The 57288-nt window shown below is 63.7% G+C and carries 50 protein-coding genes and 1 tRNA gene (2 of these 51 only partly in view); 31 read left to right on the forward strand and 20 right to left on the reverse strand.

Going from position 1 to position 57288, the window contains the following annotated elements:
• The 17 genes from ACWNZ3_RS04145 to ACWNZ3_RS04225 all read left to right on the forward strand — a co-directional run.
• A protein-coding gene (locus ACWNZ3_RS04145) for a phage protease (RefSeq protein WP_496901297.1) crosses the window boundary here: on the forward strand, positions 1–662 show its 3' portion. 415 nt of this gene lie to the left of the window's left edge; the window shows 662 of its 1077 coding nt (coding positions 416–1077); its start codon lies off the left edge, out of view; it ends in the stop codon at positions 660–662.
• Positions 662–1099: a hypothetical protein gene (locus ACWNZ3_RS04150; protein WP_496901298.1), complete on the forward strand. Its 438-nt coding sequence runs from the start codon at positions 662–664 to the stop codon at positions 1097–1099. Before ACWNZ3_RS04145 ends, ACWNZ3_RS04150 begins: the two co-directional genes overlap by 1 nt.
• 11 nt (positions 1100–1110) lie before the next feature.
• Complete coding sequence (locus ACWNZ3_RS04155; protein WP_496901299.1) at positions 1111–2004, forward strand: Mu-like prophage major head subunit gpT family protein; 894 nt, start codon at positions 1111–1113, stop codon at positions 2002–2004.
• Positions 2005–2017: 13 nt separating this feature from the next.
• Positions 2018–2509 carry an HI1506-related protein gene (locus ACWNZ3_RS04160; protein ID WP_496901300.1) on the forward strand — a complete coding sequence of 164 codons (492 nt, stop codon included), beginning with the start codon at positions 2018–2020 and terminating at the stop codon, positions 2507–2509.
• A 68-nt stretch (positions 2510–2577) separates the two neighbouring features.
• Positions 2578–3006, forward strand: coding sequence for a gp436 family protein (locus tag ACWNZ3_RS04165; protein ID WP_269367813.1), 429 nt, complete (start codon positions 2578–2580; stop codon positions 3004–3006).
• Positions 3006–3437 (forward strand): phage tail terminator protein, encoded by a 432-nt coding sequence (locus tag ACWNZ3_RS04170; RefSeq protein ID WP_496901301.1) that lies wholly within the window; start codon positions 3006–3008, stop codon positions 3435–3437. Before ACWNZ3_RS04165 ends, ACWNZ3_RS04170 begins: the two co-directional genes overlap by 1 nt.
• Before the next feature lie 140 nt (positions 3438–3577).
• On the forward strand, positions 3578–4510 hold the full coding sequence (locus ACWNZ3_RS04175) for a phage tail tube protein (RefSeq protein ID WP_496901302.1): 933 nt from the start codon (positions 3578–3580) through the stop codon (positions 4508–4510).
• 18 nt (positions 4511–4528) lie between these two features.
• A complete protein-coding gene (locus ACWNZ3_RS04180; protein ID WP_496901303.1) occupies positions 4529–4858 on the forward strand; it encodes a hypothetical protein in 330 nt (109 codons plus the stop codon).
• Between the two features lie 20 nt (positions 4859–4878).
• Positions 4879–5211, forward strand: coding sequence for a DUF1799 domain-containing protein (locus ACWNZ3_RS04185; protein ID WP_496901304.1), 333 nt, complete (start codon positions 4879–4881; stop codon positions 5209–5211).
• Positions 5208–7727, forward strand: coding sequence for a phage tail length tape measure family protein (locus ACWNZ3_RS04190; protein WP_496901305.1), 2520 nt, complete (start codon positions 5208–5210; stop codon positions 7725–7727). Before ACWNZ3_RS04185 ends, ACWNZ3_RS04190 begins: the two co-directional genes overlap by 4 nt.
• Positions 7724–8146, forward strand: a complete 423-nt coding sequence (locus ACWNZ3_RS04195; RefSeq protein WP_496901306.1) for a hypothetical protein — start codon at positions 7724–7726, stop codon at positions 8144–8146. Before ACWNZ3_RS04190 ends, ACWNZ3_RS04195 begins: the two co-directional genes overlap by 4 nt.
• Positions 8143–8667 carry a hypothetical protein gene (locus ACWNZ3_RS04200; RefSeq protein WP_496901307.1) on the forward strand — a complete coding sequence of 175 codons (525 nt, stop codon included), beginning with the start codon at positions 8143–8145 and terminating at the stop codon, positions 8665–8667. The genes ACWNZ3_RS04195 and ACWNZ3_RS04200 overlap by 4 nt, the downstream gene beginning before the upstream one ends.
• Positions 8664–9080 (forward strand): C40 family peptidase, encoded by a 417-nt coding sequence (locus tag ACWNZ3_RS04205; RefSeq protein ID WP_496901308.1) that lies wholly within the window; start codon positions 8664–8666, stop codon positions 9078–9080. Before ACWNZ3_RS04200 ends, ACWNZ3_RS04205 begins: the two co-directional genes overlap by 4 nt.
• Positions 9077–12379, forward strand: a complete 3303-nt coding sequence (gene gpJ, locus ACWNZ3_RS04210) for a TipJ family phage tail tip protein (RefSeq protein WP_496901309.1) — start codon at positions 9077–9079, stop codon at positions 12377–12379. Before ACWNZ3_RS04205 ends, gpJ begins: the two co-directional genes overlap by 4 nt.
• A gap of 9 nt (positions 12380–12388) precedes the next feature.
• Positions 12389–15103, forward strand: coding sequence for an exo-alpha-sialidase (locus ACWNZ3_RS04215; protein ID WP_496901310.1), 2715 nt, complete (start codon positions 12389–12391; stop codon positions 15101–15103).
• Positions 15104–15115: 12 nt separating this feature from the next.
• Complete coding sequence (locus ACWNZ3_RS04220; RefSeq protein WP_496901311.1) at positions 15116–16006, forward strand: hypothetical protein; 891 nt, start codon at positions 15116–15118, stop codon at positions 16004–16006.
• A gap of 180 nt (positions 16007–16186) precedes the next feature.
• Positions 16187–16996, forward strand: coding sequence for a DNA adenine methylase (locus ACWNZ3_RS04225; RefSeq protein ID WP_496901312.1), 810 nt, complete (start codon positions 16187–16189; stop codon positions 16994–16996).
• A gap of 408 nt (positions 16997–17404) precedes the next feature.
• Here the strand turns inward: ACWNZ3_RS04225 and ACWNZ3_RS04230 are convergent.
• The 4 genes from ACWNZ3_RS04230 to ACWNZ3_RS04245 all read right to left on the reverse strand — a co-directional run bounded on the left by ACWNZ3_RS04230 (position 17405) and on the right by ACWNZ3_RS04245 (position 20593).
• A tRNA-Gln gene (locus ACWNZ3_RS04230) sits at positions 17405–17479 on the reverse strand.
• A 60-nt stretch (positions 17480–17539) separates the two neighbouring features.
• On the reverse strand, positions 17540–18859 hold the full coding sequence (locus ACWNZ3_RS04235; RefSeq protein ID WP_496901313.1) for a mechanosensitive ion channel domain-containing protein: 1320 nt from the start codon (positions 18857–18859) through the stop codon (positions 17540–17542).
• A gap of 134 nt (positions 18860–18993) precedes the next feature.
• The gene (locus ACWNZ3_RS04240; protein WP_496901314.1) at positions 18994–19986 is read right to left on the reverse strand and encodes an NADPH:quinone reductase; all 993 of its coding nucleotides are present in this window, start codon (positions 19984–19986) and stop codon (positions 18994–18996) included.
• Between the two features lie 88 nt (positions 19987–20074).
• Entirely contained in the window at positions 20075–20593 is a 519-nt protein-coding gene (locus ACWNZ3_RS04245) for an SH3 domain-containing protein (protein WP_274574279.1), read from the reverse strand.
• Between the two features lie 128 nt (positions 20594–20721).
• Here ACWNZ3_RS04245 and ACWNZ3_RS04250 point away from each other — a divergent pair, with 128 nt between their 5' ends.
• The 4 genes from ACWNZ3_RS04250 (at position 20722) to ACWNZ3_RS04265 (ending at position 27831) form a co-directional block, all read left to right on the forward strand.
• On the forward strand, positions 20722–21708 hold the full coding sequence (locus tag ACWNZ3_RS04250; RefSeq protein WP_269367247.1) for a 2-hydroxyacid dehydrogenase: 987 nt from the start codon (positions 20722–20724) through the stop codon (positions 21706–21708).
• A 120-nt stretch (positions 21709–21828) separates the two neighbouring features.
• On the forward strand, positions 21829–23604 hold the full coding sequence (ggt, locus tag ACWNZ3_RS04255; RefSeq protein WP_496901315.1) for a gamma-glutamyltransferase: 1776 nt from the start codon (positions 21829–21831) through the stop codon (positions 23602–23604).
• Positions 23605–23634: 30 nt separating this feature from the next.
• Complete coding sequence (locus tag ACWNZ3_RS04260; protein WP_274574282.1) at positions 23635–25041, forward strand: FAD-binding oxidoreductase; 1407 nt, start codon at positions 23635–23637, stop codon at positions 25039–25041.
• Positions 25042–25335: 294 nt separating this feature from the next.
• Positions 25336–27831: a GcvT family protein gene (locus tag ACWNZ3_RS04265; RefSeq protein WP_496901316.1), complete on the forward strand. Its 2496-nt coding sequence runs from the start codon at positions 25336–25338 to the stop codon at positions 27829–27831.
• An 85-nt stretch (positions 27832–27916) separates the two neighbouring features.
• Here the strand turns inward: ACWNZ3_RS04265 and ACWNZ3_RS04270 are convergent, their stop codons facing one another.
• From ACWNZ3_RS04270 to ACWNZ3_RS04330, 13 genes are all read right to left on the reverse strand, one after another.
• Positions 27917–28714, reverse strand: a complete 798-nt coding sequence (locus tag ACWNZ3_RS04270) for a glycoside hydrolase family 25 protein (RefSeq protein ID WP_496901317.1) — start codon at positions 28712–28714, stop codon at positions 27917–27919.
• Complete coding sequence (locus tag ACWNZ3_RS04275) at positions 28714–29367, reverse strand: DUF938 domain-containing protein (RefSeq protein ID WP_496901318.1); 654 nt, start codon at positions 29365–29367, stop codon at positions 28714–28716. Before ACWNZ3_RS04275 ends, ACWNZ3_RS04270 begins: the two co-directional genes overlap by 1 nt.
• Positions 29364–30443, reverse strand: a complete 1080-nt coding sequence (locus ACWNZ3_RS04280) for an NAD(P)/FAD-dependent oxidoreductase (RefSeq protein ID WP_496901319.1) — start codon at positions 30441–30443, stop codon at positions 29364–29366. The genes ACWNZ3_RS04275 and ACWNZ3_RS04280 overlap by 4 nt, the downstream gene beginning before the upstream one ends.
• On the reverse strand, positions 30440–31378 hold the full coding sequence (locus tag ACWNZ3_RS04285; RefSeq protein WP_496901320.1) for an aldo/keto reductase: 939 nt from the start codon (positions 31376–31378) through the stop codon (positions 30440–30442). The genes ACWNZ3_RS04280 and ACWNZ3_RS04285 overlap by 4 nt, the downstream gene beginning before the upstream one ends.
• 66 nt (positions 31379–31444) lie before the next feature.
• Positions 31445–32053 carry a glutathione S-transferase family protein gene (locus ACWNZ3_RS04290; protein WP_496901321.1) on the reverse strand — a complete coding sequence of 203 codons (609 nt, stop codon included), beginning with the start codon at positions 32051–32053 and terminating at the stop codon, positions 31445–31447.
• Between the two features lie 251 nt (positions 32054–32304).
• Positions 32305–33384 (reverse strand): BMP family ABC transporter substrate-binding protein, encoded by a 1080-nt coding sequence (locus tag ACWNZ3_RS04295; protein WP_114274928.1) that lies wholly within the window; start codon positions 33382–33384, stop codon positions 32305–32307.
• A gap of 42 nt (positions 33385–33426) precedes the next feature.
• A complete protein-coding gene (locus tag ACWNZ3_RS04300; protein ID WP_269367255.1) occupies positions 33427–34347 on the reverse strand; it encodes an ABC transporter permease in 921 nt (306 codons plus the stop codon).
• Positions 34347–35429 carry an ABC transporter permease gene (locus tag ACWNZ3_RS04305; RefSeq protein WP_496901322.1) on the reverse strand — a complete coding sequence of 361 codons (1083 nt, stop codon included), beginning with the start codon at positions 35427–35429 and terminating at the stop codon, positions 34347–34349. The genes ACWNZ3_RS04300 and ACWNZ3_RS04305 overlap by 1 nt, the downstream gene beginning before the upstream one ends.
• Before the next feature lie 48 nt (positions 35430–35477).
• Entirely contained in the window at positions 35478–36998 is a 1521-nt protein-coding gene (locus tag ACWNZ3_RS04310; RefSeq protein WP_274574292.1) for an ABC transporter ATP-binding protein, read from the reverse strand.
• The gene (gene xdhC, locus ACWNZ3_RS04315; RefSeq protein WP_496901323.1) at positions 36995–37762 is read right to left on the reverse strand and encodes a xanthine dehydrogenase accessory protein XdhC; all 768 of its coding nucleotides are present in this window, start codon (positions 37760–37762) and stop codon (positions 36995–36997) included. Before xdhC ends, ACWNZ3_RS04310 begins: the two co-directional genes overlap by 4 nt.
• Positions 37759–40149 carry a xanthine dehydrogenase molybdopterin binding subunit gene (gene xdhB / locus ACWNZ3_RS04320; protein ID WP_496901324.1) on the reverse strand — a complete coding sequence of 797 codons (2391 nt, stop codon included), beginning with the start codon at positions 40147–40149 and terminating at the stop codon, positions 37759–37761. The genes xdhC and xdhB overlap by 4 nt, the downstream gene beginning before the upstream one ends.
• Positions 40146–41537 (reverse strand): xanthine dehydrogenase small subunit, encoded by a 1392-nt coding sequence (gene xdhA / locus ACWNZ3_RS04325; protein WP_496901325.1) that lies wholly within the window; start codon positions 41535–41537, stop codon positions 40146–40148. The genes xdhB and xdhA overlap by 4 nt, the downstream gene beginning before the upstream one ends.
• Before the next feature lie 274 nt (positions 41538–41811).
• Positions 41812–42174, reverse strand: coding sequence for an ArsR/SmtB family transcription factor (locus ACWNZ3_RS04330; RefSeq protein ID WP_496901326.1), 363 nt, complete (start codon positions 42172–42174; stop codon positions 41812–41814).
• Positions 42175–42299: 125 nt separating this feature from the next.
• Between ACWNZ3_RS04330 and dnaE the strand changes: the two genes are divergently transcribed.
• Both dnaE and ACWNZ3_RS04340 read left to right on the forward strand, forming a co-directional pair.
• On the forward strand, positions 42300–45836 hold the full coding sequence (gene dnaE / locus ACWNZ3_RS04335) for a DNA polymerase III subunit alpha (RefSeq protein ID WP_269367262.1): 3537 nt from the start codon (positions 42300–42302) through the stop codon (positions 45834–45836).
• Between the two features lie 92 nt (positions 45837–45928).
• On the forward strand, positions 45929–46861 hold the full coding sequence (locus tag ACWNZ3_RS04340; RefSeq protein ID WP_496901327.1) for a hypothetical protein: 933 nt from the start codon (positions 45929–45931) through the stop codon (positions 46859–46861).
• Between the two features lie 70 nt (positions 46862–46931).
• Here ACWNZ3_RS04340 and ACWNZ3_RS04345 read toward each other — a convergent pair whose 3' ends face one another.
• On the reverse strand, positions 46932–47126 hold the full coding sequence (locus ACWNZ3_RS04345) for a SlyX family protein (RefSeq protein WP_269367264.1): 195 nt from the start codon (positions 47124–47126) through the stop codon (positions 46932–46934).
• A gap of 163 nt (positions 47127–47289) precedes the next feature.
• On the opposite strand from ACWNZ3_RS04345, the gene hisS reads away from it, so the two are divergent.
• The 4 genes from hisS (at position 47290) to murA (ending at position 52023) form a co-directional block, all read left to right on the forward strand.
• Positions 47290–48783, forward strand: a complete 1494-nt coding sequence (gene hisS, locus ACWNZ3_RS04350) for a histidine--tRNA ligase (RefSeq protein ID WP_496901328.1) — start codon at positions 47290–47292, stop codon at positions 48781–48783.
• Positions 48783–49862 (forward strand): ATP phosphoribosyltransferase regulatory subunit, encoded by a 1080-nt coding sequence (locus tag ACWNZ3_RS04355; protein ID WP_496901329.1) that lies wholly within the window; start codon positions 48783–48785, stop codon positions 49860–49862. The genes hisS and ACWNZ3_RS04355 overlap by 1 nt, the downstream gene beginning before the upstream one ends.
• Entirely contained in the window at positions 49859–50548 is a 690-nt protein-coding gene (gene hisG, locus ACWNZ3_RS04360; protein ID WP_269367267.1) for an ATP phosphoribosyltransferase, read from the forward strand. The genes ACWNZ3_RS04355 and hisG overlap by 4 nt, the downstream gene beginning before the upstream one ends.
• A gap of 164 nt (positions 50549–50712) precedes the next feature.
• Positions 50713–52023, forward strand: a complete 1311-nt coding sequence (gene murA, locus ACWNZ3_RS04365; protein WP_269367268.1) for a UDP-N-acetylglucosamine 1-carboxyvinyltransferase — start codon at positions 50713–50715, stop codon at positions 52021–52023.
• Positions 52024–52105: 82 nt separating this feature from the next.
• Here the strand turns inward: murA and ACWNZ3_RS04370 are convergent, their stop codons facing one another.
• Positions 52106–52537: a DUF1489 family protein gene (locus tag ACWNZ3_RS04370; protein WP_269367269.1), complete on the reverse strand. Its 432-nt coding sequence runs from the start codon at positions 52535–52537 to the stop codon at positions 52106–52108.
• Between the two features lie 130 nt (positions 52538–52667).
• Between ACWNZ3_RS04370 and ACWNZ3_RS04375 the strand changes: the two genes are divergently transcribed.
• Positions 52668–54935: an adenosylcobalamin-dependent ribonucleoside-diphosphate reductase gene (locus tag ACWNZ3_RS04375; RefSeq protein WP_496901330.1), complete on the forward strand. Its 2268-nt coding sequence runs from the start codon at positions 52668–52670 to the stop codon at positions 54933–54935.
• Positions 54936–55134: 199 nt separating this feature from the next.
• Here ACWNZ3_RS04375 and ACWNZ3_RS04380 read toward each other — a convergent pair whose 3' ends face one another.
• Positions 55135–55317: a helix-turn-helix domain-containing protein gene (locus ACWNZ3_RS04380; RefSeq protein ID WP_496901882.1), complete on the reverse strand. Its 183-nt coding sequence runs from the start codon at positions 55315–55317 to the stop codon at positions 55135–55137.
• Positions 55318–55460: 143 nt separating this feature from the next.
• Here ACWNZ3_RS04380 and ACWNZ3_RS04385 point away from each other — a divergent pair, with 143 nt between their 5' ends.
• From ACWNZ3_RS04385 to ACWNZ3_RS04395, 3 genes are all read left to right on the forward strand, one after another.
• Entirely contained in the window at positions 55461–55850 is a 390-nt protein-coding gene (locus tag ACWNZ3_RS04385) for a hypothetical protein (protein ID WP_496901331.1), read from the forward strand.
• 96 nt (positions 55851–55946) lie between these two features.
• Positions 55947–56513 (forward strand): metallophosphoesterase, encoded by a 567-nt coding sequence (locus tag ACWNZ3_RS04390; RefSeq protein ID WP_496901332.1) that lies wholly within the window; start codon positions 55947–55949, stop codon positions 56511–56513.
• A 498-nt stretch (positions 56514–57011) separates the two neighbouring features.
• Positions 57012–57288, forward strand: partial view of an SMEK domain-containing protein gene (locus ACWNZ3_RS04395; RefSeq protein ID WP_496901334.1) — the beginning only. Its footprint extends 1166 nt past the window's final position; the window shows 277 of its 1443 coding nt (coding positions 1–277); it begins with the start codon at positions 57012–57014; its stop codon lies beyond the right edge, outside the window.

The raw sequence follows: 57288 nt of genomic DNA on the forward strand, positions 1-57288 counted from the left end.
CGAGCCTCGTGAACAAACCCAACCTGCGCGGGCTGACCGCGCTCCATCAGCAACAGGACACTCCCCCCATGGATTGGACGAAATTTCTGGCCGACATGCTTGGCCTGCCGGAAACGGCAACCGATGACGATATCAAGGCGGCTCTGAAGGCCAAGATGAAGGGCGGCAAGGAGACCGCGATGCAATCTCAGCTGTCGGAGATCGGCATCGCTCTCGGCCTTGAAGCGGACAGCGACGCTGCTGAAATCCTGGTGGCGGCACAATCGGCTCAGGCCGATACCGGCGCGGATGAAACAATCGTGGCACTGCAGGCTGAGCTCAGCGAAGTCACAACCTCCCTGAATACCCTCAAGGAGGGCCGCGCGAAGGATGCGGCTGTCGCGTTTGTCGATGGCGCGATCGCGCTGGGTCGCGTCGGCGTGAAGCCGATGAAGGACCGCTACGTCTCGATGCACATGAAGGATGCCGCCGGGACCGAGGAGCTGATCAACGCGATGCCGGTTCTGGGTCGCTCCGGCACCACGATCCTGCCACCCGCCCCGAAAGATGGCGAGGTCGCGCTCAACTCCGAGCAGCTGAGCATCGCGAAGATGCTGGGCCAGGACCCCAAGGATTATGCCGCAACGCTTGCTGAAGAGCAGGCAGAACTGGAGAACAACTGATGGTCGCTCTTACTGCCGGGCGCAACACGCCCCAGATCGCCGGTGATGCCCGCGAAGGCCTGCTGGCCGCGTCCACCGCCGTGTTTGCAGGCTCCCTGCTGATGCGCAACGCCGCTGGCTACATCGTCAAGGGAGCCACCGCGACCGGCCTGGTCGGTGTCGGGCGCGCCGAGGGTGCCGCAGACAATGCTGCAGGCAGCGCTGGTGATGTTTCGGTGCTTTACCGCCCTGGCTGTTTCCGCTTCGCCAACTCGGCGGCTGCAGACGAGATCACCGTCGCCGAGATCGGCGACGTCGTCTACGCGGTCGACGACCAGACCGTGGCCAAAACAGATGGCAGCGCAAGCCGTTCCCCCGCCGGGTTTGTCGACAGCGTCGATGCCCTGGGCGTCTGGGTGCGCTTTGACGAAGCCCTCACCAAAGTCGCTACGGCGTAAGGAGCCCTTTCATGCTGATCAATACCCCGAACCTCGAAGCCATCCGCGTCGGCTTCAATACGGCTTACAAGCGCGGCCTCGGCCAGGCGGAAAGCCAGTACAAGCGCATCGCGACCGTGGTGCCGTCGTCTACCGGCGAAAGCCGTTATGGCTGGCTGGGCAAGATGCCCAACATGCGCGAATGGTTGGGCCCGCGCCTGATCCAGGGCCTTGCCGAGCACGACTACGCGATCAAGAACAAGGATTTCGAACTGACCATCGGTGTCGACCGGAACGACATCAAGGATGACAATCTCGGGATCTACGAGCCATTTTTCGTCGAAATGGGCGAAAGCACGGCCGCGCACCCCGATCTGCTGACCTTCGGCGCGCTGAAGGACGGCTTTACGACCGAATGCTATGATGGCCAGTACTTCTTCGACACCGACCACCCGGTCATTGCCGAGGACGGCTCGATGACAACCGTCGCCAATACCGATGGCGGTTCGGGCGCGCCCTGGTTCCTGCTGTCGACCAACCGCTCCCTGAAGCCGATGATCTTCCAGGACCGCGAAAAGCCGATGTTCGTGGCCAAGGACAATCCGAAGGACCACAACGTCTTCATGAACAAGGAGTTCGTCTACGGGACGGACGCCCGCTACAATGTCGGGTACGGCTTCTGGCAGATGGCGTGGGGGTCCAAACAGACCCTCAACGCTGCCAACTATTCCGCCGCCCGTTCGGCGCTGCAGGGCATGAAGGGCGATCACGGTCGCCCCCTTGGCATCAATCCGAACCTGCTGGTCGCACCGCCTTCGATGGAGGGCGCAGCCCTCGAGCTGCTGAACGCCGAGCGCGACGCCGCCGGTGCCACCAACGTCTGGAAAGGCACTGCGGAGCTGCTCATCGTTCCGTGGCTGGCATAAGGGGGCTGATCTGATGGCAACCAAACCCACCAAAACCGCCAAGGCAAAAGCTGATCCAGGCACGGCCACAGAAGCCGCCGACAAAGGCAATTCGAAAACCGAGACACCTGCAGCCTCCCCGGCGCAGTGTCAGGATGCGGCGGCTCGTCAGTCGGCAGCGGAGCCCGCCGCATCCAAGAATGCCCCCGAAGACAGCGATGCCGGAAAGGGGGCGTCGGACACCGCCGACGCCCCCGACATGGCCAAGCTGACTGCGGCGCTGACATCGGAAGGCGACAAGGCGGCAGCGTCAAAGGCGGCACCGACCGTACCGGATGAAAAGCCGGAGAACCTGGTCATCGTGGTGATCGGCCCCAAACAGGGCCTCTGGCGCGCCGGTCGGCATTTCACCGCTGAGCCGGTCCGTATTCCGGTCGATGAGCTCACCGATGAACATGCGGCCATGTTGCGCGATGAACCGAAGCTGGCAATCAGCCTGGTGCGCGCAGAGGTCGAACCGGAATAACGCTCAACACCCCTTCGGTGGCGACATCGTCGCCACCGTCCCCCTTGTCCCCTTCAGGATGACCTGCCGTGTCCTACACCTCCCTCACAGATCTGACCGCCCGCTTTGGCGAGACCATGCTGGTCCACCTGACCGACCGTGGCGACGTGGCGACGGATGTGATCGACACGGATGTGATCGATCAGGCCCTGAAGGATGCGGATGCGATGATCGATGGCTATGTCGGCGTGCGCTACGCGCTGCCGATGGTTGAAACACCGCCACTTATCGGCAGCCTTGCCCTGGCAATCGCGATCTACAACCTGCACACCGCCAGCCCGGACCCCAAGATCGAGGAAGACTACAAGGCCGCTATCCGCACCTTGCGCGAGATCTCTTCCGGTGCGGTCCGGTTGCCGATCGCCGGTGCCGATGCCCCCGGTACCGGCAGTTCAGGCGCGCGGCTTACCGATCGGGCGCGCCCGCTCACAGAAGAAACCCTCAAGGGCTTTATCTGATGATCGATGATGTGATCTCCCGTCTGGATGACCGGGTCGTGGTTCTGGAACATCGCGTTGAGGGCGCGGGCAGCCTTGCCGATCTGATGCAACGCAACGCACTGCCTCAGCATACACCAGCGGCCCATGTCCTGCCCCTGGGGCTGATCGGCCGCGCACAGGACGCCGGTGCCGGCGCTTATACGCAGATGTTCGAAGAGGCTGTGGCGGTAATCCTGACAGTCCGGAACCATACCCCTGCGGGCAAACGCGCGCTGGAGGATCTCCGCGGCCTGATCATGGCGGTAGTCGAAGCCCTGGCCGGTTGGGCACCTGGTGATCAAACCGGCGTCTTCCGCCTGACACGGGGTTCCTTGCTTAACGCGTCCAAGGGCACCGTCGTTTACCAGATCGACTTCGCCATTTCCGACCAGCTGAGGGTTTTCTCATGACCGCACCTAAACTTCCGTCCAGCGGCGGCAGCTACATCCGCAATTCCAAAGGCGCATTGAAGCGCGTGTCTGAGCCACCCGCCCCGGAGCCGCAGAAGACTGGCGAGGGTTCCTCCGAAACCACGAAGAAGGAGGGTTAAATGCCCCTTAAATGGAAATCCAAAATCCTGCTGGCTAAGCTGGAAACGACCTACAACACCGATGCGGAGCCGACTGGTGCTGCAAACGGCGTTCTGGCCACTGAGGTCGCCCTGACACCGATGGAAGGCAGCGATCTCAGCCGCAACCTTGAAATCCCCTACCTGGGTGCGCAGGGATCGGTCCCGATCGATGTACATGCCAAGCTGACCTTCAATGTCGAGCTGGCGGGTTCCGGTGCCGCCGGAACCGCTCCTGCCTGGGGGCCGCTGATCCGTGGCTGCGGTGTGGCCGAGACAATCGTCCCGGGTACATCCGTGACCTACAATCCCGTCAGCGATGCGCACGAGAGCCTGTCGATCCACTTCATGATCGAAGGCACCCGGTTTGTTCTGACCGGCGCGCGGGGCAACGCGACCATCGACTATACCAGCTCGAACATCCCCTACCTCAAGTTCGAGTTCTGGGGCCTGTTCAACCAACCGAGCGAAGAGACCCGGCCGACTGTGGCACTGAGCGCTTTCATCAAACCGCTGGCTGTCAGCAAGTCCAACACGCCGACCTTCACGATCAATGCCGTGGCGCTGGTCATGCGCTCCTTCATGCTGAACCTCGGCAATGCGGTCGAGCCGCGCTTCCTGGTCGGCTCGGAAGGTATCCTGATTACCGATCGCGAGGAGAGCATCGAGACCAAAGTCGAGGCGGTTGCACTTGGCACGCTCAATCCCTTTGCCCTGGCCGCTGCCCAGACGGATGTGCCGATCAACCTGGTACATGGGCTGACGGCAGGCAACATCTCGACCATGGCCGTCACCAAGGCCCAGATGCAGCGGCCGCAGGGTATGGAGAACGCCCAGAACATCGTGGAATGGCCGCTCCGGCTCGTTCCGATCCCGACGGCTGGCAACGACCAGTGGTCGCTGACCCTCACCTGATCCAGAAAGGCGCACCCCATGTTCAAGATCAACCAAACGCCCGAATTCGTTCGCGATGCGAAAATCCATACACCGCACGAAGACGGCTTTCGCGAAGATCTGTTGAAGACCCGTTTCCGTGCCATCCCTGTCTCTGAAGCGGACGGCTATGACCTGTCGACCGGCGCCGGGACCATTGAGTTTCTGAAGCGTGTCGTCGTCGGTTTTGAGAACCTGATCGGCGAGGATGACAAGCCGATGGCCTGCACCGAAGCACTGATCGATGCCTTGCTCGATGAAGCATACATCCGCGTCGGCCTGGTCGGAACCTACTTCAAGGGGATGCACAAGAGCGCCTCGGGAAACTGAAGGCCGCGGGGGCTGCCTGGGTGAGAGGATCGTCCGGAAGCACCTCGCGGCAAGACGATGCACGTTCCGACGCCGCGATCCTCGGGATCGACCTGGACGCTGTGTTCGGGGGGGAAGCACAAGGACAGGAAGACATCTGGGCCTGGCATCTGCCAGCTCTGGAAGCGTTTTACGCGATCAGTTCGCAATGGCGCACGGAAGTCGTTCACAACCGCGTGGTCCCGCTGGGGCTGGATTACACGGCAGCTCAGGCCGGATTGCAATTGTCAGGTCTGAGCATCGATGCGGCAACCTGGAATGAAGTGAAGACCATCGCACAGGGCGCGCTGGACGAGTTTCGGAGAACGATGTGAGCGGGTTCAAGGCCAGTCTTTATATCGGGGGAGACGCCTCGGGTGCCAAGCGGGCACTGGGCGAGACGGCCTCTGCCAGCGCTGGCGCGCGAAAGGCCGTAGATGCTCTCGAAAAGAGCACCTCGGGACTGGAACAAAGCACAAAGGGTGCGGCGAACGCCAACGCGGCCTTCTCAAAGCAGGAAAAGGTCGTCGCCCAGGCCGTCGCCCAAGCCAATACGGCGATCCAGCAGCGCATCGAGCGGTTGACCGGTTTCGGAGCTGCGACCCATAGCGCGCGTGAGAGCGCTGCCGCCTTCGGTGGCACAATTGATCAGAACCGGGCCAGCTTTGACAGCATGCGGATGTCGATTGATCCGGTCTACCGTGCGTCAAGGCAGTATGAGGCGGTCACGGACGAAACCCGGCGCGCCGTCGCTGCTGGCGCTGTCACCCAGGCTGAGGCCAATCGTGTTCTGGCACTTGCCGAGGCACAATATCTCGCGACCGGCCAGAGTGCCTCCATGATGGCGCGCGGAACAGGTGTAGCCTCTGCTCAACTGGGGAACATCACTGCGCAGTTCAACGACATCGGCGTGATGATGGCTGCCGGACAAAACCCGATCCAGCTTGCCCTGCAGCAGGGCACCCAGCTTAATCAGGTCTTTGCAACCATGGGCGGTGGCAAGGCCGTGCTGCGCGGCCTCGCAAGTTCCGCGCTTGCACTGATCAATCCCTTGTCGCTGGCCACGCTTGGCATCATTGCGGGCGGCGCGGCGCTGATCCAGTGGGGTTCGCGGGCACTGTCAGCCGAGGAGAAGACCGATGAATTCAGCGAGGCGATGGAGGCGCTCGCCAAGGAAACAGCGGAAGCGCGCAATGAAGTCGAGCTTTTCAATCGCGGGCTGGAGACCACCGCTCAGCTCGTCGTATCAGATGAAATTGTGAAGAAAGAAGCCGCACTTGCGACACTTCGAACACGGCTAGCCGACCAAGAGGGGCTGCGAGCATCTGAGAAGAGTGTTTTTCCGCATCAGGTGACAGCACTCGAAGAGGAGTTGCGGTTGCTGCGTGAAGCGATGGCTGAACGGGATAAAGCCGTCGCTGCCGAAAAACGCCTCGCCGAGGTCAAGGAGACCGTAAACGATCGCCTTCAGGATTTCCTGACCGGTGTTGTCCAGGCTGCGGAAAAGCATGTCGCCCTTCAACAGAGCGTGGATGCCACCGTTGCAGGGTTGGAAGCAGAAGCAAACATCCAGAGCCTGATCGCGCAGCATGGCGAGGACAGCCGTGAGGTGACAGCGGCACGGGTGGCCGAAGAGCGCCGGGTCTACGAGGCCACCACTCTGACCGCAGACATGTCCCAGATCATGAAGGATGAGATCATGGCGGCCTGGGATGCCGCCAATGGTGTCGCATCTGTAGACATGGCCGGGAACATCGCCCTGGCAACAGGTGAAGCCACGCGTTTGTCTCAGCAACTGGCTGGAGCGCTCGATCTGGCCCGCCGGATTGCAGGCTATAACGGAGGCGTCAACAACAACGGCCTCGATGAACTCGATCCGCGCAATCCCAACAATACGCGTCCCGGCACATGGACAGGGGGCTATGGCACACTCGCCCTCGATGATCCGCGGCGAAACCCGAAGAAACGCAAAGGACGATCCGGCGGCGGTGCAGCTGGCAAGATCAAGAAGCAGCGCGAAGCCGTCGCTGATCTGATTGAAGGTCTCGAAGAAGAGATCGACGTCCTGCGCGAGACCGATCCGGTCCAGAAAGAAATGCTGCGGCACCGCGAAACAATGGCAGCGGCGACCGAGGCAGAACGTGAGAAAATCCGCGAGCTGATTGCGATCCGCAACCAGGAGAAGGAGACGATCGACGCCCAGAAAGAAGCCTGGGAAAGCTACCGCGACATCGCCTACGACACGTTCGAAGACCTGCGGCGCAGCGGGGGTGACTTCGGCAGCGTGCTGGATACGCTTTCGGGCAAGATCCAGGACATGGCCTACGAAGCCCTCCTTCTGGGAGAAGGGCCACTCGCCCAGTTGTTCGGTACTGCCAACGGGGGCGGGCTGATCGATGTTGTTCTGGGTGCTGTGTTCCCGAACGCCAAACCGGCGCAGGCCCTTGCGGAAGGCGGGATGATCTACGGCCGGGGCAGCGGCACGTCGGACAACGTGCCAGTCTGGGCTTCCTCTGGTGAATTCATGGTCAACGCTGTGGCCACCGCCAAGAACCGGGCGCTGCTTGAGATGATCAATTCAGGTGCTGAATTTCCCGCTTTCGCAAAGGGTGGAATGATCGGCGGCGGTACGTTTTCTGGTGGCGGCAACGGTTCGCAGATCATCATCGAAAACCATTCTGGCAGCCCGATTACCCAGACGCGCAGCGACGAAGTGGACGGCACCGGTCGCCGCCGCACACGGTTCGTCCTGGCAGATGCGGTCGGCAATGCCCTGGTACAGCCTGGTGGCGGCGCTCGGCGCACATTGCGCAACGGGTTCGGCGTCAAGAAACGGGGGACGCTGCGATGAGTGTCCCGCTTTGGCCAACTGACCTGCCCAAGCCGCAGCGCGAGGGGTTTCAGACCCAGATCGTTGACCCACGGTTGCGCCGGGTTGGCGAAACCGGCCCTCCAGCCTATCGGCGGCGCTGGTCCAGCGTTGCGGAAACCGTGGGCCTGTCGATCGACGTAACCCGCAACCAGAAGGCTTTGTTCGATGATTTCTTCAAAAATGTGACCGCATTTGGCAGCTTGCCGTTCTACATGCCCGATCCGTTGACGGACGGCTGGCCGATGCTGGACCATGCCGGCACACCACTCCTCACGGCCGGGGGCCAGCCGTTGCTGCTGTCTGCCCGGTGGCTTTGTCTTTTTGGTGACGAAACACCCGCCCAGACCATTCGCGGCGTCCGGTTCATCATCGCCTTTACAGTGGCGGTGATGCCATGAGGAGGGTCTCTCTCAACGCGCGCCAATCCCATGATGCGCCCTATTCGGACGATCTCGAGATCGCGCTGATCATGATCGAGCACCCGGAGCTGGACGCGCCGGTGCGGCTGTCCACCGATCCGACCGAGCGCCTGTCGGTCGACCCGCTGGCCTATGGCACACGCAGCGCCTGGTTGGACAGTGATCCGGCCAATGAGCCCTTCCTGTTCATCCTGGCGGCGTCCGACATTCCCGGAGATCTCGAGGACGCACCGGCAGCGGCCAACATCATCGTCGAGAATGTGGACAGCGACATCGCCAAGTTGCTGCGTTCCTTCATCGACCGGCCCACCGTGCATCTGGCCGTGGTGATGGCCAGCACGCCGGACCTGGTGGAGGTGGAATTCCGCGACATGGCGATGATCTCGGCCGATGGCGATGCCGGTCAGATCACGCTGGAGATCAGCCGCGCGCCGATCGAGGACGAGAGCGTGCCGATGGACCGCTTCACCAAGGAACGCTTTCCGGGGCTGTTCCGATGAGTTGGTCGAACGCATATCTCGGCATTCCCTATGCCGACATGGGCCGCGACCGGTCGGGCTGCGACTGCTGGGGCCTCGCGCGCCTGGTCTATGCCGAGGAGCTGGCGATCAGCCTGCCAGCCTATACCGAAGGCTATGTCAGCGCGGAGGAACAGGCCGAGGTCGCTTCCCTGATCGGATCGGAAACACTGGGAGCTGTCTGGTGCAAAACGCTGACACCGCAGCCCTTTGACCTTCTCCTCTTCCGCCACGGCCGCCACGACAGCCACGTCGGGATCTACGTCTCGCCTGGCGTGATGCTGCACATGTCCGCGGACGATCAGTCCAAGCACGAGCGGTTCGACCAGGGCCGCTGGGGGCATCGCTTCGTCATGGCCTTTGCTCATGAAGCGCTGCGGGGTGTCCGGCGATGAGCAGCAAGACCAACAACGTGCTCTGCGCCCCGCTCCTGGACCCAGGCATGGGCCGCAAGGAGATCGAGGCACCCCACGGGCTGACAATTGCCGAGATCGTCGCCCTGGCGCTTCCGGGGTTCCGCGACCCGCGCAAGGGGTTGCGGGTGCTGCTGGTGGCCGATCAGGGGGCCTCCGTGGTCGATCCGGCCTATTGGTCCAGCCTCCGGCCGATGCCGCACGCCCGCGTCGTGATCCGCACGATCCCCGGCAAGGATGCTCTGCGCTCAGTTCTGCTGGCCGTCGTGTCGATCGCGGCCGCCGCCCTCGCACCCTATCTGTTTCCGACGCTGGGCAAGGTAGGATTGGCGCTGGCAACCTCGGGCCTGACCGTTCTGGGCCAGTTGCTGGTCAACGCGCTGATCCCGCCGACGCAGCCAGAGGGCGAAGAGCGCCGCAACGTCTACAACATCGACGGCTGGCGCAACGAAGGACGGCCCGGCTCCCCGGTGCCCTACCTCTTCGGCAAGCATCGCTACGCCCCGCCATTCGCAGCCACCTCCTGGACAGAGATCGTCGGCGACCAGCAATATGTCCGGGCGCTGTTCTGCCTTGGCTATGGCCCTTTGCGGATCTCCGATCTGCGGATCGGGGATACACCGATCAGCGATTACGAAGACGCAGATGTCGAGATCCGCGAAGGCCGTGAAGATGACCTCCCGATCGGCCTCTACCCCGAACAGGTGCTCGAGGAAAACGCCGGTGTCCAGCTGGTCCGGCCCAAACCGCGCGACCTGACCGGCGAGATCATTCCCGGCTCGGTTGGCGTGGAAACACCCGTCACGCGCTTCACGGCGTCCAACTCGGCGCAAGCTTCCGTGATCCTGGCATATCCGGCGGGTCTTTATGCCATTGACGACAAGGGCCGGGTCGCTCCGCGCAGCGTCAGCGTGCGTATCCGGGCGCGCCTCAATGGCGTGGGTGTCTGGCAGGACGTGGTGACCCTGGCGATCACGGCCAAGAAGCAAGAGGGCTTCCTGCGCCAGCACCGCTGGACCCTGCCCACCCGCGGCCGCTGGCAGATCGAAGTCACCCGGATGACCGATGACAGCACCAGCACTCAAGCTTCCGACAAGGTTGTGCTGTCGGGCATCCAGTCGATCCGGCCGGAGTATCCGATCAACTTCGACAAACCGCTTGCCCTGGTGGCGATCCGGGTGCGCGCAACCTACCAGTTAAATGGCCCATTAAACGCCTTTAACGCGCTGATCGAACGCGAGGCGCTGATCCACGAAGAAGGCGAATGGGTCACCGGCTACGACCGCACTCCAGCGACCGCCTATATCGCTGCCCTCACCGGGCCGATGAACCCCTTTCCGGCGTCCTCCTCTGCCATCGACTGGGACCAGATCGCCGACTGGCATGATTGGTGCGTCGAGAAGGGCCTCAAGTACGACCGGGTCCATGACGGCCAGGAGACGCTGGGGGAAATGCTGCTGGCGATCTGCGCGGCCGGTCGCGCCAGCCCGCGACACGACGGGGTCAAATGGGGCGTGGTAATCGACCGGCCTGAAACGCTGGTGGTTGATCACATCAACCCGCGCAACTCCGACCAGTTCGAATGGTCCCGCACCTACTTCAACCCGCCGGACGGTGTGCGCGTTCGGTTCCTGGACGAGACCAACAACTACGAGGAAGCCGAGCGGGTCATTCCCTGGCCGGGACACGTTGGCGATGTCTCCCTCACCGAAACCATGGAGATGCCTGGCAAAACCGATCCAGCTGAAATCTGGATCGAAGCCCGCCGCCGGATGTACGAGCTGATTTACCGGCCCGACAGCTTCTCGGCCATGCAATCAGGCCGCGCCCGGGTGGTAACCCGCGGTGACCTGGTCATGGGCAGTTTCGACGTGCTGGACCGGACCCAGCTCTCGGCGAGGGTAAAATCGGTGACAGGTGCGCTGGTTGAACTCGACGAAGAGATCACGGTCGGCGAAGACTTTGGCGTCCGGTTCCGGGTCTTCGCTGATGAGGAAGACGTGATCGGCAGCTCGGTGATCAGCAAGATCGCCCCGATGGAGGAGCCCACCCGCGCGGTGCGTCTGCTGGACCGGGCGGCGGTGCCGACCGTCGGCGAGGCCGTGCATCTCGGCCCGATTACGACCGAGAGCCTGCCCCTCAGGGTGCGGGGCATCGAAGGGGCCGATGACTTTGGCGCGCGGGTGATGATGGTTGCGGCTGCACCCGAGATCGACACGCTGACCGACGCCGAGGTCCCTCCCGAATGGGACGGCCGGATCGGCGAAATCATCGATCAGACCGCCGTCATCCCGGCGGTGCCGCTCTTTGTCTCGGTCGCATCGGGCCTGATCGGCACGGGTGATCCGGATGGCTTCGAGGTCGTGTTGCAGACCGGAACCGGCTCAACCGCCCTCGTTGATGCCTTCGAGTTCGATCATCGCCTGACCAGCTCCGGCGTCTGGACCACCGAGACCATTCCGGTTGCTGCCGGTGGCATCAGCCTGGACGACTACGAGGCGGGCAACGAGATCGAGTTCCGCGCTCGCGCCATGGCGAACACCACGCCAGGCGACTACACCGCCGTCGCGACCCTGACCATCGGCGAGGATGACCCCGCCATCCCGGCAGCGCTTGACGACGAAGCGATCTCCGCCACCGGAAGTCTGGGCCATGCCACCCTGGTGGTTGCGGTGCCGGAGACCGGCGCGCCGACCCAATTGCAGATCTACCGCGTGCCCGCGGGCAACCCGCTCGACCGCGAGACCCATGCCATCGGTAGCCGCCTTGAGGTCTCTGCCGGTTCGACACTGAACTATGTCGACGGCGACGGCACCCGTGTGAACCTGCTGAGTTCTGCGGATTTCAACAGCGCGGACAATTGGAGCCTCGACAGCGGTTGGGCCATTGCCGGTGGGAAGGCAACCTTCACGCCGGGTGCCGCAGGCAACCTCGCGCAGACCCTGCCTTTGACCGCAGGCACCACCTACCGGGTCGCCTTCGAGGTCTCTGGTTATGTCGCGGGCGACGTCAAGCCGCGGCTGATCGGCGGCACCAACGTCAGCGGCGAAACAGTAACGGCCAACGGTCTGTTCCTGGACAGCCTCACAGCCCTGACCGGCAATACCGATTTCAAGTTCCTCGCACAGACCACCTTCGATGGCAGCATCGAGTTTGTCCGGCTCTTCGCAGAGACCCCGAGCTGCGTCGAGGCGGGCGGCTGGGATTACTACGTCGAGCCGATCAACGACGAGAACATCGCCGGGCCGGTCTCCGGCCCCTTCGCAACAACGATTTACTAGGAGCCCGACATGGCAGAAAACGGCGTTCAAACAGTCTCTCTTGATCCCGCATCCACCGTCGATGAGATCGTCGGCAACAAGGATGGGTCCTCGGTCCGCGTCCCTGTGAACAGCCTGGGCCAGCAGTTGCTCGGCGCTGGTCCCGTGGCCGATGCGATCAATCTGCTGGAAAACCAGGTGCTCTCCGGGCTCAGCCCGGCCAGTTCCTGGGCGGACCTGCTGGCCCTTGTGCCGGTTGCCGATGACGTGGGCTCCTCGGTGCCCGATACGGACGCGGGCACCCACCTTCAGGCGACCGCGACCGGCTATGACGGGGCGAGTGTGCCCAACGCCGGTGTCTACCGCTGGGTTGCCGCCTGGACACGCTGGTTGCGGGTCAGCGACACGGGCCTCTCGGGCAAAGCTGATGCCGCCGCAACCGCCGCCGCGCTGGCCACCAAGGCTGACGACGCAGCCACCACGGCGGCGCTGGCGACCAAGGCGGATGACGCAGCCACCACAGCGGCATTGGCCACCAAGGCACCGCAGAGTGAGGTCGACGAACTGACGTCCAAGGTCAACGCGCTGGATGCCGCCATCGTGCTGCAGGACGTTTGGGATGCCACGGTCGGCAGCTTCCCCGGCGCCGGTTCGGCCCAGAGAGGCAACCTCTGGATCGTCTCGGTCGCCGGAACCGTCGATGGGGTCGAGTTCGGGATCGGAGACCGCATCGTGGCTATCGCTGATGACGCCAGCACAACCACCTTCGCAGGGAACTGGTTCAAGGAGGACTACACGCCCCAGGTGCTGAGGGTGAACGAAAAGACCGGGGATGTGGTCTTGACCAAAGACGACGTCGAACTTGGCCTGGCCGACAACACGCCGGATGACCTCAAACCGGTAAGCGAACCGCAACAAACGGCGCTGGATGCGGTCAAGGATGGTGCCGTGGCCGTCCCTCGCCAGGCGCTCTATTTCGGCGATGAGGCCGATGTGGAAGATGGCGAGGAGGTGGAGGTAACCGAAGACGGCCAACTGATCCGCCTTGGCCCAACCTCGCAGATCGCGCGGGTCGGCGCTGATCTTGAGGACGCAAAAGGCGGCACCGGTCGCTGGACGCTTACCTTTGATCCCAGCGTGGCGGTATACGATGAGGTCCGCACCGATGCGCAGGGCAACATCCTTTCCGGCAGCGCGCCCTTGTTTGATCCCGCCACCCGCTGGACCCTGACCTTTGATGCGGCCCTGATTGACAAAGACGTGGTTGAGGTCGACCCCACGGGCAAGGTGCTCAGCGCGACGGCGACGCTCGGCCTCGACGCGCAGCCCCAGGACGAAGCTGTCCCCGCGCTTTCGGGCACGATGCAGGCCTATGGGAGCATCGGGCTGGCGGATGAGGCCGCAGCCTGGCGGGCGGACCTCGACACCAACGGTGCGCCATTGGAAGACCCGGCGAACAGCCCGGAGCTGACCGTGATCACCGACGCGGCGACAATGGCCACCTACCTGCCCATGGTGAACCGGATGGTGCCGGTGATTACGCAGTGTCACCGCAGCGGGCGCGTCTGGCGCGCCTATTACGGCAACAACGGACCTCTGGGAACGGACCCGGAGGAAGCTGGCCATGATATGTTCATGCTGCTGGAATACACCGAGGATTTCGCGGACGGCGGCGTTGCTCCACCTGCGACCGATGGCGAGACCGATGATGTCACCTGGTTGCCAGCGGCCATCATTCACTATGCCACCAACGATGACGCTTTGGTGCAGGACGGGCAGTTTTTCTACACGCATCAAGGCTATTTGGTGTTCGCCATGGCGATCAAGACCACCGGCGATCTGCAAGTGAACCGCGCCTGGGTGATCCAGAACCCAGACACAGGCGAAGCTGCCGACCTCGGTCTGGTGGTGGACAGCACGTTCGTGTTTGGGGCCCAAACTTTCTTCGGCTATGGCTTCGCATTCCAGCCTCACCTGACCGGCACCGAACATCGTTTTTTCATGTCGGGATTTCCGGAAGACTCGCTCCCGCGCGACGTAGACAAGATACCGCGTTACTGCCGCCTGCGCATCCACGAGACGCGGGTGCAGGGCGTGGTCACTGACGTGCGGGCGTATTCGCAGGTGATCAGTGAAGTTCAGGCGATGATCGACAGCGCGGAAGAAGATTTCCCCGAGCCGACTGCGGTGCCGGTTGGCGGCGACGAATTGATGATGGTGTTTCGGACCGACACCGGTGCGATGGAGCGCCGGTCGTATGACGGCGGGCTGACGTGGACCGACGAGGTGTATGCCTACATCGAGAGGGTGCTGGAAAGCACCCGGTCGAAAACCGTCCTGTGCCGCAGCCCGTCCGGGCGGCTGGTCTGGGCATTCAACAACAATGGCGCACGCCTGCGGATGTCCGTCATGGTCAGCTACAAGGGCAGCGCCGGCCAAGACAGCCATTGGCTGCCTCCGGTGCTGTTGGAAGAACGCGACCGGCCTCTCAGCTCCTATCCGTCCGTGGTGTTCCTGCGCGACCGGCTGGGCCGCTACACCGGCAAGTTCCTGGTCGCCTACGACCGGGGCCGGTCACGAACCTACATCGGTATGAGTGGCGACGAAGTCCCGGTCGGCACCCCCGGCAGCACCACCTCGAACGAACTGATCACCTGCCTTGTGGACGAGGAAGACGCCGCCGCCGCGGTGACCGCCGCCGTCCTGAGATACACCACCAACCCCGGCGTAGCCGTACCAGCCTAAAGGACCAATTCAATGACCGTTAAGCGCATCATTCAACAGACCGTAAAGAACCCTCTTGTGACCGCCCCGGCGGGCGCACCGGCCCTGAACACCCCGGCAGAGCGTGGCTTGCTCGATCTGCTCTACCAGCCTGCCTGGCGCACAAAGAACAAGAGCTGGTTCTCGGCCCGCGCGGCGCGCCTGGGCGGTGACGGCTTCGTCCAGGACGTGGTGGGCTGGCTGCCTGGCCTTGACGGAGAGCCGCAGTACCTGCTCCGCCATCCCGACGACACGACGAATGCGCATCGTATGCAGCGCGGAGTCGGTGCTGACGGCATGGTCACATTGGGGCGGGACGACACTGGGGGAAGCCCCATGTCGGCTGTTGCGATGGGCACGCTGCTGTCATCGGCAAATGCGCTGCTGCCCACCGTCGCCGTCGATCAGTCGGAGCAGATGACGCTCGCCTTCCTGATGCGGCAACCCCCCGCGTCAGGTGGTTTCATCATATCAGCCGACGACATGGCCTCGGGTGCAAACCAGATGGCCATCAGCTTCACTGGCGGAACCGAAGCAATCTCAGCCTACACCCGCCGCACACCCGCCGCACTGTCAACGACTGTGGATAATGTGATCCCCGATGCCCTTATGCTGCTGGTGGTCGAGTTCACAGGGCTTGCGGCGGCGAGCATTTACATCGATGGCACCAAGCAGACCTTGTCCGGCACGCCCAACTGCGCGGCAGTACTCGGGGGCCAGCGGTTCCGCATCGGTTCCTTACGCTCGGATGCTGGAGCCAGTTTCTCAACCCCGGCGGACGGCTACATCGAAGAATTTCTTGCGCTGCCTGGTGTGGACACCGAAGCTAACGACTCGATCCACGAGGCGTTGGAAGCGTACAAGGCGGAGAAGCATCCGGCATGACTATCGCTTCCTAGAACCGCACGACGATGCGGCCTCCCCTGACCGGGAGGCCGCTGGGTGCGCAAACACCCAACGACACGGGGCCAAAGCTCTCACACCTGACCCCGCCGACCAGCAAAGCCTTATGGCCGCTCCCTCCCCTGATCAGGGAAAGGCCTTCTTGAGGCGATTCTACATCCTATGAAAACCCCTGTTTTAACCCCCGTTGAAAAGACCGTTCCCGTTGCCCCCTGGCTGGGCGGCAAACGCAACCTCGCCAAGCGCATCACGGCCATTCTGGACGCCACCCCGCACAGCACCTATGCCGAGCCCTTCGTGGGCATGGGAGGCGTGTTCCTGCGGCGCTCCATGCGTCCCAGGGCCGAGGTGATCAACGACTACGGCCGAGACGTCGCCAACCTCTTCCGCATTCTCCAGCGACACTATCCGCAGTTCCTGGAAGTCCTTCGGTTCCAACTAACGACACGGGCGGAATTCCTGCGCCTGGTCGACACCCGGCCGGAGACGCTGACCGACCTCGAACGTGCGGCGCGGTTCCTGTATCTGCAGCGCACCGCGTTTGGCGGAAAGGTGTCGGGCCGCAATTTTGGTGTGGCGAAGGATCGGCCAGCCCGGTTCAACCTCACGACGTTGGAACCCATGCTTGAGGATCTGCATTCCCGGTTGTCTGGCGTGGTGATCGAATGCCTCGACTATGCGGAGTTCATCCGCCGATATGACGGCCCTGGCACGCTGTTCTACCTCGACCCGCCTTACTGGGGCTGCGAGGACGACTACGGAAAGGCGATGTTCAACCGAGAGGAGTTCGCCCGGATGGCCGAGCAGCTGGCGGGGATCAAAGGGCAGTTCCTCCTGTCGCTGAACGACGTGCCGGAGGTGTGGGAGGTGTTTGCTGGGTTCAGGATCGAGGCCGTGGAGACGACGTACTCGATCGGGCAGCAGGATCAGGGGAGTGGAAAGCGAGGGGAGGTGCTAATTGGCACGGTCTGACATCTATCGCTGAGAGTGGAAGTTGTCAGCACAGGGTGATCCAGCTGACGCGTCGGGATACTAGCAGGACCATCACCAGTCATCGCGTACCCGCAGCATCCTAATACGCCGATGCCGCGCTCGTTTCAATCTGTCGCTTGAACGGCGTTTGAAGACCGGTAAAAGCGCTGACAATTAAACTTCGTTTTTCTGCCAACATTCTTTGCGCGCTACAGTTGCGGTCTGGTCGCGAGTCGATGCGGGCGTGTTCAAGACCTATGAGGGAATCGTCATTTCCAATGGTCGCGTCTGACAGGCCTTGATGATGTGACCGCCCCCGACGGCATCTATGTGCCGAGGTGCGTTAATCTATCAACATTTGTTGCGCGCTACAGCTGCGCAGCGGGCGATACAGTCTTTCAGGAAAAGTGGCTGGGATGGTAGGATTCGAACCTACGGTACACTGTACCAAAAACAGTTGCCTTACCACTTGGCTACATCCCAACGTGAGCCGCTAATTAAGGGCCTTGGGCGGTCAACGCAAGACCCGTTTTGGCAAAAATCCTATTCCTCTGTTGCGTTCACATTCAACAGATCGCGCCGCGACAGTTCGGCGCGTTCCTGATCCACGATCTTTTCCAGTTCTTTTTCTGCGGTTGCCTCTACGTCCTGTACCGGGGCGGGGGCGGCTGTATCCTGCCGCTGGGTGCCAGGCCCGGGTTCTTGCGCGGGGGTGGGGGCGCCCGGCAGATTCTCGATCCGGTAGCTGGGCAGGGGGGCGGCGATTCCCGCCGCGTCAAACGCGGCTTGGGTCAGGCGGATGGCCTCCGACCGGGCCAGCACGATGGAGGTGTCATTCTGGTTGATCCAGGCGGCCATGTTCAGGGTGACCCAGAAGTCATCGACCGATTGAATCCAGACCGAAACCTCGGGGCTGTCCAGCACGAAGGGCAGGGCGTTCAACGTGTCTTCGGCCATGTGGCGCGCCTGGTCCAGGTCCGCATCCGAGGCCACGGAGAGGGCAAAGGTGAACCGCCGCTCCGCATTGCGCGAGAAGTTGACGATCCGGCTCTTGAAGACCGTGGCATTGGGGATGCGGATGTGGTTGCCGTCAAAGCTCAGCAGGATGGTGGCGCGGCTGGTCAGGCGGATGACCTTGCCGGTGTCGCCCTCGATCTCCACGGTGTCATTGGGACGGAACGGCTGGCGGATCGACAGCATGATCGAGGCGATGAAGTTTTCCACCGTGTCCCGCACGGCGAAACCGATGGCCAGACCCACGATCCCCGCAGCGCCCAGTATGCCCGACAGCAGCGCCGTTGCGCCCACGATGTCCAATGCGATGACAAGCCCGGCCACGATGAAGAACAACCGCACGATCTGGCGGTAGATGTCGGCAATGAAGGCATTGGGCGACATCCGGTCCCAGGGCTGCTTGCGCCGCGCAATGAAAAAGCCGAACAGAACGACGGCAAAGAACACCGCAAGTGCGATCATCGCCAGCGGCAGGAAGGCGACAAACTGATAGCCGCGTGACTTGAACCGTTCCACAGCGGGGTTGAGCCGCCGTGCCACATCCGTCGTCTCGAAAACCTCGTTCTCGATGGCCACCACCCCTTCGACCCGGCCCACCAGTTCTGTCAGCCGCGTGGCAGAGGCCATGTCCAGCGTTGTGCCGCGCAGGGTCACGATCCCTGAGGAGACGGTCACCGAAATATCCTCATAGCCTTCCAGCTCGCGCAGGATGTCGCGGATGCGGTTGGCGATGGCCGCGTCCGATGCGGCATCATCCTGGATCGCGATGGTTCCGGTCGGCTGATCGCTGGTCTGGGCGAGGGTGGCAAATGGCAGGAAAAGGCAGAGCAGAAGGGGAATGAAACGCATGATCTGAAAATCCGTGGTGGTGCAATTGCACTACCCTAGGCCGGTGCCGCTGCCCTGGCAATCATGCGGAAAGGGGGCAGGAACGCCGGAGCTTGCCGGAAACCGCGTCGCTATCTCGGGAAATTGCCCGTCGCTCAGCCCTGGCAGTCGATCAGGATGGCGCCATTGCGCCGGCCCTTCTCGACGGCTTCATGGGCGGCGGCTGTCTCGGCCAGCGGGTAAATCCGCTCGGTCGGGCAGGTCAGCGCACCATCGTCCAGGGCATGATGCAACCGGCTGATTGCGGCGTCGCGTTCGGCTGCGGGCAAGAGGTAGATCAGGATGATGTCGATGGTCACCGCCTTGAACAGCAGCGGGCCGAAGGACAGCGCGGGTTCCATCTCCTTGGCGGAGCCATAGGGGGCAATGCGCCCGTTGGGTGCGATCAGCGCCGCATCGGTCCCGATGTTCAGGCCGAATTCGACCTCCACGATCGTTTCCACCTGCTTGCCGTCGTTGGCCGTCAGCACCTGCGCGGCAAGATCGCCGGCGCGGTAGTTCAACACAACATCAGCACCGGCTGCAGTGACGACATCACGGTCAGCGTCGCTGCAGGTGGCAATCACCCTTGCCCCGCCCCATTTGGCCAGCTGCACCGCCAGCAGGCCGACCGTTCCCGCGCCGCCCTGCACCAGCACGGTTTCACCGGCCACGCCACCGCCGCCGAATACCGCGTGGCAGGCGGTCAGGCCGGGAATGCCGAGGTTGGCGCCCACCTCAAAGCCGACACCTTTCGGCAGCGGGACCGCCTGATGGGCAGGCAGGGTGATGTGGCTGGCCGCCGTGCCGTGACTGCGCTGCCATTGACCATTCCAGATCCAGACAGGCTGGCCGATGCGGGCCCTGTCCACGCCGGGACCTACGGCCTCAATCTCTCCGGCACCGTCACTGTGCGGCACGATCAGGGGATAATCGGGTTTGGTGACGCCGGGCCGCAGACCCGCGCGCGCCTTCACATCCGAGGGGTTCACACCGGAAAGCGCCAGTTTCACCCGGACCTCGCCGGGGCCGGGGGGCGGGCTTTCGATGTCCTGCAGGCGCAGCACATCCCGTGCCGCGCCGAATCTGTCATAGGTGATGGCCTGCATCTGTGGTCCTCATGGCGGGTAGAGGCAGTGTGACGCAAAACCGGATCACGGGCAATCAGCGGGCGGCAGATGCCCCGGCCGGTTGCAATCAGTCGTGGACTTCGCTGGCTGATACGCCCCAGATCCTGGCCTTGGGGGCCCAGCCCGAAAACCCGCCCGTGCGCAATTCGCACCATTCGGGAATGCATTCGCCCAGCTTGGCCACCACACCCAGTTCAAGCGCGGCAGAGACCGGTGCATTCGGGTCCGGACGCACGTGCAGCGCCAGCATGTCCTGTTCAACCAGAACCGTGCGGGTGCCGGACAACAGCGAATAATGCACCCAGCCACCCATGCCGTCGCGGTCCTCCACCCGGCGCCAATGGCCGTGCTCCGCCGTGATCCTGAGCGGCATGTCGCGCCGTTTGAACACCCAGTCGATGCGATGCGACAGCGAGGGGCCGCGGCGCACGTTGCCTTCGGAGGCCTTCATGGACACGAATCTGGGCAGGGGAAGGTTGGTGACGGGCCCGACCCCGTCGGCAAGGGCCGGGGGGTTGAGCACGGGCGCCGTCAGAATCGTCAGTACTGCAAACGCCTTTGCGGCGTTTTTGAATAGAAGGATCATTGGTGCTGCCTGCACTGTCTTCTGTTTGGTTTTGTTTGCTCTTTTCCACCGCGAGGTTCTTGTGCCTCGTCGCTGCTTGGGACACCATGCGCGGGAATACGAAGGTCGCCAAGTCTGGGGAGGACGAAATGTCAAAGAAACGGTTGAGTGTTGTAGTCACGCGACGGTTGCCCGATGCGGTGGAGACGAGGCTGTCCGAATTGTTTGACGTGACGCTGCGCACGGATGATGCGCCGATGACCCGGGCCGAACTGGCCGAAGCGGTCAAAAGCGCAGATGTTCTGGTGCCGACAATCACCGATACCGTCGATGCGGCGCTGATCGGCCAGGCGGGCGAGCAGCTCAAGCTGATCGCGAACTATGGCGCGGGGGTCGACAATATCGACGTGGCGACAGCCCGGCAGCGCGGCATTCTTGTGTCCAACACGCCCGGCGCGCTGACCGAGGATACCGCCGACATGACCATGGCGCTGATTCTGGCGGTGACACGCCGGATGCCGGAAGGCATGTCCCTGATGCAAAAGGGCGACTGGACCGGCTGGGCCCCCACGGCGCTGCTGGGCGGGCGGATCAGCGGGCGGCGGCTGGGCATTCTCGGCATGGGGCGCATCGGGCAGGCCGTGGCCACGCGGGCCCGCGCCTTTGGGATGCAGATCCACTATCACAACAGGCGCAGGCTGCACGCCGAGACCGAGCGCAGTTTCGATGCAACCTATTGGGAAAGCCTCGATCAGATGGTGGCACGGATGGACGTGATTTCGATCAACTGCCCACATACGCCCTCGACCTTCCACCTGATGAACGCGCGGCGGCTGAAGCTGATGAAGCCCGATGCGGTGATCGTGAACACCTCGCGGGGTGAGGTGATCGACGAGAATGCGCTGACGCGGATGTTGCGCGCGGGCGAGATCAAGGGCGCGGGGCTGGATGTTTATGAGCGTGGCACCGACATCAACCCGCGCCTGCGCGAGCTGGATAACGTGGTGTTGCTGCCGCACATGGGATCGGCCACGCTGGAGGGGCGGATCGAGATGGGCGAGAAGGTCATCATCAACATCAAGACCTTCGACGACGGCCATCGTCCGCCCGATCAGGTGGTGCCGTCGATGTTGTGATCCGTTGCGGGCGTGATCCGCAGGCGCGGCTGTGCCGCACGCGATCTATTTGGGGATGAGGGACGCTGTCCCTCAAACTCCCTGGGATATTTGAGCCCAAAAAGAGAGAGGTGTTGCGCGATGTGGAAAGTGGTTTCAGTTCTGACGGTCCTGTTTGCGGGGGCGGTGTCGGCCCAGCAGGTTGCGGATGCGGTGGCACCGGAAGCGGCGGGGGCGGGCGTGTTCGAGGATATGGGCCCCGAATATGCCGACGCCATGGCGGCAAAGGTGCAGGGCAAGCCGGTCAAGGCGCAGAACTGGATGGTCGCAGCAGCCAATCCCCATGCGGTCAAGGCCGGGGCCGATGCGCTGGCCGCGGGTGGCACGGCGGCGGATGCGCTGGTGGCGGTGCAGGTGATGCTGGGGCTGGTCGAGCCGCAAAGTTCCGGTCTGGGCGGCGGGGCCTTTCTGGTCTGGTATGATGCCGCGACGGGTGAGGTGACGACACTGGACGGGCGCGAGACAGCACCGCTGGCCGCGACACCGCGCCGGTTCCAGGATGCGGATGGCGCGCCACTGAAATTCTTTGACGCGGTGGTCGGCGGGCGCTCTGTCGGGGTGCCGGGCACGCCTGCGCTGATGGAGGCGGTGCATGAACGCTGGGGCAAACTGCCTTTCGCCGATCTGACGGCCCCGGCGATTGCCCTGGCCGAAGAAGGATTTTCGGTTTCGCCCCGGCTGGCCGGGCTGATCCAGGGCGACCAGGAACGGCTGGGCCGTTTTGCCGATACAGCGGCATATTTCATGCCGGGTGGCGCACCCCTGGCGGCGGGTGACCTGCTGAAGAACCCGGCCTATGCGGAAACGCTGCGGATGCTGAACGGCGGTGCGGCGTCCTTCTATACGGGGACCAATGCGCAGGCCATCGTCGACGCGGTCAACGGCGCAATGGAAGGGGCGGGCATGCTCTCGCCCGTGGATCTGAGCATTTATCAGGTCAAGGAGCGCGCGGCGGTCTGTGCGCCTTATCGGGGTCATGAGGTCTGCGGGATGGGGCCGCCCTCTTCCGGGGCGGTGGCCGTGGGGCAGATCCTGGGCCTGCTCGAAGGATATGACCTGAGCGCGGGACCGCAGGACGCGCAGGTGCGCCGCCTGATGGGGGATGCCGCGCGGCTGGCCTTTGCGGATCGCGGGCGCTATCTGGCGGACAGCGATTTTGTGCCGGTGCCGGTGAAAGGGCTGCTGGATGAAGCCTATCTGGCGCAGCGCGCGACCCTGCTGTCAGGCGATGCGGCGCTGGCCGAGGTGGCACCGGGCGAACCGGAATTCGACCATGCGCTGCTTTGGGCCGATGATATATCGCTCGAACTGCCCTCGACCTCGCATATCTCCATCGTCGATGCGGCGGGCAATGTTGCCAGCATGACCACCACCATCGAAAACGGCTTTGGCAGCCGGATCATGGTGAACGGCTATCTGCTGAACAATGAGCTGACGGATTTCTCTTTCAGCTCCCACAGCGAAGGCGTGCCGATCGCCAACCGGGTCGAGCCGGGCAAGCGGCCGCGCTCTTCCATGGCGCCCACAATCGTGCTGAAGGACGGCAAGCCGGTGCTGGCGGTTGGCAGCCCCGGCGGCAGCCGGATCATCGGATATGTGGCCGAAGCGATCATCGGCGTGATCGACTGGGGGCTGGATGTGCAGCAGGCTGCAGGCATCCCCCATGCCGTCAACCGGTTCGGGGCCTATGATCTTGAAGAGGGGACTGCGGCGGTCGAACTGACAGATGCGCTGGGCGCGATGGGGTTCGAAGTGGGCAGCCGGGAGCTGACCTCGGGTCTGCATCTGATCGCCATCGGCGATGACCTGCAGGGTGGCGCGGATCCGCGCCGCGAGGGCATCGCATATGGACAATAAGGGACCGCGCTTGGCGGAAAAGGGAACGATATGGCAAAAATAACCACATTGGCGCGCAACGAAGACGGGATCGGATCGGTTCTGGGCGTGCTCAAACAGCGCTTCGGCGAGCGGTTCCAGACCGGCCAGTCGATCCGCGAACAGCACGGCCATACCACCACCTGGATCGAGAACCAGATGCCTGATGGTGTGGTCTTTGCCCAATCGACGCAGGAAGTCTCCGAGATCGTGAAGGTCTGTGCGGAACATAAGGTGCCGGTCATCCCCTATGGCACCGGCACCTCGCTGGAGGGGCATGTCAACGCGCCCGCCGGGGGCATCTCGGTCGATCTCAGCCAGATGGACAAGGTGCTTGAGGTCAATGCAGGCGATCTGGATTGCCGGGTGCAGCCCGGTGTGACGCGGGAGGCGCTGAACACCCACCTGCGTGACCAGGGGCTGTTCTTTCCGATTGATCCCGGCGCCAATGCTTCGCTTGGCGGGATGACGGCGACGCGGGCCTCGGGCACCAATGCGGTGCGCTATGGCACCATGAAGGACAATGTGCTCAGCCTGGAGGTGGTGCTGGCGGACGGGCGGATCATGCGCACCGCCAGCCGGGCGCGGAAATCCTCTGCCGGCTATGACCTGACCCGGCTGATGGTGGGGTCCGAGGGGACGCTGGGGCTGATCACGGAGATCACCCTGAAATTGCAGGGCATTCCCGAGACGATTTCCGCCGCGCGCTGTTCCTTTCCAACGCTGGAAGCGGCCTCGCGCGCGGTGATGGCAACGATTCAATACGGGGTGCCGGTGGCGCGGATCGAGCTGCTGGATGCCATGGTGGTGAAGGCGGTGAACGCCTATTCCAAGCTGGACCTGCCGGAAACGCCGCTGTTGCTGCTGGAATTCCACGGCTCCGAAGCGGGTGTTGCCGAACAGGCGGAGACTTTTGGCATGCTGGCGGAGGAAGAAGGCGGTACCGGCTATCGGGCAACGGCATCCCTGGAAGAGCGCAACAAGCTGTGGCAGGCCCGGCATGACGCCTATTGGGCCGTGATGGCACTGCGGCCCGGCTGCAAGGCGGTCGCCACGGATGTCTGCGTGCCGATCTCGCGCCTGGCCGAGGCGGTTGCGGCCAGCGACGCCAAGGCGCGCGAGCTGGGGCTGATCGCGCCGGTGGTGGGCCACGCGGGCGACGGGAATTTCCACGCCTCGCTGTTGCTGGACATGGAGGACGCCGGGGAGGTGGCTCGTGCGGAAAGCTTCATCAGCTGGCTGAACGAGATGGCGATTGCCATGGATGGCACCTGCACCGGGGAACATGGTGTGGGGCAGGGCAAGCGGCCCTACCTGATCAAGGAGCTGGGGCCGGAGGCGCTCAGCGTCATGGGGGCGATCAAGGTGGCGCTGGACCCGGACAACATCATGAACCCCGGCAAGATCCTGCCCGCGTGATCCAAAGGCGCGGCTGCGCCGCATGACATTCCCGGTGTCCGTGGCGGGCTGAGCCCTTCTCTCGGGGCTTTGCGCCAGTGGCACCGGGGAATGTGTATTTGAAGAACAATGAAGGGAAGGGTGTGATTCCGCGCCTCTGTCCGGTGGATTCGCCGCTTTGGGTCGGTGGCGGAAAGCGCGGTTGAAAATTCGCATGGCGCAGGTCGGTTTTGCGCTGTCTTGCGTCGGCGCGGAATGGTGGAATTCCAGTGTCCTGACTAAAAGGGGGGCAGATCCAGCAGGGGAGCCCCGGACATGAAAACAAACGTCAAAGCACTGGTTGTCGGCGGCGGTGCCGTGGGAACATCCATCGCCTATCACCTTGCGCGCGCGGGCTGGGAAGATGTGATGCTGCTGGAGCGCGACGAGCTGACGTCAGGCTCCACCTGGCATGCGGCGGGCCTTTTGCCCTATTTCAACATGTCTTTCGCGACCACGCATATCCATGATTATTCGATCAAGTTTTACAAGACGCTGGAAGAAGAGACCGGGCTGAACGCCGGTTTCGCCGTGGTGGGCAACCTGCGGATGGCGCAGACTGACGAACGCATGGACGAATACATGCTCTATGCCTCGACCGCCGAGACCTGCGGCGTGCCTTATGAGTGGCTGACGCCGGATCAGATCAAGGCGAAATGGCCGCTGATCCGCACCGAGGACCTGAAGGGTGCGATCTATCACCAGACCGACGGCTATATTAACCCGGCCGATGTCACCATGGCGATGGCCAAGGGCGCGCGCCAGCGGGGCGTGATGATCGAGCGCAAGTGGCAGGCGGATGCCTTTCACTGGAACGGCGAGGCCTGGGAAGTGACCGCGACGAAGATGGTCGAAAAGGGCGGCAACCTTGTGCCCTCCGACGAGCAGATTGTGATCACGGCGGAGCATGTGGTGACGGCATCTGGCAACCACGCGCAGCGCACCGCGAAGATGCTGGGCATCAAGATGCCTGCGATTCCGGTGGAGCACCAGTTCATCGTGATGGATCAGGACCCCGAGCTGGTCGCATTCCGCAAGCAGGAAGGCAATGTCGAGCACCCGGTGATCCGTGATGCCGATGCGCAGTCCTATGTCCGCGAGGAGCGCGGCGGCTGGATCCTCGGGGTTTACGAGCCGAATGCGCCCGCGCGGTTCGAATACGGCGTGCCGGACAGCTTCCGCGCCGATCTGTTCCAGCTGGATCTGGACCGGATCGAAGATCAATACATGGCGATGAACCATCGTATTCCGTCCGCCGAGAACTGCGGGCTGAAGGACGATTTCAACGGGCCGATCTGCTACACCCCTGACGGCAACCCGCTGGTGGGCCCCGCGCCCGGTCTGCGCAACATGTGGCTGGCTGAAGGGTTCTCCTTTGGCATCACCGCGGCGGGTGGCACCGGCTATTACCTGGCGCAGCTCATGGTCGAGGGTGAGGCCGAGATCGACATGGCGTCGCTGGACCCCAAACGCTACGGCGACTGGATGACCACCGAGTTCGCCGCGCGCAAGAACGAGGAAGCCTACGAGCACGTCTATATCCTGCACCACCCCGACGAGGAACGCCCCGCCTGCCGCCCCCTGCGCACCTCGCCTGCCTATGACCGGCAGGCCGCACGCGGCGCGCAATTCGGCTGGGTCAACGGTTGGGAACGCCCGAACTATTACGCGCCGGAAGGGTTCAGCGACCACGATGCCCGCAGCTTCCGCCGCGGCGGCTGGTGGCAATATGCCGTGGAAGAGGCCAAGGCGATCCGCGAGGGTGTCGGCCTGATCGACGCGACCGCGTTCACCAAGCATCTGGTCAAGGGGCCGGGGGCGACGCAGTTCCTCGACTGGTTCACCTGCAACAAGCTGCCCAGCGTTGGCCGTATCAACCTGACCTATGCGTTGACCGGGGCCGGGACCACGCGCACGGAATATACCATCGTGCGCTTGGGCGAGGATGAATATTACCTCGTCTCCGCCGGCGCCTGGACCGCCTATGACAGCGACTACCTGCGCAAGGCGATCGAGGACAAGGCGCCGGAGTTCGGCTATATCGAATGCCACGATGTGACCACGCAATGGGGTGTCTTTGCCATCGCGGGACCGAAATCGCGCGATGTTCTCAAGGAGATCGTCAAGGATGCGGCCCCCGAGACGGTGCTGTCCAACAAGCGTTTCCCCTGGCTGACCATGCGCAACATCGAACTGGGCATGTGCCCGGTGCGCGCCATCCGCGTCGCCTATACCGGCGAACTTGGCTGGGAATTGCATCACCCGATCGAGATGCAGAACTACCTCTTCGACCAGCTTGAGAAAGCGGGCGAGAAGCACGGCATGAAGCTGGTCGGCGCGCGGGCGCAGAACTGGCTGCGGCAGGAGAAGAGCTACCGCGCCTTTGGCAACGAGCTGGGGCGTGACGCCACCCCGCTGGAGGCCGATCTGCCGCGCTTTGTCGATCTGAACAAGGAGTTCCACGGCAAGCAGGCGATGGCCGATCACGGGATCCGTGCGAAATGCGTGACCCTGCTGATCGACGGGCCGGATGATGCAGACCCCTGGGGCCGCGAAGTGCTGTATGCAGGCGACACCCGCACCGGGCGCCTGACCTCCGGCGGCTATTCGGTGGCCTTCGGCAAGAGCATCGGCATGGGCTATGTGAAGCCGGAACATGCCGAGGTGGGCACGAAGCTGAAGATCAAGATGTTCGATCAGCTTTGGGATGCAGAGGTGGTTGAGGACAGCCCCTATGATCCCAAGAACGCGAACATCCGGGTCGACGGATAAGCAATCGGCTGCCCGATGGGCGGCGGCACCTGATACCGGGGGCCGGAGTTTTCAAAACTCCGGCCCGTTTTTTTCGAAGAAGCGGCTACCGGACAGCCCGGCGCGCCAGCCATGCCTGCCAGTCCGACCGGTTGCCGTTGAAGGCGTTCAGGTCCACCCCGCCGGCGATGCCGGGCACGATACCGGTGGCGGTATACTGCCAGAATTTCCAGGATTGGCCGGGATAGGCCTCGCCCAGGGTCTTGGCGGTGGAGCGCAGCCAGAATTCGTATCCGCCGAACTGGTCCAGGCCGTTCTGACGGTAGAATTCCGGCGTGGTATAGATGATCGGGCGCTGTCCGTAATGCGCCTCGACGATCCGCAGCCAGCGCCGCATCTGATCGCGCACTTCCGCCCCCGGGGGGCGCACGGTGGCGCAGGTCGGCGAGAAGGGGTTCCACTCCATGTCGAGCACGGGGGGCATCATGCCCGCGCTGCGCGGGACGTTTCGGATGAACCAGCGGGCCTGATCCTCGGGCGGGGTGCAGAAGTAATAGAAATGATAGGCGCCGCGGACCACGCCGGCGCTGCCCGCCGCACGCCAGTGCTCGTGAAAGGCGGAATCGAGCAGGTCACCGCCCTCTGTCGCCTTGATGAAGGCAAAGTTCACGCCGCTGGCCCGTGCCCTGCCCCAATCGACGCTATGCTGGAAACGTGCGGCGTCGATCCCGTGCACGGCAAAGGCGGCAGGGCGTGGTGCGTTGAAAGAGGCCGGATCGCTGTCGCCGAAATCCGGCGCGAACAGCACGCCGGGCGGGGCGGGCGGCACCCCGGTATCATGCGCGCCCCCGCAGGCGGCAAGGGCGAACAGGCACAGGAAGATAAGGCGGCGGAACTGGATCATCAAACAGGCTTTCGCGCGACAAGGGCAAGGTTGTTGGCGGGCATCTCGATGCCGCCGTTCGGCTCCAGCCCAGAGTTGCGCAGCCATCCCTCGACTTCAAGGTCGTCCTTGTAGCCGATCAGCGGATCGGCGCCGCGCAGTTCCGCATCGAACCGGCGGTCACCTTCGCTGATCAGTTCTCCGGACCGCCTGAAAGGCCCGTAAAGAAGAAAGACACCACCGGGGGCCAGCGCCTGCGACACGCCTTGCAGCAGCAGTTGCGCCTCGGCGTCGGAAACCAGGTGCAGCAGGTTTACCAGCACGATCAGATCCCGGGGGCCGGTGTCTGTGCCCCAGTCGGGCGCACAGGCGTCGAGGTGCCTTGCCGGGGCGATATTGGTCAGGCCCGCCTCTGCCACATGAGCGTCGATGCTGGCACGGCGCGCCGGGTCGATTTCCGTCGGCTGCCAGGTGAGGCCGGGCAGGGCGCCGGCAAAGGTCACCACATGCTGTCCCGTACCGCTGGCTATTTCCAGTGCGCGGCCCGTGGCCGGGGCATGTTGGACCAGCACGGCGCAGATCGCTTCGGCATTGCGCGCGGCAGCAGGGGCAAAGAGCTTGCCGTTCTCCCGGTGGTCGGCGACGCTGGCGCTGGCCGGCAGTTTGCGGCTCACCGGCGGAACCTGTCCGGTGTCAGGCTGGCCACTACTGCGCCGGGCAGCGCGGGCGCACGCCCCATCACCAGGTCGGCCAGCAGTTGCGATGCGGCGGGGGCAGTCTGAAACCCGTAACCGCCCTGGGCCGCGCACCAGACAAAGGCCGGATCACCCGGTTCCGGGCCCAGCACCAGCGCACGGTCCGGGGAAAAGCTGCGCAGCCCGGCCCAGGAGGTCAACAGCCGGGTCACCGGTTCCGTCACCATCTCCTCGTAGCGCGCCAGCCCCTCGGCCAGAACCATGTCGTCGGCCCAGGCGTCGTGGGGCTCTACCGGGTCTTCCTCGGCAGGGGACACCAGCAGCGCGCCGGCGTCGGGCTTGGCGTACCAGGATTCGCCCACGCCAAAGAACATGGGCCATTGGCTGACATCATGGCCACCCGGTGCCGGCAGCCGCGCCATGGAGCGGCGGTGCGGCACAATGCCCAAGGGGGCGATCCCGGCCATCCCGGCGATCTGATCGGCCCAGGCCCCCGCCGCATTGACCAGCCGCGCGGCGGTATGGTTTCCCCGGGTGGAGGTGACCTGCCAGGTTCCGCCCTGCCGGGTGATCGCGGTGACACGCGTATCGGTCATGACCTCGCCGCTGTTGCGGCGGATCTCGCGGGCGAAGTCCTGCATCATCCGGTCGGTGTCGATGTCATAGGCTTCTTCGTGATAGCCCGCAAAGGCCAGCTCGGCCGGATTCAGGATCGGTATCAGTTCCAGCGCCCGTTCCGGGCTGATCTCTGCGATGCCCAGCGTCTCGGCATCCTTTTCAAATCCTGCGCGTTCCCCGGCACGGGCCGCCAGCAGGAAACCACGCGGGCTGAGGTAGCCGCCGTTCGCGTGCCAGTGGTACTCGGCGCTGGCCTTGTTCAGCGCAACCGTGCTGGGCAGGCCGTAGTTCTGCTCGAACAGGGCGGCGGAGCGGCCCGATGCGTGAAAGCCCAGAGCGGTTTCGCTTTCCAGCACGGTCACCTTTGCGTCGGTCGACAGGCGCGCGCCTGCGGAGAGACCCGCAATGCCGCCCCCGATGACTATGATATCGCTCATGTCTGTTCCTCCAGCCGGTCCGTAGCAGGCGGCGGCGTCGGGCTGAGGGCGCTCAGCCGGGCGTAAAGCTCATCCGACATTTCGAAATTCAGCGCATCCAGCGAGGGCTGCAACTGCTCGACCGACCGGGCCGAGATGATCGGGCTTGGCCCGGTCGGATGCCGCGCGGCCCAGGCCACCGCCAGCGTGGCGGGATGCAGGCCTGCCTCCTGGGCGATTTTGGTCAGCCCCTGCGCGGCCTCATGCATCTGTGCCTGTCCGTAGCGCGCGGCATAGCGGTCATCCTCACTGAGCCTGCCACTGCCGCCAGCGCCGTATTTCCCGGTCAGCAACCCGCCGCCCAGAGGCGAATAGGGGGCGACCAGAATGCCAAGGTCATCCGCCATCGGCAGGATCTCGACCTCTGCCTGGCGTTTGACCAGATTGTACATCGGCTGGATCACGGCGATGTCGAGGCCGAATGCCGCAGCGACACCTGCCGCCTTGACCACCTGCCAGGCGGCAAAGTTGGACAGGCCGATGTGGCGGATATGGCCCTTTTCCCTGAGCCGGGCGAAGGTTTCAAAACTTTCGGCCATGTCCGTCTCCGGATCAAAACGGTGCAGATAAAGCACGTCGAGCGTGTCCAGCTGCATCCGTCGGCGTGAGGTTTCGGCGGAATTCACGATGTTCTCGCGCCCCGCACCGCCCGAGTAGGCCGCCTTTGTCGCGACGATCAGCTCGTCGCGGCGGCTGCCCAGGAACTGCCCCAACAGGGTTTCCGACGCCCCATCGGTATAGACATGTGCCGTGTCGAAATGGGTGATGCCCGCAGCGATACAGGCTTCGAACATCGCGGCGGAAGCGGCGGCATCCGCCCTTCCGCCGAATTGCATGGTGCCAAAGGCAAGGCGGCTTGCCGGGGTGCCGTTGAGGCTGGTCAGGGTCTGTTTCATGTCTGCTTTGGTGGCATGGAGAAAGGCCCGGTGCAATGGCGCTTTGCCCCGCTGCTCAGCCAGTCTTCATTCGCCGCCTTTTTCCGTTGCGCGCTGGTAGGCCGGGCGGGCGTGGATCATCTCGACAAACCCCTTCAGTGCCGGAAATTCCGCGCCGCGCTCCATCCGCATGGCGATTTCCGCCGGAAAGCTGAGCATGATGTCGGCGGCGGACAACCGGTCCAGCACGAAATGGCCGGAGGGGCGCACAAGGCTGTTCATATAGGCGAAATGGCTGGTCAGCTCCTCCGAGATGCGCGGATGCAGCGGCGCGCCCGCCTCGCCCAGGCGACCCACATAGAGGTTAAGCAGGATCGGCGTCATGGCAGAGCCTTCGGCGAAATGCATCAGTTCGAGATGGCGCAGGTAGGCGTCATCGTCGCGGTCCGGAACCATCTCGGGGGCAAACCGGGCGCAAAGCACTTCGGTGATCGCGGCGCTTTCGGTGATCAATTTGCCGTCCAGTTCCACCATGGGCGATTTGCCCAAGGGGTGCACGCTGCGCAGCTCCGGCGGGGCGAGGTTGGTTTTGGCGTCACGCTTGTAATGCGCAATGGTGTAGGGATGGCCGATTTCCTCCAGCAGCCACAGGATGCGATGCGAGCGGGAGCGGTTGAGGTGGTGGACGTGGATCATGATCTGGCCTTTCGCGGCGGTTCCGGAGCCAGTGTAACGGGTGGCCGCAAAAGGAAAAGCGAGAAGCGCTGCGGTGATCCGGCGGACGCGGCTGACGCCGCGACGTCATGCCGGGCGCCTGTGTCACGCTGAGCCCGGGAGATCGGCCGGATATTCCTTTGCGGGGGCAGTGCAGGTGTATTTTAGGAACAATGAAACGAAAAAGGAGGCAGGTGTGGGGACCTGCCTCCTTTGATCGGGATCTGGTCGGGTTATTGCGGGATATCGCCTTCGATGCCTTCGACATAGAAGTTCATGCCCGCCAGCGTGCCGTCATCGGCGGTTTCGCCCTCGGCCAGCCAGGCGCTGCCATCCTGTTTGTTGATCGGCCCGGTGAAGGGGTGGTATGCACCCGAGGCGATGCTTTCCTTCAGCGCCAGGGCCTGTTCCTTGACCTCTGCGGGGACCGCGTCGGTGATCTCGCCGATGCCGACCATGCCCGGACCGATGCCGTCCCAGGTGTCCGTCGATTCCCAGGTGCCATCCATCACGGCCTTGGTGCGCGCGATGTAATAGGGTGCCCAGTTGTCGATGATCGAAGAGACCCGCGGTGTCGGGGCATATTGCGCCATGTCGGAGGCCTGACCGAAGGTGATCACGTTACCGGCTTCCTGCGCGGCGGCCTGGGGCGCGGTGGAATCGGTGTGCTGCAGCACCACGTCGGCGCCCTGTTCAATCAGCACCTTGGCCGCATCCGCTTCCTTGGCGGGGTCAAACCATGTGTAGGCCCAGACGATCTTGAACTGGACGTCGGGGTTCACCTTCTTGGCGTGGATATAGGCGGAATTGATGCCGCGGATCACTTCGGGGATCGGGTAGGAGCCGATGTAGCCGATGATGTTGCTTTTGGTCATGCTGCCCGCGATATGGCCCTGGATGGCGCGGCCTTCGTAGAAGCGCGCGGAATAGGTGCTGACGTTGTCGGCGCGCTTGTAACCGGTGGCATGTTCGAATTTCACGTCCGGGAATTTCTTGGCGACATTGATGGTCGGGTCCATGTAGCCGAAGGAGGTGGTGAAGATCAGGTCGGCGCCGTCCAGCGCCATCTGTGTCATCACCCGTTCGCTGTCCGGGCCCTCGGCCACGTTTTCCACAAAGACGGTTTCGACCGCATCGCCGAATTCCTCTTCGACGGCCAGGCGGCCCTGGTTGTGTTCGTAGGTCCAGCCGCCGTCGCCGACAGGGCCGACAAAGACAAAGCCGACCTTGGTCTTTTCATGGCCATCGGCATGGGCTGCCGTGGCCAGACCCAGGGCGATGGCAGCGCTGGTCAGTAGTTTGGTGAGTTTCATGTGAAGTCCCCGTTTGATGCCCTTGTCGGGCTGAATTGGCCCCTATTGAGAGGCATGGAAAGTGCGGCCAAGGGAGGCAGGTGCCGCCGATTTGTCCGCTGACAGGATCACCAGGACGATGATCGTGATGAGATAGGGCGACATTGCCAGATACTCCACCGGAATGGCAACGCCCGCGCCCTGCAGATTGAGCTGCAATTGCGTGATGCCGCCGAAAAGATAAGCACCCAGCAGCAGGCGCCCGGGCTTCCAGGAGGCGAAGACAACCAGGGCGAGGGCGATCCAGCCGATGCCGGCGGTCATGCCTTCGGTCCATTGCGGCACCCGGATCAGGCTGATGTAGGCCCCGCCGACGCCCGCGCAGGCCCCGCCGAACATGATGGCAAATGTCCGGATGCGCTTGACGTGATAGCCCAGTGCATGGGCGGCATCATGGCTTTCGCCCACGGCGCGCAGCACCAGCCCCGCGCGGGTGAATTTCAGCACGGCCCATGTGGCCGCGACAAGCGCGAGACCGAGGTACAGGATGACGTCATGGGTGAAGACGATGGGCCCGATCACCGGAATATCCGCCAGCGGGCCGAAGTCGATATCGCCCAGGCGCGGCGGTTTCACCCCGACATAGCTTTGCCCCAGGAGCGCCGAGAGCCCGAGCCCGAAGAGCGTAAGTGCCAGGCCGGAAGCGACCTGGTTGGCCAGTGCAATCTGGGTAAGGAAGGCAAAAAGCAGCGACAGCAGTGCCCCGCCTGCAGCGGCGGCGGCAAAGCCCAGCAGGGGTGAGCCGGTTTCCACCGCCACAGCAAAGCCGCAGATCGCGCCGGTGATCATCATGCCTTCGACGCCAAGGTTCAGGACACCGGATTTCTCGACCACCAGTTCGCCGATGGCGGCAAAGATCAGCGGCGTCGCCGCGACCAGAAAACCGGCGACGAAGAGGATCGGGTTGATTGCAGAAAGGTCCATCACGCCACCTCCGTCCGGCCAAAGCGGAGCCGGTAATTCGTCAACAGGTCAAAGGCGAGCAGGAAGAACAGCAACATTCCCTGGAACACCTGTATCGCGGCAGCGGGCAGGCCAAGCTGCGATTGCGCGATGTCCCCGCCGATATAGGTCAGCGCCATCAGCCCGCCCGCCAGCAGGATGCCGATCGGGTGCAACCGGCCCAGAAAGGCGACGATGATCGCGGTAAAGCCATACCCCACGTTGAAATCAATCGTCACCTGACCCGCAGGCCCTGCAACTTCGAACAGTCCGGCCAGACCGGCCAGCAGCCCCGATGTGCCAAGGCAGAACAACACCAGCCGCGTCGGGTTCACACCAGAGAAACGCGCGGCGCGCGGCGCCTCGCCGGTGACGCGAATGGCAAAGCCCAACCGGTGTTTGGTCAGCAGAACATAGGCAAAGATCACCGCGATCAGTGCCGCCACAACGCCCCAATGCATGCCCGATCCCTCGATCAGGTCGGCGTTGAAAGCGCTTTCGTATTGCTGCAGGTTGCGCGATCCGGGAAAGCCGAAACCTTCGGGGTTCTTCATCAGCCCCAGCGACATCGAGGCAAGGAATTGCTCGGCCACATAGACCAGCATCAAGGATACGAGAATCTCGTTGGTGCCGAACTTTACCTTCAACATGGCCGGTATCATTGCCCAGATCCAGCCGCCAAAGGCGCCGCCCAAAACCATCAGCGGAAAGACGATGAAACTGTCCAACGGATAAAATGCCAGCCCCACGCCCGCACCAAAGAGCGCGCCCATGATGTACTGCCCTTCCGCTCCGATGTTCCAGATCCCCGCCTTGAAGCCCAGGCTCAGCCCGATGGCGATCAGCACCAGCGGCGCCCCCTTGATCAGCAGTTGCGGCCGATAATAAAAGGCGAATTCGCCGAACAGCGGCTGCCAGAAGATCGTGATGATCGAGGTGACAGGGTCCTTGCCCAGCAGGGCAAACATCAACCCGCCAAACACCATGGTTGCCAGCACCGCCAACAGGGGCGTGGCCAGCGAAAAAGCCCGGCTCGGCTGCGGTCGTTTCTCCAGCCGGATCATGCGCCGCCCCCTGGCTTCATTGTTCCCGAAATACACGAATGAACCGGTTCAGACATGCGCCACCTCCATTCCATGGGCGCCACCCATCATCATCCCGATCTCATCCACCGTCAGCCCCTGCGCGGGGCGGGGAGGTGACAGGCGGCCTTCGTTCAAGGCGGCGAAACGGTCGGAAATTTCCATCAACTCGTCCAGATCCTGGCTGATTGCAATAATGGCCGCGCCGTTTTCCGCCAGATCCAGCAGGGCCTGGCGGATCGCGGCGGCGGCAGAGGCATCGACCCCCCAGGTCGGCTGGTTCACCACCAGAAGGTCGGGGCGTTGCAGGACCTCGCGCCCGATCACGAATTTCTGCAGGTTGCCCCCCGACAGGGAGCGCGCCGCATTGCCCGGGCCGGGCGTGCGCACGTCGAAAGTGCTGATGATCCGTTCGGCAAAAGCACGTGCGGCCCCCCAGTCCAGCATGCCGCCCCGGTCCAGATTTTCGCGCGCCGCCCCGGTCAGCATGGCGTTCTCCGTCAGCGACATGTCGGGGGCGGCGGCATGGCCCAGCCGCTCCTCCGGCGCTGTCAGGATGCCCATCGCGCGGCGCGGGGTCGGGCCCAGCACGCCGATGTCGCGGCCCTGAAAGGCGATCATCCCCGGCGCGCTGAGGGTTTCGCCGGAAAGGGCTGCCAGCAATTCGTCCTGGCCGTTGCCCGCCACCCCGCCGATGCCCAGCACCTCGCCCGCGCGCACCTCGACATTGATGTCGCGCAGGGGCATGCCGAAGGCGCTGGGCGACTTCGCGGAGAGGCCAGTCAGCGCCAGCACCACGTCACCCGGCGTCTTGCCGGCCCGTGTGGGGGTTTTCAGCACCGTGCCCACCATCATTTCCGCCATATCGCGGGCCGATGTCTCAGAGGGGGTGCAATGGCCCACCACCTTGCCCAGCCGCAGGATCGTGGCGCTGTCACAGAGCGCGCGGATCTCCTCCAGCTTGTGCGAAATATACAGGATCGCAGTGCCCTCGGCGGAGAGCTTGCGCAGGGTCTTGAACAGGATCTCCACCTCCTGCGGGGTCAGCACGGATGTAGGCTCATCCATGATCAGCAGCTTGGGGTCCTGCAACAGGCAGCGGATGATCTCGACCCGCTGGCGCTCGCCTGCCGAGAGGTCGCCCACAACGCGGTCGGGCGACAGCGGCAAACCATAGGTATCGGAGACTTCGCGGATGCGCTGGCTCAATGCGCGCAGCTTCGGCGCGTCCTCCATCCCCAGCGCGATATTCTCGGCAACGGTCAGCGCATCGAACAGCGAAAAATGCTGGAACACCATGCCCACACCCGCCGCCCGCGCCGCGCGGGGCTCCGCCGGGGCGAAAGCCGCGCCATGCATCTGCATTTTTCCCGCATCCGGCTTCACCAGCCCGTAGATCATCTTGACCAGGGTCGATTTGCCCGCGCCGTTTTCGCCCAGCAGGGCATGCACTTCGCCCGGCGCGATGCGCAGCGACACACCGTCATTGGCCACGACACCGGGATAGGCCTTGGTCAGGCCGGACAGGTCCAGCAGGGGTGTATCGGTCATGCGGTTTCCCCTTCGGGCATCAGGGCAAGAAGCCCGTTTACACAGCCCCTGGCAATGTCATCGGGGACCTTGCCAAGCGATTTGTCCCCAATGGGGCAGGTGATCGGCGCGGGATCAAGCCCCAGCGCGCGCAATCTCTTGCTGAACCGCGCCCATTTGGTCTCCGACCCGATCAGCCCGCAGGAGGCAAAGCCGCGTGACAGCAGCGCGGCGCAGAGCGCGAGGTCGAGGTCATGGGCATAGGTAAAGATCAGGTGATGCGCCTGCACCGGCGCGCGCGCGGCAAGACGCGGCATGTCCGCCGCCGGGACCGTCGTGACATGGCTTCCCACCTGCGGTGGGAAACGGTCGGCACCTGTATCTACCCAGGTTATGTTGAAGGCTTGGGGCGGGCAGGCCCGCACCACCGCGCGGCCCACATGCCCGGCGCCCCACAGCCAGAGGTCAGCAGGGGGATGGCGGTATGTGACATCCGGATGGGCATGAACCTGCGCCAGGTCGGTGGCACATGTCTCGCGGGTGAACCTCAGTGAGACCGCACCGCCACAGCATTGACCGAGGCCCGGACCCAGGGGCAGGGTCTCTTCCCGTTCGGGGGCATCCTCTGCCAGCATCCTGCGGGCCGTTTCAATCGCCTGAAGCTCCAGCGCACCGCCGCCGATGGTGCCGGTGATGTCCCGCAGGGTGACTTTCATCGCCGTGCCCGCATCGCGGGGCGCGGAACCGCGCGTGGCAGTGATCTGGACATAGACCGCGTCGCTCATGCCCGGGTCCTTTCCACGGCGGCCAGGACCTGTTCGGCCGTCGCGGGGGCCTGCAGGTCGCCATAACCCGGACCACAGGCTGCCACCGCATCCGACAGGGCCATCAGGGCGGAGATGCCCAGCATCAGCGGCGGCTCCCCCACCGCCTTGGACCGGTAAACCGTTTGCGCCGGATTGGGCTGATCCCAGAGCGCCACGTTGAACACCTCGGGGCGGTCGCCGCAGGCAGGTATCTTGTAGGTCGAGGGCGCATGGGTCTTCAGCGCGCCCTTGTCATCCCAGACCAGTTCCTCCGTCGTCAGCCAGCCCGCGCCCTGCACGTAGCCGCCCTCGATCTGGCCGATGTCGATGGCGGGATTCAGCGAGGCACCCGCGTCATGCAGGATGTCGGTGCGCAGGATGCGGTTTTCACCGGTCAGCGTGTCGATCACCACCTCGGTGCAGGCCGCGCCATAGGCGAAATAGTAAAAGGGCCGCCCCCGGCCCCGGATCCGGTCCCATTCGATATCCGGTGTCTTGTAGAACCCGGTGGCCGACAGGCTGACCCGCGCCTGATAGGCAGAGGCGGCGGCCTCGGCAAAGGTGATCTCCTCGCCACCCGCGCGCACCATGCCCCTGGCAAAACTGATCTCGGAGGTCTGGTAGCGTTCCGCCAGATGCGCCCTGATCCGTTCGCGGATCTCGTCGCAGGCGTTCTGCACCGCCATGCCGTTCAGGTCCGACCCGGAGGAGGCCGCCGTGGCGGAGGTGTTGGGCACCTTGCCGGTATCCGTCGCGGTGATCCTGACCGCTTCCAGCGGCACGCCAAAGCGGCTGGCAGCTACCTGCGCGACCTTGAGGAACAGACCCTGGCCCATCTCCGTGCCACCGTGGTTCAGGTGGATCGACCCGTCCTGATAGACATGCACCAGCGCCCCCGCCTGGTTGAGATGGGTGAGGGTGAAGGAAATGCCGAATTTCACCGGGGTCAGCGCGATGCCGCGTTTCAGCAGTGGCTGGCCTGCGTTCCATGCCGCAATCGCGGTGCGCCGCCTGTCATAATCGCAGCTTTGCGCCAGCCGGTCGGTCAGCGCATTGATGACGCAATCGGTGACCGGCTGGTGATAGGGCGTTGTCTGCTGGCCTTCGGCCGGGGCCGGGGGCGTTCTGGCCGGTGCAGGCCGCGCCCCGCGCGAGGTATTGTCCTCTGCCGGTGAGGCGGTGACCGGCGCGCTGCCGGTTTCGACCTTTGGCGGCGGAGCGACATGATCGGCATAATAATTGGCCCGCCGCACCGCCAGCGGGTCCAGCCCGCGGGCATGGGCGATATGGTCCATCACCTTTTCGATCCCGACCATCCCCTGTGGCCCGCCAAAGCCGCGAAAGGCCGTGGCCGATTGCGTATTGGTGCGCAACCGGTGCGAGGTGATGCGGATGTGTTCCAGGTGATAGGCGTTATCGGCATGCAACATCGCCCGGTCGGCCACCGGCAGGCTCAGGTCCATGGCCCAGCCGCAGCGCGCGTATTGGGTGAAATCCAGCGCCACGATGCGGCCCGCATCGTCAAAGCCCACGTCATAGTCGATGCGGAAATCGTGCCGCTTGCCGGTCACGATCATGTCGTCGTCGCGGTCATAGCGCATCTTGCAGGGCCGCCCGGTCTGCCGCGCGGCCAGCGCGCAGGCGATGGCCAGCGCGTTGCCCTGGCTTTCCTTGCCGCCGAAACCGCCGCCCATGCGGCGGGTTTCCACGCGCACGGCATGCATCGGCTTGCCGATGGCATGGGCAACCTTGTGCTGGATCTCTGTCGGGTGCTGGGTGGAACTGTGCACCAGCATGTCGCCGCCTTCCTGCGGCAGCGCAAGGGCGGCTTGCCCCTCCAGATAGAAATGCTCCTGCCCGCCGATCCCGATGCGGCCCGACAGCCGGTGTGCGGCCCGGGGCAGCATCGCCTCCGGTTCGCCCTTTTGATAGATGCGCGGCCCTTCCTCGAACCTTGTGTCGGCGGCAAGAGCCTCCGCGATGCTCAGGACCGGTTTCTGCGCCGCAATCCCGACCTTGCCCAGCTGCGCCGCCCGGCGCGCGGCCAGATGCGAGGTGGCGATGACCAGAAACAGCGGCTGGCCAAGGTAATGGACCTCGCCCGTCGCCAGCAGGGGCTCGTCATGGTTGGAGGGGGAGCAATCGGCATCGAAGGGCAGATCCCCGGCACTCAGCACGGCGACCACGCCGGGGGCGTCCCGGACCGCGTCAAGGTCCATGGCGGTGATCTTTCCGGCGGCGTGCCGGCTGAGCCCGAAAGCCAGATGCAGTGTATTGCCCGGCACCGGAATGTCATCGACATAACGCGCGGCGCCGGTCACATGCAGCTCGGCGGCGTCATGGGGCAGGGGCTGCGTGATGCTCATGCGCGCACCTTGCTGACATCGGTTGTCTGGCCGGAGAGGTCATGGAAGTACCGCAGCAGCATGTTCTGCGCCGTCTGCATCCGGTAGCGGGCAGAGGCGCGCATGTCGGACATGGGTTCGAAATCCGCCGCCATTGCCGCCATCGCGGCCTGGAAACTGTCGGCAGTGAAAGGCGCGCCGGTCAGCGCGGCCTCGGCCGCAGCTGCGCGTTTCGGGGTGCCCGCCATGCCGCCAAAGGCGATGCGGGCGCTGGTGATGGTCTGGTCCTGGCGGGTGATGTTGAGACAGCCGCAGACCGCCGAGATGTCCTGATCGAAGCGTTTCGAGAGTTTGTAACAGCGTAGGGTATCGGGTTGTTTCGGAACGCTGACCGCCTCGACGAATTCGCCCGGTGCGCGGTCCTGCCTGCCATAGGCGAGAAAGAAATCCTCCAGCGGCAGGCTGCGGCGCGTCTCGCCGTGACGCAGATGCAGGGTGGCCCCCAGGGCGATCAGCGCGGGCGGCCCGTCGCCGATGGGCGAGCCGTTGGCAATATTGCCGCCAATGGTCGCGGCATTGCGGACCTGCACCGAGCCATAGCGGCGCAGCATGGCGCCGAGGCTGGGATGGTGCGGGGCGAAATGGGCCTCAAGCATGGTCAGGCTGGTCATCGCCCCAATGCGCCAGTGATCGCCCGCATCCGTGATGCCGCGCAGATCGGCGCATTGGTTGAGAAAGGCGACCTGGTCCAGATCGCGGAATTGCTTGGTGACCCAGAGGCCCACGTCGGTGGCCCCTGCAATCAGGGTGGCCCCGGGGTTGGCGGCGTACCAGCGCGCCAGATCGTCGGAATGGGTCGGCTGCAGAACCCGGGGGGCCAGCCCCCCGGACCCCCCGGTGGTATTTTCGGAACAATGAAGCGACAGGTTTTCGAGATGGGCGGGGACGGGTGCAGCCTCTGCCGCCCGGGCCGCCCGGATGATCGGGGCATAGCCGGTACAGCGGCAGAGGTTTCCTGCAAGCTGCGTGTCATGGTCCCTGGCCCGGTTGAGATGGGCGCAGGCCATGGAGACCACGAAGCCCGGTGTGCAGAAGCCGCATTGGCTGCCGTGGTGGTCCATCATCGCCTGCTGCACCGGGTGCAGGCTGCCGTCGGGGGCGCTGATGCCTTCCACCGTGGTGACATGTTTGCCATGCACCTGCGGCAGGAACAGGATGCAGCCGTTCAGCGCGCGCGATCCCGTTTCGTCGGTGATCATCACCGTGCAGGCCCCGCAGTCGCCCTCGTTGCAGCCCTCCTTGGTGCCGGTCAGCCCGCGCGCTTCGCGCAGCCAGTCAAGCAGCGTGGTGGTGGGGGATACGTCGGTTGGTGACACAGGTTCTCCGTTCAGAAGAAACGTGATGTCCATGCCTGAAACCCGTCGCGTTACGTATGTGGGGGCCTGATGCGGCCCCCTCGATGCGACGTAGAAGGGGAGCGGCCCGTTTACTGGAAGCAGACTAGGGAGATTTCCGGGGCTCTGGCAAGCAAAAGCACGCGGCCACCCCGTGAATTTTCCGCCCGCGGGGGGCTGTTGCCCGCGAAGGCGGCGTTCACTCGACCCGTAAGGCGCGCCGTGAGAGCGATGGCGGAGGCTGCGATGTTTCGGATCCGTTCGGGCGCGCGTTTCGGATCGTGACCGGTCAAGCCGTGCCCTCGTCCTTGTCCGTGCCCTCGTCCTCGTCTGTGTCCAAGGCGCGCGTCATGGCATCGAGCCTGTCGAGCCGTTGTTCCCAGACCTGTCGCTGCCAGGCCAGCCAACCCTGCACTTCCATCAGCGGCGCCGCCTCGATATGGCAGGTGCGCACGCGGCCCTTCTTGACCGAGCGCACCAGTCCCGCGGTTTCAAGGACCTTGAGATGCCGCATGAAGGTGGGCAGGGCCATGTCATGGGGGGCCGCCAGTTCGGAGACCGAAGCCGGACCGCCTGCAAGCCGCTCCACCACCGCGCGGCGGGTGGCGTCCGAGAGGGTCGAGAAAACAAGATCGAGTCGTTTATTGGCCATGCGGCTGAATATCGGCCTGTCAGCCCGGGCGTCAATCGATGCTTAGTTGTTATGCTAAGTGTTAACTTCGCTTGCGCGGCACACCGCCGATTGCCCCCGGCGGGTCGGCTGGATACGGTTGGCCCATGAAACATGCCCCCCGATTCATCCACCTGCGCACCCATTCGGAATATTCACTGCTGGAAGGCGCGCTGCGGTTGAAGAAACTGCCGCAGATGTGCCGTGATGCGGGGATGCCTGCGCTGGCGCTGACCGACACCAACAACATGTTCGCGGCGCTGGAATTCTCCGTCGGGATGGCCGGGGCCGGGGTTCAGCCGATCATCGGCTGCCAGGTCGATCTGGCCTATGTCGCGGTCCAGCCGGGGGAACGCCCGCGTGATCCGGCCCCGGTGGTTCTGCTGGCGCAGAACGAGGCAGGCTATGAGAACCTGATGAAGCTGAACTCCTGCCTTTACATCGACAAGGGCGGCGCGCGGCCGCAGGTCACGCTGGAGGAATTGGAGGCGTTGAGCGGCGACATCATCTGCCTGACCGGGGGGCCGGGCGGGCCGGTGGGGATGCTTTTGCAAAATGGCCAGCGCCCGGCGGCAGAGGCGCTGATGGCGCGGCTGGCGGCGTCTTTCGGCGACAGGCTCTATGTGGAGCTGCAGCGCCATCCGGGCGAGGATGGCCAGCCGGAAGCGGAGCGGCTGACGGAACGCGGGCTGGTCGAGATGGCCTATGCGATGGACCTGCCGCTGGTCGCCACCAACGACGTCTATTTCCCCAAGACAGAGATGTACGAGGCGCATGACGCGCTGATCTGCATCGCCGAAGGGGCCTATGTCGATCAGCAGGAGGCGCGGCGGCGGCTGACCGCCCAGCATTATTTCAAATCCGAGGCGGAGATGGTGACCCTGTTTGCCGATCTGCCGGAGGCTGTCGAAAACACTGTTGAAATCGCCCGCCGCTGCGCCTTCATGGCCTATCGGCGCGATCCGATCCTGCCGAAGTTCGCCGATGACGAGGTGGCCGAACTGCGCCGTCAGGCGCAGGAGGGGCTGCGCGCGCGGCTGGCGATCATCCCCCATGCCGCGCCGGTGGCGGACTATGAGAAGCGGCTCGAATTCGAGCTCGGGATCATCGAGGGGATGGGCTTTCCCGGCTACTTCCTGATCGTGGCGGATTTCATCAAATGGGCCAAGGATCACGACATCCCGGTGGGGCCGGGGCGCGGCTCTGGCGCGGGCTCGCTTGTGGCCTATGCGCTGCTGATCACCGACCTTGACCCGCTGCGCTATTCACTGCTGTTCGAGCGGTTCCTGAACCCCGAACGGGTGTCCATGCCCGACTTCGACATCGACTTCTGCATGGATCGTCGCGAGGAGGTGATCCAATACGTGCAGGGCAAATACGGGCGTGACAAGGTGGGTCAGATCATCACCTTCGGCGCGCTTCTGTCCAAGGCGGCGGTGCGCGACATCGGGCGGGTCTTGCAGATGCCTTACGGGCAGGTGGACCGGTTGTCCAAGATGATCCCGGTGGAGGGGGTGAAACCCGTTTCCATCGAAAAGGCGCTGGCGGATGAGCCGCGCCTGCGCGAGGAGGCCAAGAACGAGGAGGTCGTCGCGCGCCTGCTGGAATATGGCCAGCAGGTCGAGGGGCTGTTGCGCAATGCCTCCACCCATGCCGCCGGCGTGGTGATCGGGGACCGGCCGCTGGATCATCTGGTGCCGCTCTATCAGGATCCGCGGTCCGACATGCCCGCGACCCAGTTCAACATGAAATGGGTGGAACAGGCCGGGCTGGTGAAATTCGACTTCCTGGGCCTCAAGACCCTGACCGTGATCCAGAATGCGGTGGACCAGATCAAGGCATCCGGGCGTCACCTGCACCTTGCCGCCGACGGGACCGAGCTGTTCACCCCGCCAGAGGGGGTGCTGGACGATATCTCGACAATCCCGCTGGATGATGAGGCGTCTTACAGGCTTTACGCAAGCGCCAAGACGGTGGCGGTGTTCCAGGTGGAATCCAGCGGCATGATGGATGCCCTGAAACGCATGAAACCCACCTGCATCGAGGATATCGTGGCGCTGGTGGCGCTGTACCGTCCCGGTCCGATGGAGAACATCCCGACCTATTGCGACGTCAAGAACGGCAAGCGCGAGCTGGAATCGATCCATCCGCTGATCGACGACATTCTCGAAGAGACCCAGGGCATCATCGTCTATCAGGAACAGGTGATGCAGATCGCGCAGGTCATGGCGGGCTATTCGCTGGGCGGCGCCGACCTGTTGCGCCGCGCCATGGGCAAGAAGATCGCCGAGGAGATGGCCAAGGAACGCCCCAAGTTCGAAAAGGGTGCGATGGAAAACGGGGTCGACAAGAAAAAGGCCACCGAGGTTTTCGACCTGTTGGAGAAATTCGCCAACTACGGGTTCAACAAGTCGCATGCCGCGGCCTATGCCGTGGTCAGCTACCAGACCGCATGGCTCAAGGCGAACCATCCGGTGGAGTTCATGGCCGGTGTCATGAATTGCGACATCCACCTGACCGACAAGCTGGCGGTTTATTTCGAAGAAGTGCGCAAGCGGCTGGAACTGCCCTGGGTGCCGCCCTGCGTGAACCGCTCGGACGCGACATTCAAGGTGGTGGACGGTGCGCTGGTCTATGCGCTGGGTGCGCTCAAGAACGTCGGTGTCGAGGCGATGAAGCTGATCACCGAAGGCCGGCGGGTCGAGGGGCAGGAGCGGCCCTTTGCGACGCTGTTCGACCTGGCGCGGCGGGTGGACCTGAAGCGCGTGGGCAAGCGGCCACTGGAAATGCTGGCGCGGTCGGGAGCCTTCGACCAGCTGGATGCGAACCGGCGGCGGGTGTTTCAGGCGCTGGATGCGCTGGTCGGCTATTCGGCGGCGATCCATGAACAGAAGGCCAGCAACCAGGTGTCGCTGTTCGGCGAGGCGGGCGATGACCTGCCCGAGCCGCGCATGCTGCCCTGCGACGACTGGCTGCCCGCCGAACGGCTGACAGAGGAATTCAAGGCGGTGGGTTTCTACCTGTCGGGGCATCCGCTGGACGATTACATGACACCGCTCAAGCGCAAATGGGGCAATGACCGGGGCGTGCCTTTCCTGACGCTGGACGAATTGACCGAAAAGGTGAGCGAACGGGGGGCGATGAACGCGCGGCTTGCGGGTGTGGTCGCCGGGCGGCAGGAACGCAAATCCGCGCGTGGCAACCGGTTTGCCTTTGCCCAGATGTCTGACCCCACCGGCGGCTATGAAGTCACGCTTTTCTCCGACACGCTGGAACTTGCCCGTGACCACCTGGAGACGGGATCCAAGGTGGTGGTCACGGTCGAGGCGACGATGGAAAGCGACCAGTTGAAATTGCTGGGCCGGTCCGTGGCGCCGGTGGACATGGCCGTGGCGGATGCGGGCAGCATCGGCTTGCGGGTCTTTGTCGATGCGCCGGAGGCGGTGGCGGCTGTGGCGCAGGTGCTGGAGGGCGCGCGCTCGGCGGCGCGGGCCGCGGGCAAGGGGCCGATCCAGCTTTGTCTGATGGATCCCTCCCTGCCGGGTGAGGTCGAGGTGGACCTGGGGTTCGAATACCCCGTGACTCCCCAGATCAAGGGGGCGATCCGGTCCCTGGGCGGCGTGCTGGAAGTGCAGGAAATCTGAGCCGGTTCACGCCTGCCGCCGGCACACCCTGCCGGTCGAGTGGACGAAGCCTCGCCGCTGGGATAAAAGACCCCACATCGGGGAGATGTGTCATGTTTCGATCAGCTATTCTTGTCAGCATTCTGCTGGCCCTGGGCGCCTGCGGCGACCCGTTGGCCGGCGTTGACCGTATTTCCGATGTGGAGCTGTCGGATGAGGATCCGGCGGCGCAGGCCCTGCCGGGCGAGGCGGAAGTCGCGCGTGAAGGGTTCTTTGGCAGCAGCGCCGCCTCGGGCGGTGATGCGGCTGTGATCCCGGCAGAGCAGGCGCGCGCACCGCAGGAACCTGCGGCACGTGGCGGTTTTCTGGGCCTGTTCCGGCGTGCCGGAGGGGCGGCGCAGCCCGCGCAGGACCCTGAGCGCACGGAAGTGGGGCAGGAGGCCGGGGTTGAAGTCGCAGCCCTCAGCCCCGAGGATGCGCCACAGTCGGAACGTCAGCGCGGCGGGCTTTTCGGGCTTGGCGGCGGGGCAAACCGCGAGACACCCCGTGACGGTCCCGATGCGCGTGATGTGGCCTATGGCACGGTCCTGCCCTATGGGATCGTTGCGCGGGTCTGCGAGGCCAAAGGCAAACCGATGGGCCAGAAAATCGAAAGCGCCCCCGCGCGGGGCTATGCTCTTTATGATTCCGCATCCGGTTCTGCGGTTGCGCGGACCTTCTATATCACCGGTTTTGCGGATGGCTGCCCGCGCCAGCTGACGGCGGCCAATGTCCTGCTGGGGGCCGCATCGCTGTATGAGCAGCTGCACTATGGACCGGGGGGCGAGAACCTGCCGGTGGGTGCCACCGACAAGGCCTATGAATCCGTCAAGCGCGATGTCTGCGGCGCGCGCAAAGGCAAGCCCTGCGGGGCAAAGATCGACCGGATGGACCGCAGCACCTTCTTTGTCAGCGCCTACGACAGTTTCGGCAATTCCAGCCGCTGGACCGAGTTGCTGGTGCATGACGGCGCGGTGATCGCCGCCGCGGTCAAGACCAGCGGCTGAGGGGCCGGAATTTTCGAAAATTCCGGGCAAAATTCTTTGAAGAATTTTGGCGCCCGTGGCAGGGGCCGGCTCAGTAGTGCGGCGGGCGTTCGTCACCCAGCACCACGCCACTGCCCTGGCTCGCTTCCCTTTCGCCCTCGCGCTGCATCAGCATGTGCACCCGGCGGTTCAGGGTGGTGATTTCCGTCTCCTGCCGCGCAATGATCTCTGACAGGTCGTCGACGATGCGGGTCAGATGGGCGATCTGTTCTTCGAGTTTTTCCATGGCTGCGCTGTAACATGTCGACGGCCCGCTTGGAATGGATGTTGTGCAGGGATATTTGTTTGCCAAAAAGAGCAGGGGGCAAGCAGCCCTTGCGTCGCTTGCCCTTGCAAGGGGGCTGGGGTAGAGGCAGGGCGCAGATGCAGCGCTGACAGGAACAGGTATCATGGCCAAGCCCAAGAAGACCCCCCGCCCCAGGGCCGAGACCCCGAAGGGGTTCCGCGACTACTTTGGCGCCGAGGTCACGCATCGGGCCGAGATGCTGCGCAAGATTGCTTCTGTCTATCACCGCTATGGCTTTGATGCCTTGGAAAGTTCCGGTGTGGAGACCGTCGAGGCGCTGGGCAAGTTCCTGCCCGATGTGGACCGCCCCAACGAGGGGGTGTTCGCCTGGCAGGAGGACGCAGAGGGCGACAAGCCCGGCGACTGGCTGGCGCTGCGTTATGACCTGACCGCCCCGCTGGCGCGGGTCTATGCGCAACACCGCAACGATCTGCCGACCCCCTACCGGCGCTATGCGATGGGCCCGGTCTGGCGCAATGAAAAGCCGGGGCCGGGGCGGTTCCGCCAGTTCTACCAATGCGATGCGGATACCGTCGGCGCGCCGAGCGTGGCGGCGGATGCCGAGATCTGCGCGATGCTGGCGGATTGTCTGGAAGAGGTCGGGATCGAACGCGGCGACTACATCGTGCGGGTGAACAACCGCAAGGTGCTCAATGGCGTGCTGGAAGTGGCTGGCCTGTCGGGGGACGACAAGGAAGCCGAGCGCGGGATCGTGCTGCGTGCGATTGATAAGCTGGATCGGTTGGGGCCGGAGGGTGTGCGCGCCTTGCTGGGCGAAGGACGCAAGGACGAGAGCGGGGATTTTACCAAGGGTGCGGGGCTGGACGGCCCACAAGCCGATGTCGTGATGGGCTTCATGCAGGCCAAAGGCGCTTCGGGCGCTGAGACGGTCGACCGGCTTCGCGGCCTTGTTACCGGATCCGATGTCGGGATGCAGGGCGTGGATGAACTGAACCTGATCTCTGATCTGTTGAAAGCGGGTGGATACGGGCCGGACCGGGTTGAGATTGACCCCTCCGTCGTGCGTGGCCTGGGCTATTACACCGGCCCCGTTTTCGAGGCTGAACTCACCTTCGAAATCCAGGACGAAAAGGGCCGCACCCGGAACTTCGGCTCTGTCGCGGGGGGCGGGCGTTATGACGATCTGGTGAAACGTTTCACCGGGCAGGAAGTGCCGGCCACCGGTGTCTCCATCGGTGTGGACCGGCTGCTGGCGGCGCTGGCGATGAAGGGCGCGGGCGTGGCGGCCGATCCCGGCCCCGTGGTCGTCACCGTGATGGACCGTGACCGCATGGCGGATTATCAGGCGATGGTGGCCGAGTTGCGGCAGGCGGGCATCCGGGCGGAGGTCTATCTGGGCAACCCCAAAAACTTTGGCAACCAGCTGAAATATGCGGACAAGCGCAACAGCCCCGTTGCCGTGATCGAGGGCGGGGATGAAAACGCGCGGGGCGTGGTGCAGATCAAGGACCTGATCCTGGGCGCGAAGATCGCCGAAAGTGCCACCCATGAGGAATGGAAGGACCGGCCCAGCCAGTACGAAGTGCCGCGCGACCAGCTTGTCGCGAAGGTCCGCGAAATTCTGGACGACCAGTGATGCCCACACGTTCCGAAACCCTGACCCGCGCAGCATCCCTGCGCGCGATGTTCGAGGCGCAGGGTGCGGCGCTGGTGGAACCGCCGATCCTGCAGCCGGCAACTACCCTGCTGGAGCTTTACGGCGAGGACATGCGCGCGCGTGCCTATGTCACCTCGGACGCGCTGCGGGGGGAGCAGATGCTGCGCCCCGATTTCACCGTGCCGGTGGTGCAGATGCACATGGCCGAAGGCGCCGAACCGGCGCGCTATACCTATTCGGGCGAGGTGTTTCGCCGGCAGGAGGAAGACCCGGACCGCGCCAATGAATACATCCAGGTCGGCTATGAGGTGTTTGACCGCGCCGATCCGGCGGCGGCGGATGCCGAGGTCTTTGCCCTGATTGCCGAGGCGCTGCGGGGCTTGCCCCTGCGCGCGGTGACCGGCGACATCGGCGTGCTGATGGCGGCGGTGGAAGGATTGCAGACCAGCGCCCGGCGCAGACATGCGCTGATGCGGCACATCTGGCGGCCACGCCGGTTTCGCGCGCTGCTGGACCGGTTTTCCGGGCGCACGCCGATGCCGCCCAGCCGTGCCGCGCTGCTGGCCGGACAGGCCAGCAGTGACGCCCCGCTGATCGGATTGCGCAGCCGCGCCGACATCGAGGAGCGTATCGCGGCCCTGCACGAAGATGCGGCGACGCCGCCGCTGTCGGGCCGCGAGGTGCAACAGATCGAGGCCCTGCTGGAGGTGCGCGAGGTGATGCCACATGCGCTTAGCCAGTTGCACGACCTGGCGGTGGACATGCCCGACATCGCCCCGGCAGTGGCCCGTGTCACCGCGCGTGAGGCGGCGCTGCGGGCGCGGGGCGTGGACACCGACAACCTGATGTTCGAGGCCAGCTATGGCCGGTCGTCGATGGAATACTACGACGGGTTTGTCTTTGGCTTCCGGGCCGAGGCGCGGGCGGACCTGCCGACGATTGCCAGTGGCGGGCGCTATGACGCGCTGACCCGGCGGCTGGGGCAGGGGCGCGAGATTCCGGCGGTGGGCGGTGTGATGCGTCCGGGCCTGATGCTGGTACTGGAGGGCGCGCCATGACGCTCAAGCTCGGGGTGCCGTCCAAGGGGCGGCTGATGGAAAAGACCTTTGACTGGTTCGCACAACACGGGATCACCCTGCAGCGCACCGGGTCTGACCGGGAATATGCCGGGGCGGTCGCAGGGATCGAGGGGGTCAGCCTGATCCTGCTGTCTGCCGGTGAAATCCCCCGCGAACTGGCCGCGGGGCGCATTCACATGGGGGTCACCGGCACCGACCTGGTGCAGGAAAAGCTGGCGCTTTGGGAACAATTGGTCGAACCGGTGGAGGAACTGGGGTTCGGCCATGCGGATCTGATCATCGCGGTGCCCAAGGCCTGGATCGACGTGGACACTCTGGACGATCTGGATGCCGCCGCCGCCGCCTTTCGCGCGGCGCATGGATTCCGCCTGCGGATCGCCACGAAATATCACCGGCTGGTCCGCAACTTCCTGCGCGACAGCGGCGTGGCCGATTATGCGCTGGTCGACAGCCAGGGCGCGACCGAAGGCACGGTGGCCAATGAAACCGCCGAGGCAATTGCCGACATCACGTCGAGCGGGGAAACCCTGCGCGCCAATCACCTCAAGATTCTCTGTGACGGGATGGTGCTGCGCTCTCAGGCGACGCTCTGGCGCAGCCGGACAGCCCCGATGGATGAACGGATCCGCAAGACGCTGAAAGAACTGGAAGCGCGGCTGGGGTAGGGTGGCCGCGCCATCGCCTGCAGCAGCCGGTGGTGAAGCAAATCCGCCTTTCCTCTCCGGCTTATGGATGCAGCCCCGGTGCATTGAGGCGCTGGCTGATGAACCTCAGCGCTTGTGCTCGGCGGTCAGTGCGTTACCCTCCGTTGAAAACAGATGAGGCAGTTATGGCAGTGGCGCAACCGCACGAGCGGGTCGAATATATCGTAGAAGGTGGACACAGGCTTGCTGGCAGCATTACGCCAGCCGGGAACAAGAACGCGGCACTGCCGATCATTGCCGCAACCTTGCTGACCGATCAGCCCGTTGAATTGTCCAACGTCCCGCGCATCCGCGATGTTGAGGCATTGCTTGAACTGATCGCCTCGATCGGTGCCGAGACAACCTGGACCGGTCCCAACACCCTGCGGATACACGCCCATAGGCTCAGCCCGACCGATCTTGACCCCGATCTTTGCATGCGGATCAGAGCGTCGATCCTGCTGGCTGGTCCGATGCTTGCCCGTTGCGGTGAGCTTACGCTGCCGCCGCCCGGTGGTGACGTGATCGGGCGGCGGCGTCTCGATACGCATTTCCTTGCCCTTCGGGAACTTGGCGCCGATATCTCGGTCAATGACGCCTATGTCTTCCGGGCGCGCGCCCTTACGGGTGCTGACGTGTTTCTGGACGAACCCTCTGTCACCGCAACCGAGAACGCGCTGTGTGCCGCTGTCGCGGCGCGTGGCCTGACCGTTCTGCGCAACTGCGCGTCAGAGCCGCATGTCCAGGATCTCGCCCGCTTCCTGATGGCGCTGGGCGCAAAGATTGAAGGGATCGGCACCAACTGCATGACGGTCCACGGGGGCCGTACCCTGGGGGGCGCCTCCCATCGCATAGGCCCTGACCACATCGAAGTTGCCTCCTTCATCGGTCTGGCAGCGGTCACGCGATCGGAACTGCGGATTTGCGATGCCGGTGTGACACATCTCCGCTCAACGCTGATGGGGTTCGAGCGTCTGGGTATCCATTGCCGCATCGAAGGCGACGATCTGATTGTCCCGGCGGCCCAGAAACTCACGATCGAACCGGACTTCGGCGGCCATGTGCCCAAGATCGAGGATCAGCCCTGGCCGGCATTCCCCGCGGATGCGATGTCCATCGCCCTGGTTGCCGCAACGCAATGCGAAGGCATGGTGCTGATGTTCGAGAAAATGTTCGAATCGCGGATGTTCTTCACCGACAAGCTCATCTCGATGGGCGCGAGGATCGTGCTCTGCGACCCGCATCGTGCCGTCGTGTCCGGGCCGACCAGATTGCGCGGTGCCCGTGTCGAAAGCCCCGATATTCGCGCCGGAATGGCGATGCTGATCGCGGCGATGGGGGCGGAGGGGACTTCGCGCATCAACAACGCTCAGCAGATTGAGCGGGGTTATGAGCGGATTGACGAGCGGCTGAACGCCCTGGGTGCAAAAATTACCCGGGTGCCGGCGCGGGTCTGACGGCAAAGCTGCTGCCGCTGACATCCGTATTCTACCGGTCTGACCTGCGCGCGGTGGCACGGCCGGTGGCGGATTTGATCTTTCAGATCACCCCGATCTCGGCCAGCGCGCGGTTCAGCTCGCTGGGCAGGGCGGTGTCGCCTTCCTGTCCCTTGCGCAGGTCCGGCGGGGCGTCGGCGGGGTCAAGGTAGCGCCAGCCCTGGAACGGCCGCCGCAACGCGGGTGAGACGCGGATGATTTCCGGATCCAGCACGATGCCGCAGCGGCGGATGCCGTCATTGCCGATCATTTCATCGAAACCCAGGATGCGCTGGCGCGCCTGCACCTCGCCCTTGATCACCCAATAGATCGACCCGCCGTTCAGCACCTCGGCCTCGCGCTTGGGCCACATCCGGGTGACGTGGTAGTATTTCCCATCCTTGATCTGCCTGGACCGCTGGCGTTGCCAGTCCTCCAGACCTTCGATGCTTTCGGTCCCGACACTCAGCTTGATCAGGTTGACGTATTTATCCACAGGCTTTTCCCCAGACTCACCCCTGAGCCACGACATAAGGTAGTGCATCGGGCAGCGCATTCAAAGTGTGGTGGTTTGGGACTGGATGGGTTATCTTGGTCTCCTTCCTGATCCAGCCGAAAGATTCGACATGTCCCGATTTTCCGCCCCCATCGCCGAACAGATCTGGGACATGAAGTATCGCTTCAAGGATGCCGATGGCACGCCGCGCGATGTGACGGTGGAGGACACCTGGCTGCGCATCGCCCGCGACCTCGCGCAGGTGGAGAAAAACCCCGCCGAGTGGGAAAAGCCGTTCTACGCCGCGCTGGAGGATTTCAAGTATCTGCCCGCAGGCCGCATCACCGCAGGGGCGGGCACCGCGCGGCGGGTGACGCTGTTCAACTGCTTTGTCATGGGCACCGTGCCCGACAGCATGGGCGGCATTTTCGACATGCTGAAAGAGGCCGCGCTGACCATGCAGCAGGGCGGCGGCATCGGTTACGATTTCTCGACCATCCGGCCCAGGGGGGCGGATGTCAAAGGCGTGTCCGCCGATGCTTCCGGCCCCTTGTCCTTCATGGATGTCTGGGACGCGATGTGCCGCACCATCATGTCGGCGGGGTCGCGCCGGGGCGCGATGATGGCCACCATGCGCTGCGATCACCCGGATGTTGAGGATTTCATCGCCGCCAAATCCGACCCCGCGCGCCTGCGCATGTTCAACATGTCCGTGTTGATCACCGATGCCTTCATGGAGGCGGTAAAAGCGGACGGCCCCTGGGAGCTGCGCTTTGACGACAGGGTCTATCGCACCCTGCAGGCCCGCGACCTGTGGAACAGCATCATGCGCGCCACCTATGATTTCGCCGAACCGGGCGTGATCTTTATCGACCGGATCAACCAGGCCAACAACCTGAGCTATTGCGAGACCATCGCCGCAACCAACCCCTGCGGAGAACAGCCCCTGCCGCCCTATGGTGCCTGCCTGCTGGGGTCGATCAACCTGGCGCGGCTGGTCAGCAACCCTTTTGAGCCGGACGCCGGTCTGGACCTTGAGGCGCTGGGCGAACTCGTGGCGACAGCGGTGCGGATGATGGACAATGTCGTCGACGCGTCGAAATTCCCGCTGGAGGCGCAGGCGCGTGAGGCGCAGGCCAAGCGGCGCATCGGGCTGGGTGTCACCGGTCTGGCGGATGCATTGCTGATGACCGGCCTGCGCTATGGCTCTGACGAGGCGGCCGCACAGACCGAAGAATGGATGAAGCAGATCGCCCGTGCCGCCTATCTCGCCAGTGTCGATCTGGCCAGAGAGAAGGGGCCTTTCCCGCTGTTCGACGCCGATGCCTATCTTGCCTCGGGCACCATGCAGATGATGGACGAGGATGTGCGCGACGCGATCCGCGAACACGGCATCCGCAACGCGCTGCTGACCTCCGTCGCGCCCACCGGCACGATCAGCCTTTATGCCGGAAACGTCAGTTCGGGGATCGAGCCGGTCTTTGCCTATGCCTATTCGCGCAAGGTCCTGCAAAAGGACGGCAGCCGGACCGAGGAGGAGGTTGTCGATTACGCGGTGCAGATGTGGCGCGAGTTGAAAGGCGACGCAGAACTGCCCGATTATTTTGTCAACGCCCAGACGCTGGCCCCGCTGGACCACGTCAAGATGCAGGCGGCGGCGCAGAAATGGGTGGATTCGAGCATCTCCAAGACCATCAACTGCCCGGAAGACATCAGCTTTGACGCCTTCAAGGATGTCTACATGGCAGCCTGGGATCAGGGCTGCAAAGGCTGCACGACATACCGCCCGAACGAGGTGACGGGGTCGGTGCTGTCGGTCAGCGACACCAAGTCCGGGGACAAGCCGGTGCTGGTCGGGGAAGGCGGCGAGGTCGTCTACATGTCCGAACCGCTGGACCGGCCGAGCGAGCTGGAGGGCAACACCTACAAGGTCAAATGGCCCGACAGCGAACATGCGCTCTACATCACCATCAACGACATCGTGCTGAACGGGCACCGCCGCCCCTTCGAGGTCTTCATCAATTCCAAGAACATGGAGCATTTCGCCTGGACCGTGGCGCTGACACGGATGATCTCGGCGGTATTCCGGCGTGGCGGCGACGTGTCCTTTGTGGTGGAGGAGCTGAAAGCCGTCTTCGACCCGCGCGGCGGGGCCTGGATGAAGGGCAAATACATCCCCTCGATCCTGGCAGCCATCGGCGGCGTGATCGAACAGCATATGATTGCGACAGGCTTCATCGCGGGCGAGGGGCTGGGCCTGAAAACCGATCCCCAGGCCCGCGTGGTCGGCCTCGACGCCCCCCGTGGCAAGGCTTGCCCGTCCTGCGGGCAGTTCGACATGCGCATGATCGAAGGCTGCATGACCTGCGCTTCCTGCGGTCATTCCAAATGCGGGTAGGGGTGGGTGCGGCTGTTGTTTGTGATCTGAACTGACCCATAGTTTGCCCATTTGGTGCGGTTTGGTGTCCTTTATCACCGCATAGATTGCCCACGGGCCGATGTCGGGCGCCGTGGATGTCAGTAAAAAAGCAACGGGCCTACCTGCAGAGGGTAGGCCCATTTTCTTCTTATCTGGCTGATTTTGAGAGATAAAATTTCTAATCCCGGCGTGTCAGCAAGGTATGGGCCTCGACGCCGAGCCCCTTGGCGACACGGTAGAGGTTGTCGATCGAGATATTCTGCTCAGACCGCTCTACAGCACTCAAATAAGTCCTGTTGAGGCCCGCTTCCTCGGCAAGGCGTTCCTGAGACCACCCTTTCTCAGCACGAAGGAGCCGCATATTGCGGGCGAGTACGTCTCTCAGGGGGCTTTTGGGTGTCCGTTTCACCCCCGATGCTATTGGCGAATGTCGGTTTTAACTCTACCGGTTTTAAGAGACATTCCGGCGCCCGATCTGGACGCCGAAGCACAGGAGAGGCTGCAATGATCATCGACTTGGTAAAACTGGAGAAACTCGCGGAAGAGATGGAGGGCTACCCGGGACTTCATTTTGAGTACTGGTTGTCAGAAGCGGGTGGCAGCGGGTGGATACAGTTGCTCCCAGGAAAGACGCTGGGGATCGAGGCCACAGATCTTCCGGAAGTCGTGTCGAACGTCATGAAATTTGCAGCCGAGCGGCTCGAAATGCCTGAAGATGTGCTGCGGGCCTGGGCGGAGCTGCAGATGGGCGGCGAGCTTCCGTGCGATGCTTTGACGAAAGCGGGAAAACCCTGTCGGAACTATGCTTCGCCGAAAGATGTCGCGCCAGACCCGAGAGAATTCGACCCTGCGGCAAAGGTCTACTGCAATGTTCACCGGCGACTGCATACTTAAAGGGCGAAGCGTGCGCAGGCTGATCTGCATATAAGGAGAGATCGTGTGCTTTGGAGCCTGCCAAGTTGAGCAGGACGCAACATCGAAAGGGGGGTTATGGCGATTTGGTACACGGCCGACACGCACTTCGGCCACGAGAACATTATCCGCTTCTGTAAGCGGCCGTTCCGATCTGCCGGGCACATGGACGACATGCTGATCGCGAGCCTCTGGGAGAGTGTCGGGCCCGAAGATGACCTATGGATCCTGGGTGACTTTGCCTTCGGTGAACGAGCGAAGGATAGCGCTTATGTCGAGCGCATTTTCCTTCAGTTGCCAGGCGCGCGCCAGCACCTTGTCGTCGGTAATCACGATCTTGCCGCGACGCTGGAGCTGCCTTGGGATACAGTCCGGCACATGGTCGAGATCGAGGATGGGCGCGGGGTGCCCAACACACTTTGCCACTATCCCATGATCACATGGAATCATGCCCGCCGCGGGGCGCTTCAGCTCTTCGGCCACGTCCATAATCAATGGCAGGGTTCGCGCAACGCCGTGAACGTTGGCGTGGATCAGTGGAATTTCTGCCCCGTTCGATTAACCGATATCGAACGCCGAGCCCGAAAACTTGCGCCTAACAAACATTGGGGTGATGTGGAGCATGGGTCGGAACCGGAGGGCTAATCGTCTCGTAAGTTCACGTTCACAAGAAGCCCTCGCAGTACGCTTTTTGCTGACGTTATAAAGACGAGACATTGGCTCCATGCAGATGCATTCGCCTGTGGGTGGCGGCTCAATGGGCGGGTCATTCGCCGCGGTCGCGAAGTCACCCCTGCCGCACCGCCGAAGCGGACATTCAGGCGAGGACCAAGGTCGAAGCCCCCTCGATCGACACTGGGGGCGGAATCCGGTCATTCGCTGCGGTAGCCCTACCCTCGGTATTTTCACACCAAATCAGCCATTCACAAGAGATTGAAGCCTGTGAGGCTTATGTTTAGCCCAGTGAATGGACCTGCCGTAATCGTAAATGGGAAGTCCTATTAGAGGCCAATGCTGCTAGCCTCAAAGGAGTTGGAAAACTGGTCTCTAAAAAAACTGAAACTGTTCAACCGGCACCCTTGATGGCTTGAAATGTTCTCAGCTTGTTCCTAGCTTGGTGGTGATTGGTTAAGAGGATAGTAGATGAAGCAGTTGACGGTCGAGAATAGCTTGAGGGACGTTATCAGTCGTCTGGAGCGCCAAGTCGAATTAGCGACAGCCCAAGGGCGCACCGACATTAACTTAGCCCTTGAAGATGCCTTCATCCCAATCCTCAAGGCGACCTATAATCTCCCACATCTCATCAACCTGAACCGTAAGGTTAAAAATTTTCCCGGAATAGACCTTGGCGACGATCATGACCGGGTAGCTTTCCAAATCACCTCTACGACCACGCTCGACAAAGTTAAGTCAACAATTC

This window comes from Sulfitobacter sp. IGS-18 (assembly GCF_059628195.1).

What these genes read in the sequence shown, in the direction of transcription:
- ACWNZ3_RS04245 (WP_274574279.1), bottom strand. Translation starts at nt 20,593, where the DNA reads ATGATCCTTCTATTCAAAAACGCCGCAAAGGCGTTTGCAGTACTGACG.
- ACWNZ3_RS04340 (WP_496901327.1), top strand. Translation starts at nt 45,929, where the DNA reads ATGTTTCGATCAGCTATTCTTGTCAGCATTCTGCTGGCCCTGGGCGCC.
- ACWNZ3_RS04265 (WP_496901316.1), top strand. Translation starts at nt 25,336, where the DNA reads ATGAAAACAAACGTCAAAGCACTGGTTGTCGGCGGCGGTGCCGTGGGA.
- ACWNZ3_RS04270 (WP_496901317.1), bottom strand. Translation starts at nt 28,714, where the DNA reads ATGATCCAGTTCCGCCGCCTTATCTTCCTGTGCCTGTTCGCCCTTGCC.
- ACWNZ3_RS04345 (WP_269367264.1), bottom strand. Translation starts at nt 47,126, where the DNA reads ATGGAAAAACTCGAAGAACAGATCGCCCATCTGACCCGCATCGTCGAC.
- ACWNZ3_RS04355 (WP_496901329.1), top strand. Translation starts at nt 48,783, where the DNA reads ATGCCCACACGTTCCGAAACCCTGACCCGCGCAGCATCCCTGCGCGCG.
- ACWNZ3_RS04235 (WP_496901313.1), bottom strand. Translation starts at nt 18,859, where the DNA reads ATGCGTTTCATTCCCCTTCTGCTCTGCCTTTTCCTGCCATTTGCCACC.
- ACWNZ3_RS04260 (WP_274574282.1), top strand. Translation starts at nt 23,635, where the DNA reads ATGGCAAAAATAACCACATTGGCGCGCAACGAAGACGGGATCGGATCG.
- ACWNZ3_RS04310 (WP_274574292.1), bottom strand. Translation starts at nt 36,998, where the DNA reads ATGACCGATACACCCCTGCTGGACCTGTCCGGCCTGACCAAGGCCTAT.
- ACWNZ3_RS04305 (WP_496901322.1), bottom strand. Translation starts at nt 35,429, where the DNA reads ATGATCCGGCTGGAGAAACGACCGCAGCCGAGCCGGGCTTTTTCGCTG.
- ACWNZ3_RS04200 (WP_496901307.1), top strand. Translation starts at nt 8,143, where the DNA reads ATGAGGAGGGTCTCTCTCAACGCGCGCCAATCCCATGATGCGCCCTAT.
- ACWNZ3_RS04390 (WP_496901332.1), top strand. Translation starts at nt 55,947, where the DNA reads ATGGCGATTTGGTACACGGCCGACACGCACTTCGGCCACGAGAACATT.
- ACWNZ3_RS04195 (WP_496901306.1), top strand. Translation starts at nt 7,724, where the DNA reads ATGAGTGTCCCGCTTTGGCCAACTGACCTGCCCAAGCCGCAGCGCGAG.
- ACWNZ3_RS04170 (WP_496901301.1), top strand. Translation starts at nt 3,006, where the DNA reads ATGATCGATGATGTGATCTCCCGTCTGGATGACCGGGTCGTGGTTCTG.
- xdhA (WP_496901325.1), bottom strand. Translation starts at nt 41,537, where the DNA reads ATGGACATCACGTTTCTTCTGAACGGAGAACCTGTGTCACCAACCGAC.
- ACWNZ3_RS04295 (WP_114274928.1), bottom strand. Translation starts at nt 33,384, where the DNA reads ATGAAACTCACCAAACTACTGACCAGCGCTGCCATCGCCCTGGGTCTG.
- ACWNZ3_RS04330 (WP_496901326.1), bottom strand. Translation starts at nt 42,174, where the DNA reads ATGGCCAATAAACGACTCGATCTTGTTTTCTCGACCCTCTCGGACGCC.
- ACWNZ3_RS04150 (WP_496901298.1), top strand. Translation starts at nt 662, where the DNA reads ATGGTCGCTCTTACTGCCGGGCGCAACACGCCCCAGATCGCCGGTGAT.
- hisG (WP_269367267.1), top strand. Translation starts at nt 49,859, where the DNA reads ATGACGCTCAAGCTCGGGGTGCCGTCCAAGGGGCGGCTGATGGAAAAG.
- ggt (WP_496901315.1), top strand. Translation starts at nt 21,829, where the DNA reads ATGTGGAAAGTGGTTTCAGTTCTGACGGTCCTGTTTGCGGGGGCGGTG.
- dnaE (WP_269367262.1), top strand. Translation starts at nt 42,300, where the DNA reads ATGAAACATGCCCCCCGATTCATCCACCTGCGCACCCATTCGGAATAT.
- hisS (WP_496901328.1), top strand. Translation starts at nt 47,290, where the DNA reads ATGGCCAAGCCCAAGAAGACCCCCCGCCCCAGGGCCGAGACCCCGAAG.
- ACWNZ3_RS04175 (WP_496901302.1), top strand. Translation starts at nt 3,578, where the DNA reads ATGCCCCTTAAATGGAAATCCAAAATCCTGCTGGCTAAGCTGGAAACG.
- ACWNZ3_RS04225 (WP_496901312.1), top strand. Translation starts at nt 16,187, where the DNA reads ATGAAAACCCCTGTTTTAACCCCCGTTGAAAAGACCGTTCCCGTTGCC.
- ACWNZ3_RS04155 (WP_496901299.1), top strand. Translation starts at nt 1,111, where the DNA reads ATGCTGATCAATACCCCGAACCTCGAAGCCATCCGCGTCGGCTTCAAT.
- gpJ (WP_496901309.1), top strand. Translation starts at nt 9,077, where the DNA reads ATGAGCAGCAAGACCAACAACGTGCTCTGCGCCCCGCTCCTGGACCCA.
- ACWNZ3_RS04385 (WP_496901331.1), top strand. Translation starts at nt 55,461, where the DNA reads ATGATCATCGACTTGGTAAAACTGGAGAAACTCGCGGAAGAGATGGAG.
- ACWNZ3_RS04375 (WP_496901330.1), top strand. Translation starts at nt 52,668, where the DNA reads ATGTCCCGATTTTCCGCCCCCATCGCCGAACAGATCTGGGACATGAAG.
- ACWNZ3_RS04160 (WP_496901300.1), top strand. Translation starts at nt 2,018, where the DNA reads ATGGCAACCAAACCCACCAAAACCGCCAAGGCAAAAGCTGATCCAGGC.
- ACWNZ3_RS04220 (WP_496901311.1), top strand. Translation starts at nt 15,116, where the DNA reads ATGACCGTTAAGCGCATCATTCAACAGACCGTAAAGAACCCTCTTGTG.
- xdhC (WP_496901323.1), bottom strand. Translation starts at nt 37,762, where the DNA reads ATGAGCGACGCGGTCTATGTCCAGATCACTGCCACGCGCGGTTCCGCG.
- xdhB (WP_496901324.1), bottom strand. Translation starts at nt 40,149, where the DNA reads ATGAGCATCACGCAGCCCCTGCCCCATGACGCCGCCGAGCTGCATGTG.
- ACWNZ3_RS04215 (WP_496901310.1), top strand. Translation starts at nt 12,389, where the DNA reads ATGGCAGAAAACGGCGTTCAAACAGTCTCTCTTGATCCCGCATCCACC.
- ACWNZ3_RS04280 (WP_496901319.1), bottom strand. Translation starts at nt 30,443, where the DNA reads ATGAGCGATATCATAGTCATCGGGGGCGGCATTGCGGGTCTCTCCGCA.
- ACWNZ3_RS04285 (WP_496901320.1), bottom strand. Translation starts at nt 31,378, where the DNA reads ATGAAACAGACCCTGACCAGCCTCAACGGCACCCCGGCAAGCCGCCTT.
- ACWNZ3_RS04205 (WP_496901308.1), top strand. Translation starts at nt 8,664, where the DNA reads ATGAGTTGGTCGAACGCATATCTCGGCATTCCCTATGCCGACATGGGC.
- ACWNZ3_RS04250 (WP_269367247.1), top strand. Translation starts at nt 20,722, where the DNA reads ATGTCAAAGAAACGGTTGAGTGTTGTAGTCACGCGACGGTTGCCCGAT.
- ACWNZ3_RS04290 (WP_496901321.1), bottom strand. Translation starts at nt 32,053, where the DNA reads ATGATCCACGTCCACCACCTCAACCGCTCCCGCTCGCATCGCATCCTG.
- ACWNZ3_RS04240 (WP_496901314.1), bottom strand. Translation starts at nt 19,986, where the DNA reads ATGCAGGCCATCACCTATGACAGATTCGGCGCGGCACGGGATGTGCTG.
- ACWNZ3_RS04300 (WP_269367255.1), bottom strand. Translation starts at nt 34,347, where the DNA reads ATGGACCTTTCTGCAATCAACCCGATCCTCTTCGTCGCCGGTTTTCTG.
- ACWNZ3_RS04380 (WP_496901882.1), bottom strand. Translation starts at nt 55,317, where the DNA reads ATGCGGCTCCTTCGTGCTGAGAAAGGGTGGTCTCAGGAACGCCTTGCC.
- ACWNZ3_RS04180 (WP_496901303.1), top strand. Translation starts at nt 4,529, where the DNA reads ATGTTCAAGATCAACCAAACGCCCGAATTCGTTCGCGATGCGAAAATC.
- murA (WP_269367268.1), top strand. Translation starts at nt 50,713, where the DNA reads ATGGCAGTGGCGCAACCGCACGAGCGGGTCGAATATATCGTAGAAGGT.